This is a genomic window from bacterium, from assembly GCA_016699045.1.
In the GTDB taxonomy this organism is placed as follows: Bacteria; Babelota; Babeliae; order Babelales; family RVW-14; genus AaIE-18.
Genome location: CP064957.1, coordinates 57,672 through 115,342, shown reverse-complemented (window position 1 = coordinate 115,342; position 57,671 = coordinate 57,672). Strand labels below are relative to the sequence as shown.

General features: G+C 39.6%; 48 protein-coding genes (1 of these 48 only partly in view). 25 read left to right on the top strand and 23 right to left on the bottom strand.

Annotated elements, in window-relative coordinates; all coding sequences use genetic code 11:
* The first annotated feature begins 1,109 nt into the window (after positions 1-1,109).
* The 9 genes from IPF37_00505 (at position 1,110) to IPF37_00465 (ending at position 12,631) form a co-directional block, all read left to right on the top strand.
* On the top strand, positions 1,110-2,393 hold the full coding sequence (locus IPF37_00505; protein ID QQR49314.1) for an ankyrin repeat domain-containing protein: 1,284 nt from the start codon (positions 1,110-1,112) through the stop codon (positions 2,391-2,393).
* A 293-nt stretch (positions 2,394-2,686) separates the two neighbouring features.
* Positions 2,687-3,469, top strand: coding sequence for an ankyrin repeat domain-containing protein (locus IPF37_00500; GenBank protein ID QQR49313.1), 783 nt, complete (start codon positions 2,687-2,689; stop codon positions 3,467-3,469).
* A gap of 56 nt (positions 3,470-3,525) precedes the next feature.
* Positions 3,526-4,335 (top strand): ankyrin repeat domain-containing protein, encoded by an 810-nt coding sequence (locus IPF37_00495; protein QQR49312.1) that lies wholly within the window; start codon positions 3,526-3,528, stop codon positions 4,333-4,335.
* A 133-nt stretch (positions 4,336-4,468) separates the two neighbouring features.
* Positions 4,469-5,074 carry an ankyrin repeat domain-containing protein gene (locus tag IPF37_00490; protein ID QQR49311.1) on the top strand — a complete coding sequence of 202 codons (606 nt, stop codon included), beginning with the start codon at positions 4,469-4,471 and terminating at the stop codon, positions 5,072-5,074.
* 231 nt (positions 5,075-5,305) lie between these two features.
* Positions 5,306-8,017, top strand: coding sequence for an ankyrin repeat domain-containing protein (locus IPF37_00485; GenBank protein ID QQR49310.1), 2,712 nt, complete (start codon positions 5,306-5,308; stop codon positions 8,015-8,017).
* A complete protein-coding gene (locus tag IPF37_00480) occupies positions 8,010-9,803 on the top strand; it encodes an ankyrin repeat domain-containing protein (protein QQR49309.1) in 1,794 nt (597 codons plus the stop codon). The genes IPF37_00485 and IPF37_00480 overlap by 8 nt, the downstream gene beginning before the upstream one ends.
* A gap of 88 nt (positions 9,804-9,891) precedes the next feature.
* Positions 9,892-11,610 (top strand): PD-(D/E)XK nuclease domain-containing protein, encoded by a 1,719-nt coding sequence (locus tag IPF37_00475; GenBank protein QQR49308.1) that lies wholly within the window; start codon positions 9,892-9,894, stop codon positions 11,608-11,610.
* Positions 11,611-11,925: 315 nt separating this feature from the next.
* Positions 11,926-12,246, top strand: a complete 321-nt coding sequence (locus IPF37_00470; GenBank protein QQR49307.1) for a nucleotidyltransferase domain-containing protein — start codon at positions 11,926-11,928, stop codon at positions 12,244-12,246.
* Positions 12,233-12,631 (top strand): HEPN domain-containing protein, encoded by a 399-nt coding sequence (locus IPF37_00465; GenBank protein ID QQR49306.1) that lies wholly within the window; start codon positions 12,233-12,235, stop codon positions 12,629-12,631. The genes IPF37_00470 and IPF37_00465 overlap by 14 nt, the downstream gene beginning before the upstream one ends.
* On the opposite strand, the gene ruvC is transcribed toward IPF37_00465, so the two are convergent.
* Genes ruvC through IPF37_00430 form a run of 7 tightly spaced genes read right to left on the bottom strand, consistent with a single transcriptional unit; the run spans position 12,628 to position 17,517 of the window.
* Positions 12,628-13,137 (bottom strand): crossover junction endodeoxyribonuclease RuvC, encoded by a 510-nt coding sequence (ruvC, locus tag IPF37_00460; GenBank protein ID QQR49305.1) that lies wholly within the window; start codon positions 13,135-13,137, stop codon positions 12,628-12,630. The genes IPF37_00465 and ruvC overlap by 4 nt on opposite strands.
* A gap of 17 nt (positions 13,138-13,154) precedes the next feature.
* The gene (gene dnaB / locus IPF37_00455; GenBank protein QQR49304.1) at positions 13,155-14,558 is read right to left on the bottom strand and encodes a replicative DNA helicase; all 1,404 of its coding nucleotides are present in this window, start codon (positions 14,556-14,558) and stop codon (positions 13,155-13,157) included.
* Positions 14,559-14,572: 14 nt separating this feature from the next.
* Positions 14,573-15,022 carry a 50S ribosomal protein L9 gene (rplI, locus tag IPF37_00450; protein ID QQR49303.1) on the bottom strand — a complete coding sequence of 150 codons (450 nt, stop codon included), beginning with the start codon at positions 15,020-15,022 and terminating at the stop codon, positions 14,573-14,575.
* Between the two features lie 12 nt (positions 15,023-15,034).
* Complete coding sequence (locus IPF37_00445) at positions 15,035-16,264, bottom strand: hypothetical protein (protein QQR49302.1); 1,230 nt, start codon at positions 16,262-16,264, stop codon at positions 15,035-15,037.
* 2 nt (positions 16,265-16,266) lie between these two features.
* A complete protein-coding gene (locus IPF37_00440) occupies positions 16,267-16,716 on the bottom strand; it encodes a hypothetical protein (protein QQR49301.1) in 450 nt (149 codons plus the stop codon).
* Complete coding sequence (locus tag IPF37_00435; GenBank protein QQR49300.1) at positions 16,713-17,258, bottom strand: hypothetical protein; 546 nt, start codon at positions 17,256-17,258, stop codon at positions 16,713-16,715. Before IPF37_00435 ends, IPF37_00440 begins: the two co-directional genes overlap by 4 nt.
* A complete protein-coding gene (locus IPF37_00430) occupies positions 17,227-17,517 on the bottom strand; it encodes a hypothetical protein (GenBank protein ID QQR49299.1) in 291 nt (96 codons plus the stop codon). Before IPF37_00430 ends, IPF37_00435 begins: the two co-directional genes overlap by 32 nt.
* Positions 17,518-17,670: 153 nt before the next feature.
* Between IPF37_00430 and IPF37_00425 the strand changes: the two genes are divergently transcribed.
* From IPF37_00425 to IPF37_00410, 4 genes are all read left to right on the top strand, one after another.
* Positions 17,671-18,537: a hypothetical protein gene (locus IPF37_00425; GenBank protein QQR49298.1), complete on the top strand. Its 867-nt coding sequence runs from the start codon at positions 17,671-17,673 to the stop codon at positions 18,535-18,537.
* Between the two features lies 1 nt (position 18,538).
* Positions 18,539-19,687 (top strand): hypothetical protein, encoded by a 1,149-nt coding sequence (locus IPF37_00420; GenBank protein QQR49297.1) that lies wholly within the window; start codon positions 18,539-18,541, stop codon positions 19,685-19,687.
* A 273-nt stretch (positions 19,688-19,960) separates the two neighbouring features.
* Positions 19,961-20,437, top strand: a complete 477-nt coding sequence (locus IPF37_00415) for an ankyrin repeat domain-containing protein (GenBank protein QQR49296.1) — start codon at positions 19,961-19,963, stop codon at positions 20,435-20,437.
* A 150-nt stretch (positions 20,438-20,587) separates the two neighbouring features.
* The gene (locus IPF37_00410) at positions 20,588-21,100 is read left to right on the top strand and encodes an ankyrin repeat domain-containing protein (protein ID QQR49295.1); all 513 of its coding nucleotides are present in this window, start codon (positions 20,588-20,590) and stop codon (positions 21,098-21,100) included.
* A 54-nt stretch (positions 21,101-21,154) separates the two neighbouring features.
* Here IPF37_00410 and ileS read toward each other — a convergent pair whose 3' ends face one another.
* Positions 21,155-24,064, bottom strand: coding sequence for an isoleucine--tRNA ligase (ileS, locus tag IPF37_00405; protein QQR49294.1), 2,910 nt, complete (start codon positions 24,062-24,064; stop codon positions 21,155-21,157).
* 574 nt (positions 24,065-24,638) lie between these two features.
* Here ileS and IPF37_00400 point away from each other — a divergent pair.
* Both IPF37_00400 and IPF37_00395 read left to right on the top strand, forming a co-directional pair.
* On the top strand, positions 24,639-26,864 hold the full coding sequence (locus tag IPF37_00400; GenBank protein QQR49293.1) for a hypothetical protein: 2,226 nt from the start codon (positions 24,639-24,641) through the stop codon (positions 26,862-26,864).
* Positions 26,865-27,011: 147 nt separating this feature from the next.
* Complete coding sequence (locus tag IPF37_00395) at positions 27,012-28,598, top strand: ankyrin repeat domain-containing protein (protein ID QQR49292.1); 1,587 nt, start codon at positions 27,012-27,014, stop codon at positions 28,596-28,598.
* Between the two features lie 2 nt (positions 28,599-28,600).
* On the opposite strand, the gene IPF37_00390 is transcribed toward IPF37_00395, so the two are convergent.
* On the bottom strand, positions 28,601-29,920 hold the full coding sequence (locus tag IPF37_00390) for an ABC transporter permease (protein QQR49291.1): 1,320 nt from the start codon (positions 29,918-29,920) through the stop codon (positions 28,601-28,603).
* Positions 29,921-30,105: 185 nt separating this feature from the next.
* Between IPF37_00390 and IPF37_00385 the strand changes: the two genes are divergently transcribed.
* Entirely contained in the window at positions 30,106-30,792 is a 687-nt protein-coding gene (locus tag IPF37_00385) for a hypothetical protein (protein QQR49290.1), read from the top strand.
* A complete protein-coding gene (gene rpiB, locus IPF37_00380; GenBank protein ID QQR49289.1) occupies positions 30,767-31,195 on the top strand; it encodes a ribose 5-phosphate isomerase B in 429 nt (142 codons plus the stop codon). The genes IPF37_00385 and rpiB overlap by 26 nt, the downstream gene beginning before the upstream one ends.
* Before the next feature lie 66 nt (positions 31,196-31,261).
* On the opposite strand, the gene IPF37_00375 is transcribed toward rpiB, so the two are convergent.
* Positions 31,262-31,957, bottom strand: a complete 696-nt coding sequence (locus tag IPF37_00375) for a hypothetical protein (GenBank protein ID QQR49288.1) — start codon at positions 31,955-31,957, stop codon at positions 31,262-31,264.
* A 376-nt stretch (positions 31,958-32,333) separates the two neighbouring features.
* Between IPF37_00375 and IPF37_00370 the strand changes: the two genes are divergently transcribed.
* Positions 32,334-33,548, top strand: coding sequence for a phosphoglycerate kinase (locus tag IPF37_00370; protein ID QQR49287.1), 1,215 nt, complete (start codon positions 32,334-32,336; stop codon positions 33,546-33,548).
* Here IPF37_00370 and IPF37_00365 read toward each other — a convergent pair.
* On the bottom strand, positions 33,545-34,951 hold the full coding sequence (locus tag IPF37_00365; GenBank protein QQR49286.1) for a metallophosphoesterase: 1,407 nt from the start codon (positions 34,949-34,951) through the stop codon (positions 33,545-33,547). The two genes, IPF37_00370 and IPF37_00365, sit on opposite strands and share 4 nt — an antisense overlap.
* Positions 34,952-34,969: 18 nt before the next feature.
* Positions 34,970-36,688, bottom strand: a complete 1,719-nt coding sequence (thrS, locus tag IPF37_00360; protein QQR49285.1) for a threonine--tRNA ligase — start codon at positions 36,686-36,688, stop codon at positions 34,970-34,972.
* 169 nt (positions 36,689-36,857) lie between these two features.
* Between thrS and IPF37_00355 the strand changes: the two genes are divergently transcribed.
* Positions 36,858-38,351: a PhoH family protein gene (locus tag IPF37_00355; GenBank protein QQR49284.1), complete on the top strand. Its 1,494-nt coding sequence runs from the start codon at positions 36,858-36,860 to the stop codon at positions 38,349-38,351.
* On the opposite strand, the gene cmk is transcribed toward IPF37_00355, so the two are convergent.
* Both cmk and IPF37_00345 read right to left on the bottom strand, forming a co-directional pair.
* A complete protein-coding gene (gene cmk / locus IPF37_00350) occupies positions 38,331-39,011 on the bottom strand; it encodes a (d)CMP kinase (GenBank protein ID QQR49283.1) in 681 nt (226 codons plus the stop codon). The two genes, IPF37_00355 and cmk, sit on opposite strands and share 21 nt — an antisense overlap.
* Before the next feature lie 18 nt (positions 39,012-39,029).
* A complete protein-coding gene (locus tag IPF37_00345; protein QQR49282.1) occupies positions 39,030-39,563 on the bottom strand; it encodes a hypothetical protein in 534 nt (177 codons plus the stop codon).
* Positions 39,564-39,720: 157 nt separating this feature from the next.
* Between IPF37_00345 and mutS the strand changes: the two genes are divergently transcribed.
* Both mutS and IPF37_00335 read left to right on the top strand, forming a co-directional pair.
* Positions 39,721-42,312 (top strand): DNA mismatch repair protein MutS, encoded by a 2,592-nt coding sequence (gene mutS, locus IPF37_00340; protein QQR49281.1) that lies wholly within the window; start codon positions 39,721-39,723, stop codon positions 42,310-42,312.
* Between the two features lie 214 nt (positions 42,313-42,526).
* Complete coding sequence (locus IPF37_00335) at positions 42,527-42,985, top strand: hypothetical protein (protein QQR49280.1); 459 nt, start codon at positions 42,527-42,529, stop codon at positions 42,983-42,985.
* A 96-nt stretch (positions 42,986-43,081) separates the two neighbouring features.
* Here IPF37_00335 and IPF37_00330 read toward each other — a convergent pair whose 3' ends face one another.
* Entirely contained in the window at positions 43,082-43,684 is a 603-nt protein-coding gene (locus IPF37_00330) for an endonuclease III (protein ID QQR49833.1), read from the bottom strand.
* 239 nt (positions 43,685-43,923) lie between these two features.
* On the opposite strand from IPF37_00330, the gene IPF37_00325 reads away from it, so the two are divergent.
* Genes IPF37_00325 through IPF37_00315 form a run of 3 tightly spaced genes read left to right on the top strand, consistent with a single transcriptional unit; the run spans position 43,924 to position 46,743 of the window.
* The gene (locus IPF37_00325; protein ID QQR49279.1) at positions 43,924-44,832 is read left to right on the top strand and encodes a tyrosine-type recombinase/integrase; all 909 of its coding nucleotides are present in this window, start codon (positions 43,924-43,926) and stop codon (positions 44,830-44,832) included.
* 20 nt (positions 44,833-44,852) lie between these two features.
* Positions 44,853-45,791, top strand: coding sequence for a protein serine/threonine phosphatase 2C family protein (locus tag IPF37_00320; GenBank protein ID QQR49278.1), 939 nt, complete (start codon positions 44,853-44,855; stop codon positions 45,789-45,791).
* Between the two features lie 19 nt (positions 45,792-45,810).
* Complete coding sequence (locus IPF37_00315; protein QQR49277.1) at positions 45,811-46,743, top strand: protein serine/threonine phosphatase 2C family protein; 933 nt, start codon at positions 45,811-45,813, stop codon at positions 46,741-46,743.
* Here IPF37_00315 and trpS read toward each other — a convergent pair.
* Positions 46,736-47,746, bottom strand: a complete 1,011-nt coding sequence (gene trpS, locus IPF37_00310; protein QQR49276.1) for a tryptophan--tRNA ligase — start codon at positions 47,744-47,746, stop codon at positions 46,736-46,738. The two genes, IPF37_00315 and trpS, sit on opposite strands and share 8 nt — an antisense overlap.
* Before the next feature lie 163 nt (positions 47,747-47,909).
* Between trpS and IPF37_00305 the strand changes: the two genes are divergently transcribed.
* Positions 47,910-49,787 carry an alginate lyase family protein gene (locus tag IPF37_00305; GenBank protein ID QQR49275.1) on the top strand — a complete coding sequence of 626 codons (1,878 nt, stop codon included), beginning with the start codon at positions 47,910-47,912 and terminating at the stop codon, positions 49,785-49,787.
* Positions 49,788-49,789: 2 nt separating this feature from the next.
* Here IPF37_00305 and IPF37_00300 read toward each other — a convergent pair whose 3' ends face one another.
* The 7 genes from IPF37_00300 to IPF37_00270 form a co-directional block, all read right to left on the bottom strand.
* Positions 49,790-50,323, bottom strand: coding sequence for a hypothetical protein (locus IPF37_00300; protein QQR49274.1), 534 nt, complete (start codon positions 50,321-50,323; stop codon positions 49,790-49,792).
* 241 nt (positions 50,324-50,564) lie between these two features.
* Positions 50,565-51,527: a hypothetical protein gene (locus tag IPF37_00295; GenBank protein QQR49273.1), complete on the bottom strand. Its 963-nt coding sequence runs from the start codon at positions 51,525-51,527 to the stop codon at positions 50,565-50,567.
* A gap of 172 nt (positions 51,528-51,699) precedes the next feature.
* Positions 51,700-53,112, bottom strand: a complete 1,413-nt coding sequence (locus IPF37_00290; GenBank protein QQR49272.1) for a UDP-N-acetylmuramoyl-tripeptide--D-alanyl-D-alanine ligase — start codon at positions 53,110-53,112, stop codon at positions 51,700-51,702.
* Positions 53,113-53,489: 377 nt separating this feature from the next.
* Entirely contained in the window at positions 53,490-56,051 is a 2,562-nt protein-coding gene (locus tag IPF37_00285; protein ID QQR49271.1) for a DNA translocase FtsK, read from the bottom strand.
* Between the two features lie 101 nt (positions 56,052-56,152).
* Positions 56,153-56,596 (bottom strand): hypothetical protein, encoded by a 444-nt coding sequence (locus IPF37_00280; GenBank protein ID QQR49270.1) that lies wholly within the window; start codon positions 56,594-56,596, stop codon positions 56,153-56,155.
* Positions 56,584-56,877 (bottom strand): hypothetical protein, encoded by a 294-nt coding sequence (locus IPF37_00275; protein QQR49269.1) that lies wholly within the window; start codon positions 56,875-56,877, stop codon positions 56,584-56,586. The genes IPF37_00280 and IPF37_00275 overlap by 13 nt, the downstream gene beginning before the upstream one ends.
* A 16-nt stretch (positions 56,878-56,893) precedes the next feature.
* On the bottom strand, positions 56,894-57,671 hold the 3' end of the coding sequence (locus IPF37_00270) for an undecaprenyl-diphosphate phosphatase (protein ID QQR49268.1). It continues 923 nt past the right edge of the window; 778 of the gene's 1,701 nt are visible here — the last part of the coding sequence; the start codon falls outside the window, past its right edge; its stop codon occupies positions 56,894-56,896.

Genomic DNA, 57,671 nt, shown 5'->3' with positions numbered 1-57,671 from the left:
ATGCCCGACTTGCAGACTTTTTTAAGAATTTATTCTATTTATGCAATAAAAAATTGACTTTACTGGTTCTTTCTATAGTCTATCAAAAGTCTATCAAATTCGAACACATGAAATATAAAATTAAAAAGACTTCATTACTACTCTCCTTTTTCCATCATGCGGGGTTTTCCCTGCGTGGTGGTTTTTCAAATAAACAGTGCCTGTTGAAAATTTTGTATCAGTTTGAAATTTATAAAATAAAACGCTTTATTTGGGCCACAAGAAACAAACGACTTGATTTTCTAATATAATATGGTATCCTTCATAAGGTAATTAAATACGAACATCAAAATTAAGTTGAAAATTGAGTCTTAGATATAGACACTAAAAGATCTTCATTACTACTCTCCTTTCTCCTTTTTCATCCCGTAAGAGCTTGCTCCTGCGGGATGTTTTTTTATGCTCACTTTTTATTATGTTCGGACAGATTTTAATATTTGGCAGATACCGATACCAATCAGAACCCAGATTTCTCGGTAGGGGTGAGGGGCCAAGAGGGGGGGGGAAGAGAAGTGTCTAAGTCGCCTTGACAAGGTCGACTACCCCAAAATCAACAATTGACAATCAGCCAAAAAGTTTTTCAAATGTCTAAAAAGCAATAGTTTCAGGGTGAAATATTATCGACAGTATTTTTTAATGATAATTATTGCCGCAACTAAAATCCTTCGTCAAAAATGATGTATCGTGCGATCCAGAGAGACTTTTCCTAGATAGTATATTTTTTAACATAATAATCATTATCGGACGGATAATTAATTCTTCTTGTTTTAGGCCCGGAAAAGGTTGCAACGTGAAAACGTCAAAGATTATTTTTTTTAAGGTACCATGACTTGGCATGGATAAGCAAGCCCTAATTTTTTTGAGGGATTTCTCTGGACAAAGAATTTTTAGTTTTTTCAAGGCGCGTCATATACTATTATTTTTATCTAGCTTCATAATTCTGGTTCATTTTGAACGCAATTCGATATTTATTGACAGATAGAAAATATTGATGTATAATTAGCATTGTAAGGCCTAGTGGGCTTTCTTGGTCTATTAACACAAAGATAATTTTAATAAAGGAAGATGTTATGAAGAAGTTTATAGGACTTTTTTTAGTTACTTTTGCTCTTATGGCTCATATGAACCCGGCTGCTCAGAAGGAAGGAGAAGGCGGCATAACCATGAATGTTATGCGCGAAGATCAACAGCCTGGCGGCGGATATACTCCATTGACTCAGACGGCTAATTACATAATGGGCTCTAAAACGCCAGTAGATACAAACAGTACGGAGGACATGACAGAATACGTTGGCCTCGAAGAGGCTTTGGCTAAGGTTTATGTAAGTCCGCCTGTTGATCGAAGAGAAGACATAAGCTTAAGAGAAGTGAAGGCTATTAAAGACGTACAGAGTCGTGTAGATTTCAGTACCGACTATGTTTCAAAAAGTTTTGTCGGCAAATCAATAATTTCTGCCGTCGAAGATGATGATATAATTAACTTAAGATGGTGTATTAAAGCTCGTAGAGAGGATATTAATATGCGTGATGCAGCAGGAAACACACCTCTTCATTTCGCAACAAGTGTTGATTGCGCAAAAGAACTTGTAGAAAATGGCGCTGATGCTAATGTTGCAAATAAAGACGGCAACACCCCGCTTCATTATGCCGCTCTTCGAAACTCTCTTCTTTGTGTAAAGTATCTTGTTGAAGAGGGAAAAGCTTTTGTCTTGGCAATGAATGACAAAGGACAAACGCCTTATGATCTGGCATTAGAGTACAATTACAATAAAGTTGCCAAGTATTTGAAAAGAAACCAAAGAGGTCCCAGAAGAAAGAAATTATCACTTGACTCAGAATTTTCTGCATCGAATATGCCTGTATTCAACATTATTTTGGCCACAGAAGAAGACAATGTAGAAGAATTAAGAGCGTGTATTAAAGCTCGTAGAGAGGATATTAATATGCGTGATGCAGCAGGAAACACGCCACTTCATTTCGCAACAAGTATTGATTGCGCAAAAGAACTTGTAGAACATGGCGCCGATGCTAATGTTACCAATAAAACCGGCAATACTCCACTTCATTATGCCGTTATTCGAAACTCTCTTCCTTGTGTTCAGTATCTGATTGAACGGGGAAATGCTTCTGTTTGGTCTAAAAATAATAAGGGACAAGCGCCTTATGATGTGGCATTAGAACGTAATCAGGATGAAATTGCCGAATATTTGAAAAGTACCATGAAATCGCAAGAGCTTGTTAATCCCCAACCTAAAAGAGTCCTAACAATAAGAAGAGGAGCTGCTGCGGGCTCAGAACTAAAAGAAGAATTAGCTAAGATATTCCCGAAAAAAGCAGGCGTAGATCAGAAATGATTACGATCGATCTGCTAAAAAGTTTATAATAAAACCTGGAAAGGGCTTTTTTAAACTCTTTCCAGGTTTTATTCACTTTGCTATAAAAACACTTTTTTCTCAAAATTCTATCTTTTTTATCAAACTTCTCCCTTAACCATTGTTAAAACTTAACTTTTGAGTTGTTTTGTTGTTTTTTGCGGCCAATTAGCAAATGATTGACAGGTGGAAAATATTAATATATTCTGGGTATTAATTAAATATGTGGGCTTTTTGGTTTATTAATACAAAAATAGTTTTAAATTGAGGTTATTATGAAAAAATTTATGGGATTTTTTTTAGTTACTTTTATGATTACAACGAGTGCAAATTCAGCCGCTAATCAGGGAAATGTAGGAATTACTGTTGTTCGCGGAGAAAGCTCTTCGAAGGTTAAGGCATTGCTTCCAGCTGTTTATCGTATAATACCGGGGGACATTAGCTTTAAAGCGGCCGATCAAACAAGTGCAGCAGACGAAAGTGTAGATTTTGAAGGCGTTGTTTTTCATTCCTTGAAAGAGTATGTGGACTTTAGTACCAATTATGTTTCAAAAATTCTTCCTGCTAAAGAAATATTTTTTGCCATTGACAATGACGATTTGACGTTCTTAGAGCGAGTTATTAGCAATGACGAAGATGTTAATACACGAGATGGCGCAGGAAACACCCCGCTTCATTTTGCTCAATCTATTGATTGTGTAGAAGTACTGGTAAAAAATGGTGCCGATGCGAATGTTACTAATTTGATCGGCAATACCCCACTTCATTATGCGGTTTACCGAAATTCCCTTCCAATAGTAAAATATCTTGTAGAACAAGGTAATGCCTTTGTTTGGATAATGAATGAAAATGGCCAAACACCTTACGACACGGCGCTTATTAATAGCCGTCATGACATTGCCGAGTATTTAGCACCGTTTTATGAAGTCGGATCATCAAAATCAACAGCTAAAAAAAGCAAATCCAAATCTAAAAAACATTTTCGTCGAGCAGACAAAAAAAGAGAAAAAACAAATATCGATGACCTTGTCGAAAGTACCGCAAAGCTTTCTTTATAAGCCAAAGTATCGGCTATTGTTACATGTTGTTTAAATAGGAATTATTGGGAATTATCATGAATAAGAAATTTATAAGTTCATTATTTTTAGTTTGTCACGCAGCAACCAGCAGTGTTTTTGCAATGGCTCAAAACAACGAACTTTTTGAAGCTGCTCGTACAGGAAATGCCCAACAATTGCGTATCTTTTTAGTCAACGATGTAAATGTTAATGAAAAAGACGCTCGTGGTCAAACACCTCTGCATTATGCATGCCTTGGTGGACATGTTGAGTGCGTAAAAATACTTATAGAAAACAGTGCCAATATTAATGAGAAAAATCAGGTTGGCTATGCCCCACTTCATATCGCAAGTAGCTATGGACATGTTGGGTGTATGAGAGAACTTTTAGTAAGTGGTGCTAATCCCAACGAAAAGGTTGGTGCGCGTGGTAATACGCCTCTTCATCTTGCAATTTTAAGAAGACATCTGAGTTTGAACTGCCTCACAACCCTTTTGGAAAACGGCGCCAATATTAATGAAAAAATGACATGGGATGGCGGAACAGCTCTTCATGAGGCAAGCGAAACAGGATGTGCCGATTACGTAGTCATGCTCATAGAAAATGGAGCCAATGTTAATGAGCTGAATAAGTGTGGGCAAACACCTGCTCATAAAGCAAAATCAAGAGGGTATCAAAATATTGTAGAAATACTTGAATCTTATGCTGATTTTCCTGATATCAAAAGCGCAGACGTTTTTGAAGAAGCTGACAGTAAAAAAAGAAAGCGCGACGACGACGATAATCAAGATAGTGAAAGCAAAAGAATCAAATTAGATGACACTCCCAACTCATCGTCAAGTTCAGGCTCAACCAGCCGAGCATAAATAAAAGCAAGTAAAAAATAACCATTTGTAGACCTTGTTATTTCTTAAAGATATGGAATACTAATAAGCCAATTTTGTTGATTGGTCAACGCTTTGAAACAATTGTGTTAAATAATTATTAAAGGATTTTCAAATGAATAAAAAAATAATGACCGTTGCTTTGTTACTACTAACCTTTACTTATGTTAACCTGCAAGCAACCATAACTCCGCTTCACCAAGCTGCACGAAATGGCGATTGTAATGAAATCGCTCATTTGGTAGAATCGGGTGCTTACGATGTAAATGTACAACATAACGGTTGTGATGATGCTGATAACGCAACCCCACTTCATCATGCAGCTGCTACGGGAAACTATGAATGCGTTGAAATGCTCCTTGCACTTGACGCAGATGTTCATGCCGTAACCAAGCAAGGCGCAACGCCTCTTCATTGCGCAGCTGCCAATGGGCACGTTAAATGCATGAGAATGCTTTTAATGAATGGTGCAGACATTAATGCAAAAGCGGACGACAGCTGGACACCTATTTTTTCTGCTGTTGGCCATGGCCAAGCTGAAAGCCTTAAAGAGCTCTTATTTCATGGGGCAATTGCTCACGAATACGATACAGACGGCTATTCATTGCTTAGAGTAGCGCACGAACGGTATGAAGCTGGTAAGATCAGCAAAGAGTGTCTGACAATACTTTTAAAACATGAATGCGAATTTCTTCGTAGTAAAACACAAGCTTCGCTCTAATTTATTCTCATGCTTAAACTGAATCTATCCCGAAAATTTTTGAGTCTTAGTTTACCAAAATTAGCATAGAATATTTTTTGCCGGTAAATGAAAGCTCAAAAGTGTTATTTTTAGGTATTTTTGACTGTTTTTTGCCAGTTTTTTGACTATTTGAATATAAATGTGTATTGTTAGTATAAATACGCATTTATTATTTTGCAACACGGGGTATGATTTTTATGGAGGTTACTTATGAAAAAATTTATAAAACTATTGCTTATTGCGCTTAGTTTTAGTACTTATGCTGCACCCGCTGCAAATCTGCCAGAATCAACGCATACAAATATTTCTAGGAGCAAAGAAGCCCAACTTTTTGAGGCGATTGGAGATGGTGATAGTGTACGATTAAGAGCACTCATTGCTGATGAGGCTAATATTAATGCTACCGATCACTTTGGGAAAACATCGCTTCATTGGGCAAGTTTTTGTAGTAACCCTGAATGCATAAGAATACTTCTTAACGCAGGAGCAAATGCTAACTCTTTTGATGGAATGAATCTTACGCCGCTTCATTGGGCAAGCTATAGTGGCCATACCGAATGCGTAGAAGCACTTCTTGAAGGCGGGGCAACAATTGATTCTCTTAATCAGACCAACCAAACACCATTGCATTTGGCTAGCTCATATGGACATGTTGAATGTGTAAAAAAACTTATTGAAAAAGGTGCAAATGTTAATGCACTAGATAATGATCATATAACACCTCTTCATATGGCAGTAAATTCCAATAATATTGAATGCGTAAAGGCACTTGCTAGTGTCCCAAATATTAACCTCAATCAGCTATCAGCCACTTGGCACACACCATTTTCCATAGCAGTTGAACAAGGGAAAACAGAATGTATGCGCGAGCTTATTGGCGCAGGAGTTGATGTAAATACAACTGAAGACTTTGATGGAGCTACAGCATTGCACAACGCTGCTTCATTTGATTATCTATCAACAAGAACATCAGTTCTTTTGGAACTTGGTGCCAATATTCATGCAGTAGATAATGATAACAACACGCCACTTCATATAGCAGCTTGCAACGGTCAAGTTGATGTTCTTAAAGAGCTTCTCTCTCATGGTGCTGATGCGAATGCGCGCAACAATCAAGGAAAAACTGCATTGCATTTAGCAGCACGCAATGATAAATTTTTATGTTTGCAAGCCTTGCTTGAACATGATACCAATCTTGGTATTAATGCAAAAGATGCCAAGGAAGAAACTCCTCTTCACACTACAGCAAAGCATGGTAGTTTGCAATGCTTAAAGAAACTTATAAATCTTAATGGCATAGTAATTGATGTTTTGAATGATAATAACAATACACCGCTCTATTTTGCGGCCTACAAAGGCTATGCTGAGTGTGTAAAAATTCTTGTAGAACATGGTGCCAATGCTACGATAAGAAACAATGACAACGAATCGGCCATTACTATTGCAGCAACCTGCAACCAGACGGCTAGCCTTGAAGAATTAATAATTTTTAACCCCGAACAATGCCGACAAGAACTTGCAACAATTGACTTAAATCTTCCTGGTTATCAAGGCAACACCCTTATGCACATTGTCGTGCAGAATGAGCATACTCGTTGTCTTAATATGTTACTTGATCTTAACGCCAATTTCATGTTTAAAAATGCTGCCGGTTTAAATTCTATAGAATGTGCTGTACAAAACTTTAGCACTTGTTCGTTAGAAACATTTATAAACTGGTGTGGTTATGATCGATGCAAACAACTTATTAGTTCTATGGATATAAATTATAAAAATCCAGAAAATGGAATAGTCCTTCTTCATCAGGCAGCTTATCATGGAAACATTCAGACGCTGAGCCTTTTGATCGAACTTGGCGCTGATATTAATACAAGAGATATCAATGGCAATACATCAGCTCACTATGCATGTTCACAAGGCCAATTTAATTGTTTAAAAAAAATTATAGAACATCCACATTTTTGTGCGAGTGCTAACAATTATCAAGAAACACCACTTCACTGGATTGCGCGCTTTTGCCATGCCTTTAATGGCCAAAGCGCATCATATATCACGTTGTTAGTTAGCAAAATAAAAAATAGACTTAATGCTCGTGATTTTAATGGCTATACACCGCTTCACACAGCTGCATACTTTGGGAATAGTACTCACATTGTATCTTTGATAGAAAACAATACCAACTTGAATGCTCAAAATAATGCCGGCGACACGCCTCTTCATGTGGCAATACAAAATGGCCAGATAGATTTTTTAATTGCATTATGTGGTTTTTATCCCAATCTTACCATCGTCAATAATAATGGCAACACAGCTCTTCAGGAAGCTATCACAAGAAACGAGATTGCTTCATTAATGATATTGATTGACCGTGGTGCTCTTGACAACGTTCAACTTATGATTTTTGAAGCTGAAAATGGCGACTCGGCACTATTTATTGATGGCAAACAATGCGCAACCAAACGTGATCAACCAGCTGTTTTCAGATTTTTACAAGAATTTGAAAAGCGAGGTCGTGAAGCATTAACGACGGTTGAAAAGACTGAAGACGATACTTGTTATATTTGTTTACTTGATTTTTCAGAAAACACAGATTGTGTAACCCTTCCATGCGGTCACGATTTGCATGAAGAATGTTTAGAAGGCTTAATTGCGGCTAAAAATGCCGAATGCCCACTCTGCCGAACTGTTATAGATCGTAGAGGATTCTCACGAACTGCTTTTCAAAAGGTAGAAAATAAGGTGGAAAATGCAGTATCGAAGTCAGAAGGCAAAGAAGAAGAAACGAGAAAAAGAGATCGTGAAGATGATAGTGATAGTGACAATCGTAAAACAAAAAGAGCAAAAATAAAAAATGAATCTACCCCTACGAGCAGCTCAAGCTCGTCATCATTAAATCAAGAATTTGGAGTTTATCATGAATAAGAAATTTATAGGATCATTATTAATCACGTTGGCTTTTACCACTAATGCACTGTCAGCAGCACAATCAGTGGTTGGCAACACAGCTCTTCATGAAATGGCAAGCAAATCTAACGCTCAAGGCATTCGGGATTTGATAGCAAGTGGGGCTGGTGTTAACGCTACAAATGCTAACGGCGACACACCATTGCACATTGCTGCTGAAAGTGGTCGCATCAATAATGTCAGAGAATTGCTCGAAGCTGGCGCAAGCGTTAATATCATTGGCCGCTTTGAACAAACGCCCCTTCATTGGGCTGCTATCAATGGTCATTTCGAATGTGTACAAGAATTGATTAAAGCGGGTGCTGATAGAACGCTTCAAAATAGACAGAACAACACCCCGGCAATACTGGCGGCATTAAACAGCCATCAAGATATTGTAGCTCTTTTTGCATCACTAGAATCGTCAGCATCATCAGGTTCATCGAGCTCTAGCTCGAGCTCATCAAGCTCATCAAATTCCGGCTCGAGTTCATCTTCTGGTTCGTCGCCAAGCTCAAGTTCGAGCCCATCGGTATCGAATCGAAGGCAAGGAAATTACTTTGGGCCTACTTTTTCTTTTGATGATATTTTCCACCCTGGTCGAAGTGCATCTAGTCCATTTAATACCATCTATGGCCCATTTGGGGTTGCCACTCAACAAAGTGGATCTGGCCGAAGTGCATCTAGTCTATTTGGTATTACCAATGAATTTCTAGAATCACAACGACGCTCAATTCCAAGCCCAAGCTCATCAAGTTCATCGTCGTCATCAAACGAAAAGCAAAATATCGACCCTGAACAATCCAAGGCCATGCTTGCATCGCAAGAAAATACCTGGACCAAGACTTTTGAGTATTGTAGTGAGCTATTACCGGCAAACTTAGCAACTGAGCTTTCGCATAATAAAAAAGATGTAAATCTTTGCTACAAAGGAAAAACTCCTCTCGTCACGTGCTTTTCTTTATTGTTTATTCATGGCAGCAATCCTTTTTACATAGAAAAATTACATCAATGTCTTAACCTTCTTCTTGACGCTGGAGCTCTTGTTGACCTCAAAAATAGGGATGGCCAAACAGCTCTTCATAAAGCTGCTCATTTGAATCTGGTAGAAAGCATAACGATATTGCTGACTGCTGGCGCTTCTGTTGATGCTCAAGATAATAACGGCCGCACACCGCTTTACGTTGCTGCTTGGCGAGGTAATCTTGCTGCAATAGAAATACTACTAAAAAGAGGGGCTTCTATTAATATTTCAGATAATGAAGGTAAAAAGCCTATCGACATCGATCTTGATTTTGCAACCAAAGCTTTTCTCCAACAAATTACTGATACCGGAAATGAAGCGTTCAATGTTATTACAAAAGACGCTGAAAATGATATATGTCCTATTTGTTTTGAAGGATATCAAGAAGGAAGTCATTGTATAACTCTTGACTGTGGACATGATTTCTGTGGATTGTGCTTTTCTGAAAGCCGTAATAATGGGTACAATACCTGTCCAGTCTGTAGAAGTACCATTATTGGTGATCGAATCAAACGCCGCAATGTCACTATTAAATCAGCGGCAATAGTAGCACCATCAAGTTCAAGCTCAAGTACATCGTCAAGTTCAAGTTCATCATCGTTAGATCGCAAAAGAAAACGCGACGATCAAGATGATGAAGAACAAGAAAGAAAAAGACGCAGAGAAGAAAAACGAGAAGTAACAAGCGACAACGAAGAATCTGAGGAGATAGAAGATAGCTCAGGTTGTATGATTTCATAGCATTTTATTGCAACATTTGGTTATCTTCTTTTGCATGCGTACGATTGATTGCGCTTAGTTTAGATATTTAATAAATAAAGAGGTCATAATGAAATTTCAAAATAAACTATTGCAATTCTTACTTATGGGGATTATGTCGCTTGGCTTGAGTATTAATGCTGCGTCATCATCATCCTCTTCTTCCTCGTCATCGTCCTCAGCCCCTCAAGAAGTAGCTACCACTTTATTTTCTGAACAATTTCCTATCCCAGAATTTCTTCAAAAGATTAATTATGGGTTGACCGAAAATAAAATAGAATTAATAACTGATGGCTTGGATGATTTTTTCAGCGCACTTCCATCAGAATTATTGTCAGCAGAAAATGATAAAGAATTTTTCTACCATGCTCTTGCCCACACTGTTTTTAGATTAACTGGTCATCGAGTTTTATCAGAACTTCCTACCGGTGCCGGTGAGCTTGATACATGTATTGAGACTAAAGATCATAAATATCTTTATATTTTTGAGTTCAAGCGCGAGTTCAAATATATAAAAAAGATTAGTCCAAAAATTGGTGATACCAAATCTGAAAAAATAGAGCATTCTCCAAAAGAAACCGCAACGATTGCGCAAGAAGCTCTGAGACAAATTTTTGATCGCGATTACTACAAAGAACATCATCAAGATGGTATTCCTATGACCTTTGCAGGAATAGCATTTCATGGACCACGAGAAAGTAGTAAGTCAATAGATTATACAAATTTCACTTGCGGTGCTCTTTCAATAAAACAGGATCCTACAACATGGAGAGTGTACCCATTTTTACAACCAAAAAAACCGATTGCAGATCATGGTGATGATAAGAAAATTAAGAGAGTATTGGACGAGTGTTGGGAACTTTTTAAAGTAACTCCATCAGAAAAATCATTTGACTCTTTACCAAAACCTACGAACTATCATAAAAACTTAGAAAACATCCATAGTGGCTTTGTTAAAATAGATGTTGATAATCGCGTTCCATTAATTATGAAAAATATTGAATGCATTATACATTCAATTCCATGGCCTTTAAAGTCTGCTCTTAATACAAAATACATCAGTGCAATTATCTACACTGCCTTGCTTTGTGCCGGAATGGATCCTAAACTTGTAGATAATAAAATTAAAGTCGAAACCATAAGAGGGCCATTTACGTTTATACCACAGTTTTCTGAAAATTTTGATGAAGAAAAAATTTGCAATTACCTTTCCCATGATTTATGGGACAATAAAAATCTAGAAGACTACCCTCATCATCTTATCGCTATTAATGTTAATAAAGGTATTGATTTCCAAGAAAAAAACTCAAAAAGAAAAATAACTTTTTTACATAAAGGCTTCAAGATAGATCGTGAATATTATTATGATTTTAATGATACAATAATCTGTGGGAAAAAAGACCTAACCCGATTAAATAAAAAATTAAATACTTCTAAATCGATGATTGATCCATTAATAATCAAAAGTCCCGCAACATTGAAAAAAAATAGGCAAAAAAAAAGAAATCAAGGAATAAAAAATACAGGGATATTTAGAAGGCTTGATTACGATAAAGAGGAATATTCGTCTCAAAATTTTTCTGAAGAAGATGCCTTAGAAGATACCTTAAGAGTCTCTGATGAGTTATATTCAACAGAATTGCATGAATCATCTTCTTCAAGCTCAAGTTCATCATCATCATCATTAGATTTAAAAAGAAAACACGATGATTATGCTAAAAAACAAGAAAAAAAAAGACGTAGAGAAGAAACAGAAGAAGCCAGCAGAAAAAGCAGAAGAGAAGATTAAGATAACTAAAATTAAACAGAGTGGGCGACTTGTAGTACAAGTCGCCCACTCTGTTTTTATCGTTTCAAAAGTTGCTGACGATTATTGTGCCACAAGCCAGAAAGGCAGACCGCTAAAGCATCCGTCACATCCTGTTTTTCTACATTGCCAACTTTAGCAAGATTAGGAAACAATAGAAGTCACGAGCGATAAAATGAGAAAGAAAAAGAGTAACAAAGGTAGATAAAATTAGTTATTCTTTTGTTATTTGCAAATTTTTACCATTTTATCTAAAATTTTATCAATTAAAGAAAGCTAACTTTTAAAGAGGAACTAATGATCAGTGAAGAAGTTTTAGCCGAAGTAAAAAATCGCTTGATAGCTACCTATAATCCAATAGCAATCTATCTTTTTGGATCGTATGCTTGGGGTAATCCAACAGAAGACAGCGATCTAGACTTACTGATTGTTGTTGATCAATCCGAAGAAAAATCATATAAGCGCCCAATTGCTGGATACAAGGCTCTGCGTGGCTTGAATATTTCTAAAGATATAATTATATACACCAAGAAAGAGTTTGATAGCAAGACAAGTGACGTGTCCACACTGGGGTATAAAATTAAAAAGGATGGGAAGGTGCTTTATGCACGAGCATGAAGAGTGGTGCAGAATTGCCAGAGAAGATCTCAGTGCAGCTCAAGTTCTGATTAAAGTCGAACTTTTTTCTGCCGTTACCTATCACTGTCAGCAATCAGCAGAGAAAGCGCTCAAGGGGTACTTATCTTTTAAAAAGTATGAAATCTTGAAATCGCATGACTTATCAAAACTTGTCGAGCTGTGTAAAAAGATTGATCTAGAATTTGATAAACTCTATGACTCAGCTGATTATCTAAACCCATATGCAACAAGATTTAGATATCCAACTGAATTTGACATTCCAGATTTATCTGACTCAAAACAGGCCATAAAAAACGCTGAAAGCATAATGCGTTTCGTGCTAAAAAAAATAGCTGAGCCAGCAACAGGGCAACAGTCTATTTAACGTTTCAAAAGTTGTTGTCGATTATTATGCCACAAACCAGAAAGACAGACCGCTAAAGCATCAGTTACGTCTTGTTTTTCTACATTCCCAACTTTAGCAAGATTAGGAAATAGCCGCATAATCATATGTGCCACTTGATCTTTTTGTGCCCCACCAAACCCGGTAACCGCCTGCTTAACTTCGCGCGGTGAAAACTCATGCAGCACCAATTCGTTTTGATTGGCTAATAAATATAAAGCCCCACGCAAATAACCAAGCTTTAAAAATGTTTGAACATTTTTGCCTAAAAAAGGCGTTTCCAGCGCCAACTGGGTAACCGCATGGCCTTCTATTTTTTCTTTAAAAAAACTATAAAAAGTACCAATGCGCTGCGACAAATGTTCTTTGGGATTCAGCTTAAGATAGCCATAATCTAACAAATACGTTTTGCCATCTTGCTTACGCAGAACCCCATACCCGGTTACCGTAAAACCAGGATCGATGCCCAAAATTGTGAGTGACTTCATTAAACACTCCTATCATTTTATTGATGATGATGATTATTGCTATAACCCTCAATATCAATAAAGCGCGTAATTTCGCCTTTAAATTCAACATGAAATGAACCAACGGGTCCGTTACGTTGCTTACCAATAATGATCTCAGTTAGCTCTGGGTTATCGGTATCAGGATTGTAAATAACATCGCGATAAACAAAGAAAATAACATCCCCGTCTTGCTCAATAGCACCAGATTCCCGCAAGTCTGAAAGCATTGGACGTTTGTCGACCCGGCTTTCTAATGATCGAGAAAGTTGTGAAAGCGCTAAAATTGGCAGATTGAGTTCTTTAGCAAGGCCTTTGAGTGCGCGTGAAATAGCGGATATTTCTTGGTTTCTATTTTCATGTTTGCCATGCGAAGAAATAAGTTGCAAATAATCGATTACAATAAAATCGATATCTTCTTTTGCTTTGAGCTTTCGTGCTTTAGCACGCAGCTCCATAATGTTAATTGAAGCGGTATCATCAATAAATATTTTTGCTTCAGCCAACTCGGCAGCATGGTTAGTCAGCGACATCCATTCTTCTGAAGAAACCATAGCATTCCGAATCTTCTGATGCGGGATACCTGACTCGGCAGAAAGAAGCCGCAGTACTAATTGTTCAGAAGACATTTCTAAAGAAAATACGCCCACCTTGGCGCCGGCACGCCAAGCATTAGTAACAAAGTTAAGCGCAAGTGCCGTTTTACCCATTGAAGGACGGGCGGCTAAAATCAGCAAGTCGCCACGCTGCATACCAGACGTCATTTTATCAAAATGCTTAAAACCTGAAGGAATACCGGTAACCCCTTCGCGATGACTTTTGACATCAGCCAATTGTTTAAAGGTTTGTTTGAGTAAGATATCAAGCTGAACAAACGTTGGCGCGGTAAGCTTATTGGAAATTTGATAAACTTTTTTTTCAGCATTATCCAAAACGGCATCTATTTCGGAAACTTTTTGATCATAACATGTTGAGATGATATCGGTTGCCGAATAAATAAGTTCACGCAAAATAGCCTTATCTTTTACTATTTTTGCATGTTGCGATATTAAACCCATCGCGGGGATATCTTCTTGCAACTCCATCAAATAAACGATGCCGCCAGCTGCTTCCAGAAGCTTTTTTGTTTCAAGATGATCTTGAATTACGACGAGATCAGTTTTTTTTGATGCTTGTCCAAGTTCAAGAAGTGCCTGATAAATAATTTGATGAGGTTTATGGTAGAAGTCCTCAGCTCTTAAGCTATCAGAAACTAACGTTAAGTTTTCATCGTTAAGCAAAATAGCAGCAAGTACCGATTTCTCTGCTTCGATACTTGCTGGCAATGTCTTACCCAAAATGCTTTCTGTCGTATCTTGCTTACGTCGTGTATCAGGTGATAGTGCATGGCGTTGAAAGGCCATTTAGTCACCCTTTTTTATTCGTCTTTTGCAACAACCTTTAAAGTCAACTCAGGCTTAAGCTTTGAAGAAAGCTTAATTACAACTTTATGTTCACCAATAGCCTTAACCGCTTTAACAAATTCAACTTGTTTACGGTTGATACTTACTTCTTTAGCTTTAAGCAATTCTACCACTTCATCAGCACCTACAGCACCATAAAGTTTACCATCATCATGTACACGTTCTTTAATCGTGATATGCATACCCTTGATGCGTTCTGCCAACATAGCAACTTTGCTGCTCAAAACTTCTGCGGTTACTTTTTCTTTAACGGTACGTTTCTTATAAAAATTCATATCAGCTTCGGTAACTTTAATACCAAGCTTTCTTGGAAGAATAAAGTTTTGTGCGTAACCATCTGTTACATCAACAACTTGTCCTGCCATGCCAAGCTTTTCAACATCTTGGAGCAAAAAAATACGCATGGTTATTTCCCTTCATAATTTTATTTTTTGATAACGTTCATGTCCAATGTATACAATCGGCAACCCAAACCAGGCTGCTTTGATGCAGGTTACATTTTCCATGATTTTTGTAAAATAATCAACAAACCAACTGTCATTGACAAAGAAAAAAAGTACAACTTTTTTCTTCATCATTCGATACTTTATAAAGTCTTTGGCGCAACACATAAAAAAAAGCTCAGAGCACATACGTGGAATAATGATAAAGTCATCATTTATTTCAAAAACGATATCGTCCTCTTCGGTACTATTATCTTCTATAGTTTCGCGCAAGTCTTTTAAAAATATATTTTTTAGTATACTCCATTTTTTTAAAAATGGCGGCATCTTTTCTGAAAAGGGTACTGAATGTTTTTTTTTATAAATATTTTTTATGCGACGTAGATTTTGACAATAAACGGCTTGAAACAAGTTTTGATGTTCATTTTCAAATTGAGCACCCAGTAAAAGATGTGCATTGGGCGGCAAGCCACTTTGTAACATGGTAAGCATCCAAGACTCTTGGTTGATGTGAAATGGTATTGTACTTTCGGGAGCTATAAATAAAAGTTGCCTGCCAAGCTGCTCTGACTTATGTCGACCAATAATTTGGTAGACGGCATAAAGCCGTTGCTGAATATCTTTTGTTTTTTTAGGCGCAATATAAACCAGCTCAATAGTTTCAGGCCATTCAGAAGCATGCTGATACGTTGGACCATACAAGCAATTACTCAAACTAGCAACAAGGGATAAAAACCATGGAAAGCGAGAAAGCGGTATTAATGGATTGGCAAAAGGATACCCCCCGCCATTAAAAAGCAAAAGCCCCCAGTACTCGAGAAAAACAAAATAGCCCACTACTCCCGCTAACGAGCTTAGTAGCCTTAAAAAAAATTTTTTGTTTACGCGTAATAAAAAACTCAGCCCCCACCACAGACTTGCAAACAAACTAAAATAAAATACCATGCAGCCATAAAACGCATAGCTTATCGGTCTACTGGCATATGATGACTTGTTAAGCAATAAACTCAACAGCCAATCCAAATGCGAGCCATAAAAACACAACCCCCACCACAAACCATACAAGCAAGCTTGTTGTAAAGTTTTATAAGAAAAAGCTGTGTACCACAAAAGTAACCCCGCCAATAAGCCTCCTAGCGCGCACGCTGGCCACCGCAAGGCAGTATGTAGTAACGCAGCAGAAAGCATCATCACCAATATCAATTTTATGCTCCATACGAAAAATGACTGATGACAAGTTTTTCTCCATAGACCGTTGGTTGTTTTATTATCAGACTTTGAACTGCCAAAGTTGCATGGCTATCTTCAATAAGCTGGACTTTCAGCCGTAATGATTGGGTAACATCGTCTCTATAAATCGTTAGCAATCCTTTGAAAAGCTTATTTTCAACTAACGACGCCTGCTGCTCAAGATCAAAATTTAATGGTTTTTTAGGAAGAACATTAGCAAAAATTTGTTCATAATGTTTTTTGACAAAATTGGCGGCAGCATTAAAAAAATTGAGCAATGCTTGATGCCGAACATGATATACATCTCGTTCATGAACCAAATCAAATAAAAGTGAAGTCTGCTGCCAATATGACAGCATCATAACAGAAATTAGCGATGTTATAACAAGAACTACCAATAACGCAGATCCGCTGTTTTTTTTCATATGATTATCTTGTTATAAGGCCGCACGGTTGCCTGATATGTTTTGGCATGCTGCTCATAAATCACGGTTACTGATTCAACACAACCGGTATCATGATTGATAGTAGGCTTAAAACTAATGGCGGTAACACCACAGCCAAAAAAATCTGTCTGGTAGCCTAACCACTCTTTTTTTACTGGTTCATAAAGACCGTACGAACGAATAAGCCCGTCAGTACCGACTGACCAGTGCACCCATTGGCTCATGCGTTGACCACGCTGATCAAGAAACTCTTGTTTAAACGTTGTTTGTGGTGAAACCCAATCTGTAGCTAGCATGCTGGCTTGTGCTAGATCGCGCTTTAACAAATCTATAAAAATGACCGTTCGAACAACCTCTTCATATTTGGTTGATCGCTGAGTAAAGGAAAGGCTTGTTTGGTTTAAAAGGCTTAACGCAAGGCAAGTCAGAACGCTTGATAACGCGAGATAAATAGTAACTTCAACCAGTGTAAACGATTTTGATAGTGCGCTAAGCTGCCTGCGCCATAACAGTCTCTTCATCAACCACTACCCCTCGAGAGCACCAAGCCGGTATCTGGTGAGCACTAATAATTTTTATATATGACTTTATCGGCACTGCTTCCACCTGCCGCTGGTTGGCTTGCAATGTCGGCTTATTTTTTTTCAACAACATTATAATTTTATGCTGACTGCGCGTTAATGTCTGTTCCAAGCAACAGATCGCTTTAAAACTCATCATGAGAATAACAAGCGCCATGATAAGTTCAATCATCACAAATCCATCTTTTGAAATTGGCAAACACGGCCTTTTTATTGTCTGAAAGAAATAAATTATCAAAAAAACTCCTTGTTTGACTTTCTCATACCCAACCATCTACCTTAATAATAGGATTACATAGCAAGGGGGGATCTTGTTATTTCCATTTTTTAACTGTAGGCACAAAGGATGAAAATGATCAAAAAAATTATATTTTCATTAATTTTTACGTTTATTTTAGGCATTGTCTATCTTGGCGCCTTTAACTTTGATGAACTCTTTAAAGGTGTTGATTTTGACAAACTTGCTCAAGATATGGAGCGCGCTTTGAGTGAAAAAAAGACCGGTCCAGGGCAACGACCTGTGAGACGGCCATGGGGAAATCCATTTGGCAGCACCCAAAAAGCATCCAAGCCAACATCGACTATCAATCAGACAGATCAAGAAGAAGAGAAAGACAATAAAACGCTGTTTATTGAATCATTAATTATTAGTAACGATACCAAAGATCAGAAAAAAGAATCGAGTACCAATGATGGCAAAATTGGTACGTATTTTTTTTCAAGAGCAAAACGCCAAGCCTATCATTTTTACATGAATCATTTTATTGATTTACTCAAAGAAATAGAACGCAAAATAGATGCTTCTGAACTTTTTTCTCCAGAATTCAAAGTTGTCTTTGCTGATTTTAAAACAAACACCGATGAAATAGTTGTTGCTCATGGCATTATCAATAACCATAAAATGTATCAACGCGTTTTCTTTTTGCCACAATTTGCAGCGTTACGAAAAAAAATTGTTGATGCCTGTGAACGTCTTGAGCTCTTAAATAAGCGAATTGTTATTGATTTGGCACAAGAAGAAGCTACTCAAAAAACTGAAGCCGCATTACGAGGTCTTGCCAATGTGACACTTGAACCTCTTCCTCAAATTAATCTTGAACGAGAAGAAACAAGCGCCGGTAAACGACGCGGCATCATTGAGCATATTATGAAAAAACCATTAGCTGATGATGAAAAAGTAACAGATCCACGCAACACTGCTTTTATTTCTGGAGAGTAGTATGAAGATAAAAATTTTTGTATGCAGCATAATAATTTTGACGACACATTGTGTTGTCTCGCTTTCTGCATTATCACCTTCTTTTTTTGCACCAACTTCATCTGCATCTCAAAACATAAAATCGCCGCAGCAAATTCTTGAAGATGATGTAACAAATGTTTTTACTACAACAATTGTTCCTATCGCCGAAGAACTAAAAAAAATGCGCGGCAGCAAAGAAACAGAGGAAGAACTAAACAAGAAAAAAAAGAAACGAGAACAAAAAGTAAAAGATGTCCAGCAACGCCGTGCCATGTACGAACGTAGTCGACCCCGTTCGTACAATGTCCCTCGCTATGGATTTCCACAATCCTTTTCTCCACGATCTTATGGCGGCAGCCACGGATGGAAAAATCCATACTCGTACCCTTCCTGGGGTTCAAGCGCGAGCAATTGGAATAGACCTTCGAGCTCATCGTCGTCATACTTTCCTTCATCGCAACCGCAATCATCATTCTTTGGCGGGGGTTCAAGTGGCAGCGACAAAGGCTCTAAATCATCTGGTTCTTATCGTTCTGATGACTATGAATCTGATTCTGGAGATAAAAAAAAGGATACGACTAAAAGTAGCGGAGGCTGGAAAGAACCAAAAAATAATACTTCTGCTATTAAAAACAAACACCGTGATCTGATTGAAAAACTTACCGAACTGAACAAAGAACTTAATAATAGCAAGAACGCGCTTACCGGCAAACAATTGATGAACGAGCTCCCAAACATTGCGCACATGATTAAAGATATCGATAAAGAATTACAAAAATTGGGATCTAAAGAAAAAGAAGAACTAGCAAGTTCGTTGCGACATGAGAAAAAAACTCTTTATACCGAATTTTTAAAGCATTTATTGAAAAATACCGAGCTGGTAAAGAAAAAGAATCGCGAAAGATTTAACATACTTGCTCATGATATTAAAGAAACACTGGGCAAATCAACTTATCAACAACTCATTGATAATGAAATTACTCAAATATATCGCAAGCGCTTTGGACATATTAACTTCAAGTCGCCCGCCAATCAACCAGCGCAACAAGAGGCTGAAAATTTTCTTAAAAAAACCGCTGACTTAATTTTAGAAGCTACCGCAGTATGCGATAAACTTATGCCGCGCTAAATTTAAAAAGATAAGGAACGTAGTATGAAATTTATTAAGAAAGCATTTATTAGTATTTTGCTTCTCAAAATAGCTTTGTTGGGTGGATTTGTCACTATGATTATGTACCTGGCAAAAACTTTTAGAGTTTAATGAAATGGTATCAAAATCTACTACAAACTATACTTTTGAAACAAATGATTGACAATCTTTGTCATATTTATAAAAATGAAACAACACCCATTATTGATAAATACAGCAACATTAATACAAATATAAACAAAGGGATTGTTCGTGAAAAAGACATTTATCTTTTTAGTTATTATGAATGCAACATTAATTTCGAATGCTTTTTCAAATCCCAATGATCAACTAAAAATGGCATTAACAAACTATAATTATGCGAACATTTGGCGAGCTCTTGAAAATGGTGCCGATATAACAACAAAAGATGATCACGGCAATAGTGCGTTGCATGTGGCAACACATGGCGACGACGATGAGCTTGTTAAGTATATTTTGGATTATTATAAAGATCATTTGAGTACTTTTATTGACGAACAAGATTTTAACAGTGGCTGGACAGCTTTGCACATTGCATGCATTTTAGGCCATAATGAAATTAGAGATTTGCTCATTGCCGCGGGTGCTCATCAAGAGATACGCGACAGCAATGGTAAAACCCCTTTTGAAGAACAAGATCTTGTTGAAGGTTATTCTTCAGATAACGAATCAGACAGCGAAGCAGATTTTTTTGTTGGCTGGGAATAAAACAAGATATTTTTGAGTTACTCACAAATTCAATGAAGAGAGGCGCTATTTAAGATAGCGCCTCTCTTCATTTTTAAAACAAAATTGACTATTAATAGACATTGTTATAAAAATTACATGATCTTTATCAAATCGCACAGGAGTATTTTTATGAAAAAAATGTTTATTTTCTCAGTTGCTATCAGTCTAACATTAGTTTCAAGTGCTTTTTCCGCCATAAATGATGACTTAAAAAAAGCATTGAAACTACATGATTGTGAAAAGATTGAGCATCTTCTTGCAGAAGGCGCCACTATTACTACCGTGGATGCATTTGGCCATACTGCATTACATGTGGCAACATGTGAGAATAACCAAGACCTTGTCCAAGTAATTTTATCTCATTATTACGATGAGTTAATGAGTTTTATTGATCTGCAGGATTATTCTTGTGATTGGACAGCATTACATTTTGCATTCATTTTTGAATATGAAAATATTATAGATTTACTGATTCAAGCCGGTGCTAACCAAACAATACAGGACTGCAATGGCTTAACACCAGAGGATCATTGGGAAACAGAAAATGGAGAGGAAACCGATAATGAACCAGATCCTGGTCAAGAAGGTGTAATAAGTCGCAACGTAATAGAAGACGAAAAAGGTTTCCAAATTGATTGGTGAATAAAAATTGGTAAAAAAAAGAGAGGCGTCGCTTTTTACGACGCCTCTCTTTTTTTATTTCTTTAAAATATCTTTGCATCGTTGGCACAGAAGATCATGCGGTTGTGCCTGATTGTCTGACATAGTAGCACTATGGCTATCGTCCCACTGCCAGCAACGAGGGCACTTGACGCCATGCGCATGCTCAACGGTGACATGAATCCACGGTAACGTAGACTGTTCAAGTCCGGCAGAGGTCTTAACAACCACAACTTGCGAAACAATAAACCAGTCTTTCAAGAAGCGTGTTGCATTTTCAGTGCGCCCAAGTTCTTCAATAAATTGTTTAAGTTCATGCACCTGATCAAAATCAGCGTCAAAATACAACGTCAAGCGAGCCTCAAGCGAATGTTTGATGGTTGCTGCCTGCCTCTTTTCTTCCAGGGCCTTAAGCACAACATCACGCACATCTTCTAAAAGCTTCCATACATTTCCATCGGTATGGATTTTTTCGATATCTTTAAGCGAAGCAAAGGTACCAAGATGAATCGATTCTTTTTTGTCTTTTTGGTAGTGATCAGAAACCTCTTCAGCCAAGAAAGACATAATCGGTGCCATGAGGCGAGTTATAGTATCAAGAATATAATGTATTGTTGTTTGGCATGAGCGACGTAGAGCGCCATCTGCCTTTTCAACATATAACCGATCCTTCACAATATCTAAGTACATCGCACTCAGATCGCTGGTACAGAAATTGGTTAGCGCACGGACCACGCCGGTCAAGTCATAACTTTCATAGCAGGCGCGAATATTTTTTTCTAATTCATATAAACGCACAAGCATGTATTGATCTATTTTATGTAACTTATTTAACGCAATCGCATCGCTAGTAACATCAAAATCATACAGGTTTGAAATCATAAACCGGCAGGTGTTGCGAAGCTTGCGGTACACTTCAGCAACGTTTTTGAGTAAGGTATCAGACATCACGATATCACCCGAAAAGTCGGTCGCGCCAACCCAAAGACGTAAGATGTCGCGGCTGTATTGTTTTATAACATCGTTGGGAGCAACCACATTACCCACTGACTTGGACATTTTATGACGGTTCTGGTCAACAACGTAACCATGCGTCAAGAAAGTCTTGGTACAAGTTTTGCCGCCCATTACCATCGACGAGAGCAGCGAGCTTTGAAACCACCCGCGATGCTGGTCTGAGCCTTCAAGGTATAAATCTGCCGGAAAACCAAGCTTCTTATTTTTTTCTAAAACGGCATAGTGACTGACCCCGGAGTCGAACCAAACGTCCAAAATATCTCGTTCTTGTTTGAACTGGGCCAGGTCGGTTGCCCCACAGCCTGTGCAGGCAAAATTGGCGGGCAGCATTCCTTCCTTTTGAAGGTCATGAATAGTAACGTTATCCCAATACTCAATGCCATGCTCGGCGACTTTTTGGGCAATTTTTCTGATGAAGACGCCATCAATAAATGCCGTATCGCAATCAGTACACAAGAGCGCGGTGATCGGAACGCCCCATTGTCGTTGGCGGGAGATACACCATTCGGTTCTATTTTGTACGAAGTTGAACAAACGCTCCTTGCCCCACGCTGGAACAAAGGCAATGCGCTCATTGATTTCTTCGACCGTTTTTTTGACAAGGTCGTTTTGTTGCAAGTTGCAGAACCATTGGTCCGTGGCACGGAACATCAATGGGTTGCGGCAGCGCCAACAATGCGGAAACGAGTGGTTAATGGATCCTTTGTGAAGCAAGGTGCCGCGTTCTTTGAGCATTTTTAACACTGCCCATTGACCGTCGGTTATGCTCACGCCTTCCAAGGACGTTGGTAAAATACCATCGGTATACGTTCCCTTGGCCGAAAGTGGCGAGAAGATTTCAAGTCCGTTCTTAATACCAACCACATAGTCTTCAGGTCCGCAACCGGGAGCTGAGTGGACGCAGGCGGTACCGTCGCCCAGCAATACTGAATCGTCAAGCACGATCTTGGATTCTTGCTGGTCAATGAGCGGGCTGTTAGCCATTTTTCCTTTAAAAATAACCGGATCAAATTCCGCAAGTTCTTTTTTCTCAAGGTTCAATTCTTTGCATACTTTATCAGCAAGTTCTTTGGCAACCATGAAGCCGATCCCATCAGGACCTTCCAAGAGAACGTAAGGAGCTGTTGGATGAAGTACAAGGGCACGGTTCAATGGAATTGTCCATGGCGTGGTTGTCCAGGCAAGAAACCCAACGGTTTTCAAGGTAGGGTTTTGTTCGTATGCGAAAGGAAAGGTCTTGCGTGCTAGATTATCATTGAGCGGGAACAGAACGTAGCATGAGGGATCTTTACGATCTTTGTATTCAATTTCCGCGGTGGCCAATACGGTCTGGCAAGAAGCGCACCAAGGTACTGTTTTTCCTTTGCGCTCAATAAATCCTTTTTCAACAAACGTTGCCAGTGATTCAAGAATTGATGCTTCGTAAGGCGTTTGCATGGTGGTATAAGGATTATCCCAATCAAACATAACACCAAGATTTTTAAATTCCTCCCGCTGAATATTAATCCATTTACTTGCGTAATCGCGACATAGTTTTTTAAAAGTCTTGCGATCAATAGTTTCTTTTTTGTCTTCCAAGCCAAGTTCAGTTGTAACTTTGAGCTCAATAGGCAGGCCATGGCAATCCCAACCGGGCGTTATGGGAACATGAAAGCCGGCCATGCGTTTAGATTTGCATACGATGTCTTTGAGAATTTTGTTAAAAGCAGTACCTAAATGAATGTTGCCGTTTGAATAGGGAGGCCCATCATGAAAAATGAATTTCTTATTATTGTCATGCAATTTCATGGTCTTGCTATAAATATCGTCATTTTTCCAGCGGTTAATAATTTCTGGTTCTTTTTCATGAGCGCTTGCACGAATTGAAAATTCGGTACAAGGGAGGTTGAGCGTTTCTTGAAACGGGTTTTTTTTGTTTTCTTCACTCATAATGATTTCCTCATAATTCCAGAATAATACTAACAATATGGTACTACTTGCATGACATTTCAGTATAAAGTATAGCAGGCTTTATCACAGAAAGCGATTCGAAAGTACGGGTTTAAAGGGCCCACGGCCCAAACCCATCACGAGTGAAGATAGGGCTTCCGACGACATGCCAATACCTCAAATTCGTCGGGGGCCCTATCTTCACTCTATCCTGTAATCTTCGCGAACGCAAAGAAACCACAAGCGCCCCTCCCTTCTTTTTATAACACATTAAAAAATTCGCCGCGCCAATCACTCCTTCAATCTTGCCACCAAGTCGCATCGCCGCAACCAAAACAATCAATGATTGAAAGAATATAAAGAAATTATCAGACACAATTGTTTGCGATACCAAAAATAACCCCGCATCTTACAAAGGGTAGCATCTAATAGAAATTGGCATTTTAAGTGTTTGTTATAATAGTATTGATTTTTTGTTTTTGTTTTGACTATTATGAAATTAATAACACACAGGATTTAATCAAATATTTTATTTTTAGATAATATTGGCAAAGTTCAACCCGGGAGATTAAGAATGAATTATGTAAAAACGTATGCCTTAATGGCAATAATAATGGCAAGCCTCATAATAGGCACTATCAAGGCGGAAGAACCCTTCTCTCTCGCCCTTGAAAAAGACTCGGCAACTACTGATACCAGGGCAGTGTATTTTTCCGCAAACAACATCAACAATATTGGAAAAAAGAAAATTATACACAATAGCGTTTCAAGTAACCTGCTTAACAAAAAACAAACAATACCAGACTCAACTCCACGCAGCGACAAAGAACGCCTAGAACAAGAATTAGATCTGGCCTTAAGCAACCTTATCTCAACAACCTTAGCCATGCAAGAACCTATTACCGAAGAGATAAATGTATCGTTCTCCAGCCAACCACAAGAAAAAGCCATTGAATTAATTGAGCAAGCAACACCAAATACTCAAATACCAATCGTTATTGAACCAATAACCATCCAACCACCGATTACTGACAACGCTACTACCGACACAAGCCCAACGGCAGTAAGTCTTGGCAATGTAACTGAAAAAATTGCCAAATATGACGAAGGCATTACCGCCATGAAGAAAATTAGAAAGTCACTCGTAAGGCTTCTTATTCTTCAACTCAATCAGAATTCAACCTTAAATTTTTCACAAGAACAACAAGATATTCAGCGCGATCTGGTAGAAGGAACTCGCTCCTTTTACGATTTTTTTAGCGACTTTCAAAAAAACCCAACTCCTTGGCTGCCGCGTTATCTTCAAGAAAAAAGCTTTTTACCGTTAGAATTTATCCTCGATAAAGAAAAATTTACTAACTTAGAGATGCCTACCCTTCTTGATACCCAATCAACTTCATCACAAGATATTATTGATACCGCCATTAAAATTGTTCAAACAGAAAAAGCACAGAAAAAAGAAAATCAACGAACAAGCACAAGTAGCACACAAGAGCAAATTGACCAATTGATACAGCATGCTCTTAACAACGCTATTCAAGAAGTGACAATCCCTCAACCAACAACTGATCAACCAATAGAACAAATAGCATCACCAGAACCCGCTCCTGCAAGTGTGCCTGCTACTCAAATTAAACCGGCCACGGGGCAGCTTGGAGCAGATATCTCATTTTTGATTCTCGACGCCAAATACACCAAAAACAAAATCAAAATTTTAGAGTTTGGTGAAGGTCCACGATCTCGCTTTGCTGGCTACAGCAAGATTTTTGGCGAAGGAAAAATTTGGGAAATGTTCTGGCATTATCTTGCACAATTTAACCAACAAATTTGGTACGTTGGCCCAGCTCTTGAAGAACAAAGCGCTCGAGATGAAATAGCAATAAGAAAATTTAACGCCGTTGGCGGCATTAACGTTACCAGCATTAAAGAATTAGTACAGCATCCAAAATTTCCAGCCATCGCGCCAGTTATTGATGAACGCGCCATTAGCTCGTACAAAGGCATTGTTGTCTTTAGGCACAAAAACCCAGCCGACGAGTTGGTCAGCGCTTTTAGAAAACAATATCCACACCTTCTGGTCCTTGATAGCGGCACCGGGCGGCACGTGAATAATAAATATTTAACAAGCACTCTCTTTGATACCAAGCAACTAACAGCATACCGCCCACAATGCAAAGCCTATCCTAAAAAATATCATCCTGATTTAGCAAAAAACATCATTAATGATTTCAATTGTTCAACGTTGGTGATTAAACCGCTCAACGCATTTAAGGGCTCTGGTATTATTATTACACACGCTAGCAACCTTGACGATCATCTCAGAAATATATTGCCTATGGAAAAAAGAAGTAAAAAAATAAGATCAACAACCAGCGTTAGCGACGCTGAAAAATATTGGTTAAAAGATAAAAATCAAAACTTTATTGTAGAAGAATACGAAGCTTCTCAGCCAATTGAAGTAGAAAGCAACTTATATGATCCAACCATGCGCATGGTCTTTACCCTGCATTATGATGAAGGTAAGATTCATTTAACATTCTTGGACGGCTACTGGAAACTACCAACACAACCTCTCATTGGCGCAGGAACACTGAACGATAAACACATCTCTAAAATAGGGGACAGCGGCATTAGCAGCGCAGCAATAGCTCCGGCAGACCTTGTTATTGCCAAGACAGCTCTACAAAAAGCATTACCACGAATTTATTTTAAAATGATGAAATCAAAAAATATACCTGCGGTTAAATCACTGCCACTTACCCCAATCACTTTCCTCAAAAAATCACCTCCACTACACTAACATCGTTATCACTAAGTCAAGATCCAGAGGCTCTCACCAACGAGAGCCTCTTTTCATTTTTGATCCCCCCATTGACTTTATTGCAAGTTGTTTTGTACCATCATGACAACTACGTAATTAGTAACATAAAGAAAAAAGGGAGTATTTATGATCACGTTGCTTACTCGTTCACTCCTCACGTGTTCGCTATTGATAACCACTCTTTCAGCAAACATTACCGTAAAACAAAAACGACATATTTTGGAAGAAACAACACTTCGCAACAACAATGATTTTTCAAATCAAGATAAACACAATAATAAACGCTATCGCATTAACGACGATCCCGTACAACTCAACACACTGTGTAGCGCTGCAAGCTCGGGAGACATTCAAACACTCACCACACTTGTAGTAAACGGTGAAAATATCAATATGCAAGATTCAATGGGAAAAACACCATTACACCATGCCATCAAACAAGGAAACGCTCAAACTGTTGAATACCTCCTTCTTCTGGGAGCAAACCCCAACATTCAAGACCATACAAACAAAACACCACGAGAACATGCACTCAAAACAAATGATCTTGAAATTCAATCACTTCTTTTCAATGATACCGAAACAAAGTCAATGCAGTCCAACTTACCTGTTGATATTTCATTTATCATTTCAGATTTAAAATTCGACGCTCATGGCAACGTAAAAATATTAGAACTTGGCGAAGGCCCCCGCTCATATTTCAAAGGGCACGAAACACTCTACGGTAAAGGCAAAATTTGGGAATCAATGTGGCTATTCCTTGAAAAACTCAACCTACCTGTTTGGTATGTTGGCCGTAAACCAGAGTCTATCTGGGCTGAATCGACTATTGCTGCAAAAAAATTTATTGATATTGGCGGGCAATTTGCTAGTTCCATAACCGAGCTTAAAAAAGACCCGCTTTTTCAAAAACTTACCGCTCTACCAATTAACAAAAATCCTCAAACGCTTGATGATTGCAAAGGTGTTATAGTCTTACGCCATCACTACACATCAAAAGCACTGTTAAACGACTTCAAAAAAAATTATCCTGATTTTATTGTTTTAGACAATGTTACCGCACCTTACGTCAATAATAAGTATACCACCAATCTTCTCTTTAATGACGATCGTCTCAAAGACTATAAACCACGTTGGCAAACGTACAAAAAAATCTACACCAAAAATTTGGCTCAAACTATTATTGATGATTTAAAAACAGATATTATTGTCTTAAAACCTTTAAGTGCCGCCAATGGCTGGGGCGTTTTAATTGTTCATAAAAATGACCTGGATTCAACACTCAAAATAATTTTGAAAAATCCATCAGCCATCGCCGCCAACCCAGACAAATCATATAACTATTGGGCTCAAGATAGAAATCGCGACTTTTTAGCTGAAGAATATGTACCATCCAAAACAATCACCATTCAAGGCAAAGAGTACGACGCAACAATGCGTATGGTATTTTTACTGTCGTATCACGATGACAAAATTTATACGACGTTTTTAGGCCACTACTGGAAACTACCCGCCTACTCAATTAATGAAGATGTAGAACTCACAAAAAAACATAAATCAAAAATAGGCAGCAATAGCCTTGCACCATCCTCTGCCAAAGTATCAATGACTGATTGTGAAAAAGTGAAAGGCATTCTCAAAGAGGTATTACCAAAGGTTTATTTAAAAATGTTGCTTTCGAAACAATATCCTCGCGCAATACAAGAAGAATAGTCTCATTCCTGACGCAAGACTTGGGCAACATTAAGATTACGTGAACGCCGGGCTGGCAACCACGTTGCAAGAAAACCTAACAACATGGTGGCAACAAAAACCACAAGAAAAATCTCAAGATCCATACGTGCTGGCAAATGCGAAACATAATAAACATCAGGCAGCTCTATGAATGGGTAACGCTCTAAAAACCAACCTGCACATGCCGCCAAACCTAGACCACACACGGTTGCCCAGAACGTTATAAAAACACCCAGTTTAACAAAAATACTTTGTATCATTTTACGAGGCATCCCCATCGCTCTCAAAATAGCAATATCACGACGTTTTTGTTGAATCTGCATAAATAACAAAGAAATCATATTCATACACGCCACCAGCGTAATCAGCGCTAGAATAAAGAACATGACATATTTTTCAAGTTTGAGCGATGCAAGAAGGGCTGGATACAGTTCTTTCCATGAATTAATCACTAAATGCGGAAATCGCTCTTTAAGTTTCTGTTGAACTAAAACTTCAGGATCTTGTGCACAAAAAAAATGGTGCATGCGTTGCCCAAGATAAGAAATCAAAGATCGTAAATCAGTTGGACGTGGAATAAAATCCTTTTTAATTTTCAAATTAATATGATCGACTCCCTTATCTTTATAAAGCATTTTAAAATAATCAAGCGAGGTAAAAGCAACGTTATTATCATACTCTTCCAAGCCGACCGAAAAAATGCCACTTACCACCACCTGCTTCTTATCCAAAAATATCTTCGTACGTCCGCCTGGTTCAGGAATTAAAAGCGTCAAAGTATCGCCCACCTGCAAACCATAATGCTCAGCGGTTTTTTGCCCAATAATAATATTGTTATCTTGGAGCAACAAACTGAGTACATCTTTCCTATCAAGCGTTAAAACTTCTTCCCGAGGCGCCGTAATTTTTTCTGGCAACACCGAAACTTCATGCTCATGAACCTGATCAATTCCTTTGAGAAATATCACACTTTGTGTTTTATCGCGATCAATAATTGCTTGGCGCGCACTGCTGCCACTAATGCCACACACCTGCTCGCCAAACTCAGTCTCTATCGCTCTGCCCAAAGCATGATAATCAAGCTGGCCCTTGGGCGCATAAAGTATCATATGAGCGTTAATGCCTTGCATTTTTTCATGAATAACTTTTTCAAAACCATTCGTTATAATTAAAGTGAGCATCAACGAAAAAGTACCGATAAAAATACCCATAAAACAAACTTTGATCATGAATGAAATATTTTTATCTTTGTTATTAAAACTTAAATATTTGTAAGCAAGCGTAGACGCCAAATTTTTCATACGTATATCCCCAAAAGTTATAAACCAATCGATTAAACAAAGTGTAACGTGAATAGGCAGGGCTTGCAAATAGTGCAAATTTTATTGATATTCTTTTTCTTAACAAAAATCTGGTATATGCTGAATTATTAATTTCCACTAAAAAAAGATAGCGAGTAAGGACCTTAGCAAAGAAAGATACCGATATGATCATGAAAAACCTTGGTTGCATGCTCAGCATTGTGAGCAGCCTGTGCCTTTTTTCCTCGTGCATAAAATATCACAAAGTGGTAAAAAGTGAATTCCCGCAAGGCAGCGAAGAGCAAGATTGCCGAGAAATAACACACAACAATGTGCGCTCACAAAAAATGTATACCGAATTTAAAACAGAAGCAGTCTTTGATGTCTTGTTGTTGTCAGACCAAACCCGCACCGCCTTTACCCAAAAATTTGCTCAACGACGCGGCAAGAACCGTGAAGCAATACAATCGTTACTTGAAAAAGAATACGAAGAAAACGCAGAATCAATCTCATTTTATGTCTTGGCAGAAATAAAAGATAACACCAACCCTGCATTAAATGACCCAAATTCATACTGGACACTATCTCTTGAAGCATCAAACGGCCAACGACTTGAAGCTGAAAGTATCCAAGAGATTGATATCGAACCTGAATATCAAACGTTCTTTGGGTATCGCTTTACGCCACACAAAACGGTTTATTTGGTAAAATTCCCACGCGAAAGCGCCGACAAAACAACGACAATTAGCTCTCACGAAAAAGTTACGATGGTTATTGCATCACCAACTAAAGAATTTCTTTTAACATGGGACCCTAAAGATTATAAAAAACATGCGGAGTTATTAAGTGATAAAGATTTCTATTGGTGCTGATCATCGCGGATTCGCACTTAAAAAACATCTGATCAAGCACTTTCAAGAATATGTCTGGTCAGACCAAGGAACAATGTCTGGCCAACAAACCGACTATCCAATTTACGCGCAACATGTGTGCAAAGAAGTTCTCTCGCATGCTGCCGATTTTGGCATCTTGTTGTGTGGCTCAGGGATTGGTATGTCCATCGCCGCCAATCGTTTTAAAGGTATTTATGCCGCACTATGTTGGAACGAAGAGATTGCACGTGCCGCTCGCTGCCACGATAAAGCAAATATCCTGATTTTAGCAACAGACTTAACCACGCCCGAACAAGCAGTTGCGATTGTCACGGCCTGGCTAGGCTCAGCATTTAAAGGCGAGCACTATCAAAAACGACTCGACATGCTCGATAAATTTTAAAAAGCACTTCACAAAAAAAGACCCCATGCTTTACAACATGAGGCCTTTTTTAATAATCAAATTATTTTAGAACCAAGAAGAACTACTTGATTTTGCAAGCTCTTTTTCAACTTCTTCAGCTAAAAAATTTCTGTGTTCAACTTCTTTAAGCTGCTCAAGTAATTGCTCAAGATCAAGATCTTGTATGTTTACAGGATTTTTAGGCTTCTCACTAAACCAATTGGTAACAAGATTGTCACCAAAGCGCCAACTAAGCAACCCATCAAAACCATCAAGCGCAACTTCCCATACCGCTTGATTAACAGCCTTACAAGCCTTTTCTATGATATTCAATTTAGCAAGTAAGATCAATGTCCCAGAAAGCGTAAATACAGCAATCAGCCCCCCACCAGTATAAACTAAAACCTGACGGCTTAAATCAATACCTTTGAGAACCGTATCTTCACCAAGCTTATAAATATTTCCTGAAATAGTCTTTTTTTTGTCTTTATCTTTATCTTTGTCTTTGTCTTTATCGTTATCTTTAGAAAGTTTTTTCAAAAGATCTTCTTGGTCTTTTAAAGCCTTCAACTGACGAAGCATTACTATTTGCTGAAAACGCATTTCATTAGCCTTTTGCTCGCTCACTAATGCATTACGCATATCATCAGTGGCAATAACTACGGGGCCATTGATATCTTCTGCCTGATCACCAGCCACAAGATTCAGCGAGTATGCACCGCTCAAAAGTACCATTACTAAAAACTTCATATTCTTTTTCATAGCAGGTTCCCCCCTTGCTTAAAAAGTTATTTAAACTCGTGATAAATTCAGTATTTATCATATATTAATCTTACCAAAGCTGCCAGATTCTTCAAACGCCAAAAAGTGTGTAAATAAGCCACAAAACAGCCCACCATCAAACAATTAATTCCTATTTGAAACCAATTAAAAACAACCACAAAAACAAAGCCTTTCCTGGCAGACCCCTAACAAAAATTATAAAAAACCAATATGACCAGCACCTAACACTAGCCACTTCTCAAAACTATTGATCTTTATCACCCCAATCAGGTACTGATTGAATTTAAAGAATAGCTTTGATCAACCACTAAATTACAAGCAGAAAACAAGGTATTATATTTAACAAGGGGAATGAATGAACGGTAAATCATTAAAACAACTTAATGTAGCTCAAAAGCGTGTTTTTGTACGCGCAGACCTCAATGTTCCTTTGTCAGACAAAGTCATTGTCAACGACTTCAGGCTTACCGCCCTTCTGCCAACGCTCGACTATTTACTCGAAAATGACGCAAAAGTTGTTTTGGCAACCCACCTGGGAAACCCAGAGGCGCTAAGTCGCAGTAATTATTTTGATGAAAATCTTTCAAGCTCGCTCCTGGTAGAATGGTTTGAAAAACGTGGCTACCACATAATCTACGAAATTGATCTTTTAAAAGCAGAAGCAAAAAGCCATACCGATCGACATGCTATTCTTTTAATAGAAAATCTACGCTTCTTTCATGGCGAAAAAGAATCAAAATCTGCCAACACCTTTGCCGACCTGCTCAAAAACCTTGCCGACTGTTACGTCAACGATGCGTTTGCGCTCATGCACCGCAACGATACCTCAACCACCCTGCTCCCGCAAAGATTTAATACTGAAGATCGTTCAATTGGTTTTCTAGTTGAAAAAGAGCTGACAATGCTGACCAGCATTAAAGAAAAGCCGCAACAACCGTACGTCATGATTTTAGGCGGCAACAAAGTAAAAGATAAAATTGATCTATTAAAAAATATTCTCAAACGACCACGCTACGCCATGCCTCAATCATTTTTAATTGGTGGTGCCATGGCGCACGCCTTTTTACAGGCGCAAGGCTACCACATTGGCCAAAGCATTGTTGATATGAGTGCGGTTGAATTTGCACGTAATTTTTTACACAAGGCCGATGAGCTACAAATCAGCATCAACCTACCTCACGATGCTCTGGTAACATTTGGCGATAGTTACCCAACAGATTATTACAATATTGATGCCATCCCAAGTAACGGTACTATCGTTGATATTGGTCCCGGCACTATAGAAATGTTTTCGCAAGATATTGCCAAAGCAACAACAATCTTTGCCAACGGCACAATGGGCATTTATGAAGATCCCGCGTATGCGCAAGGCACTAGCAAAATACTCCACGCAATCGCCAACAGCCAAGCACTGAGCGTAATTGGTGGGGGCGACACAGTCGCCGCAATTTTTGCCAACAACCTACAAACTGAAATCGATTTTCTTTCAACTGGCGGCGGGGCAACACTGGCGTTTATTGCCACCGATTTTGCAGAACAATCACTACCTGGCCTCAAAGCGCTGCTTTAACCAAGCATCGCTTGCGTTGTTTGCTTAAAAACTGCCTCGCTATTTTTTTTAGAAAAATGCGTTACGCTCCATTCTGGCAATGCCTGCTCAAGTTGGACAATAACGTAACTGTTATAACCAGAGGTAAAACCAACATCGCCCACCGTATGCACCATGCCATCCCATTGCCGCACATAGCCCTTGTTTTCGATAAGTTTATCAAGCATTGAACTTTTAAAATTAATGGCAGCATCTTTATCATTAAAATGCTGATGACTACGCATAATTGCCGCAATGTTAATACCAGGACCGTCTGAAAGATTTTGTAAAAAATATTCAGTAATTTCTTTACCAAAATAAAGACTTTGGTATTTCAGCGAAGCAGCAAAGCCACTATCTTCGCTTTCCGTCAAAAAGTTATTCCAATGCATACCAAGCTTTTTGGCACTGAGATTTTCAGCGCTATTTAAATAAATAACACCTTTGTCCGTATACGTTGCTGCCAAACTTTTAAGCGGAGTCTTTTTGAGATATGAAAACACTTCTTTAATTCTTTTATGCAAATGGCTTAACGATTTTTCGGTCAAAATTTTTTGCAATGCATTGTGCCGATTAATTTCTTCAATCAACTCAAAACGCACATCGCGCGTTACCAAAAGCTGCTGCGGGTTGAAACCTATCTCAATACCGCTGTGAGAAAATTTAATAAAATTAGTAACACTATCTTTCTCGTTAGTACAACCAATATAGTACGATAGCGGCAAATAATCGTACCAATATAACAAATCGGGATAATAATAAATCCCAAATTTTTCAGCAAATTCTTCGATTAATGAATAACGCTCGCCCAAATCTTGTTGCCCAATCGTTGCATATTGCTCATACAATGCTTTGTTGCATAGCGCATATTCATGGTTGCCACGCATCAGAAAAACTTTACCAAAGTTGACGCGATGGAGATAAAAAAGAAGCCGCACAACTTCAACACTATGCGGCATATAATTACTATAATCACCAAGAAACATGATCACAAAATCTTCAGCAATCACATGATATTCTTCGTCTAACAAACCTTGGCGTTGCAAATCATTTAAAATAACAACTAATGATTCAAGATCACCGTGCACATCACCAATCACCGCAATGCGCGTTCCCGGTTCAAAAATCTTTTTAACAACAAAAGGCGTAAAAAATCTATGCGCCTTTGCTTCTTCCAAGATCTTAAAATCACCAACCTCACCATCCAAAAAGTCTTCTGTGGGCAATGTATCGTAAAGCCAATTGCCAGCCCTCAACCGTAAGGCAGACTGCCGAACAAATTCTTTTGCCGCCTCGTCAAAATCTTCATACGTAACCGCACGTAAATTTTTTAGCACTTCACTTTTACTTTTTCTAACGATATTGGGCAATGACCAGTCACTCATTAGGTATCCTAAAAAAGATTATTCGGCTTGCTCTGCATTTAACGCATCAGCTTTCGCATACAAATCTTGCACGGTCAAATCACCCTGCTGCTGGCCATCGGCAAGACGCAACGTAACGGTATTTTGTTCCTGTTCTTTTTTACCAAGCACCAACATCCACGGCATCTTATCAATCTGCGCTCGACGAATTTGTGCAGATATTTTATCGCCCGATGTATCAAGTTCAACACGTAGCCCATGGGCCAGTAACTGTTCACACACATCCTTGGCATAAGCATTTTGGTGCTCAGAAATCATTAAAATGCGCGCTTGGACGGGCGCAATCCAAAATGGCAACCGCCCTTTACAATGCTCAAGAACCATACCCAAAAAGCGCTCGACAGAACCCAAGATAGCGCGATGCACAATAACCGGACGTTTTTTAGATTGATCAGAAGCGATGTACGAAAGATCAAAATTAATAGGCAAATTAAAATCTACCTGCACCGTACCACACTGCCACTCACGGCCCATGCTGTCTTCAATCACAATCTCTATTTTAGGACCATAAAAAGCGCCTTCGCCTTCTTGAATTTTATAAGCTACACCATTGCGGTCGAGCGCACTTTTCAATGCTTGCGTTGCCATTTCCCAATCTTTATCATCGCCCATATATTTTTCTGGACGTGTTGAGATAGCCATTTTAATATTGGCAAAATTAAATGCTTGATAAACTTTTGCGGCAAAATTAAGAAGCTTTACCACTTCATCTTCAACTTGATCAAGCATGCAATAAATATGGCCATCATCAATCGTGAACGCACGCACGCGAAACAAGCCATGCAAAACGCCAGACAATTCAAAGCGATGCACATAACCAAACTCGGTCAAGCGCAACGGCAACTCACGATATGAACGTGGACGCTCTTTGTAAATCAAGATTGAGCCGGGGCAGTTCATGGGACGCACACAATCGGTCTGTTCATCAATCGTACAAAAATACATTTTATCTTTGTAAAAATCATAATGCCCAGAAGTCTTCCACAAACCTTCTGCCATCAGCAGCGGCGTACGAATTTCCTGATTCTCTTTCTTTAAAAGCGAACGAATAAACTCAATAAGCTTGTTGTAAACCAACAAACCTTTGTGGTGGAAAAATGGCATCCCTGGCGCTTCATCGTGAAATGAGAAAAGATCCAGTTCTTTGCCCAAGCGACGATGATCGTACATTTTAACTTCTTCAAGCCGCTGCAAATAAGCGTCCAAATCTTCTTTGGTTTCAAACGCAATGCCCGTAATTCGTTGAAGCGCAATACCTTCACGGTTTGCACGCCAATACGAACCCGAAATGCTCGTCAATTTAAAATGCTTAATTTTGCCAGTTGAGTTCACATGCCCACCGCGGCACAAATCATAAAAATCACCCTGACCATATACGCCAACCGTTTCGTCGGTAACATCGTCAATGATTTCTAATTTAAATTGATTATCTTTAAAACGCTCGCGGGCATCTTTTTTGGGCACCTGACTGCCAATAATTTTATAATCTTTTTTTGCCAGCTCACGCATTCTCTCTTCAATACGCGGCAAGTCTTCTTCTTTAAAGTTTTGCACAGGCAAGAAATCATAAAAAAAACCGGTCTCCGTTACCGGGCCGATAGTCATTTTAGTGCCCGGAAATAATTCACTAACGGCATGCGCCAGTAAATGCGCTGCGGAATGACGCAGATTGTGTAGTTGTTCGTTCATTTCGCTCATAAGACCCTTTCTTTTTTATGCAAATCAGCCAATGTATTGCGGACTCACTTTCAAGATACTTATACTATTTTTCATGGCGGCACATGAGTGCGCTCTAGTGTAGCACGAGCTTATCATAATGAAAAGACGCTAGCCGCGGCGAACTGTACAAGCAAGAAAAGGAGACCTTGTGGAAGAAACGAAAAAAATCACCTCAAAACCATCAAACTCAAAAGGTGAATGCCCAATTCGATTAAATCGCATCTTTGTGCTAGACACGAACGTCCTATTGCACGACCCCAAAGCAATTTACGCCTTCAAAGGAGTGGTCGTTGGCATCCCATTTGTAGTTCTTGAAGAGCTTGATGGCTTCAAAAAAGAAGTCGGGGAAAAAGGTTATAACACTCGTGAAATCATCAGAACATTAGATTATTTGCGTTCTCAGGGCAGTCTCCTTGAAGGAGTTGAACTCAAAAACGGCACCGAAGGCGCTATTTTACGAGTTTTTCCAACACCAGACAAAGTTGATTTTTCTCAAAGCCTGACCAGCTTGAGCGAACAAACGTTCAAAGATAATCTCATCATTCAAACGGTCCAGGACCTCAGCAACCAAAACTGCGAAGTAACACTGGTTACCAAAGATATCAATTCACGCGTTAAAGCGGACGTTTTAGGCCTGAATGCCGAAGATTATACCAAAGGCCAAATTACGTACGACAGTTACTACAAAGGCTGGGTAGAGCGCATCATGCCGGCCAAAGATTTAAAAGATATGAATGCCAACAGAGTCTTGAGCATTGTTTCAGCGCAAGACTTAAGCCCCAATGAATACATTATTTTAGAAAGCGAAAACAATCCTGAAAATAATCGCCTCTTCCGTTTTCTTGGTGGTAACAACTGCAAAGAAATCAACCCAATTAGTATTTTAAGCAGCTTTAGAGCACGCAACATTCAACAGCTCATGGCGCTTGATTTATTGATGGACGACTCAATTAAAATTGTCAGTCTCTTGGGCCCTGCCGGTACCGGTAAAACATTTCTTACGCTCCTTGCAGGCTTGTTTAAAGTTGCTTATGAAAAACAATATCGCAAACTCATGGTAGCTCGACCAATCGTAGCTTTGGGCGCCGACGTTGGTTATTTGCCTGGCGACATTCAAGAAAAACTCCACATGTGGATGCAACCAGTCCACGACAATCTCGAATTTATTTCAAGCCAACTCATGCGCGGCAATGAAGAAGATTTACAGATGGAGCGCGAAAGAAAACCACGTTGGAAAAAAAATAAGAACCACAATCACGATCGTGATCAAGAACAAAAACACTATCAAAAAAGATTTCAAGACACTAAATTTGTAGAGCAACTGCAACAAAAAGGCATCTTAAGCCTTGAAGCAATTACCTACATGCGTGGCCGCTCTATTCCCAATCAATTTGTATTTATTGACGAAGTACAAAACTTAACACCACACGAAGTTAAAACGCTGGTCAGCCGCGCGGGCGAAGGCACCAAAGTTATTTTGGCTGGCGATCCTTTTCAAATCGACTCACCATACTTAGATTTTACGAGCAACGGCCTGACCGTTACAACTGACAAACTGAAAGGCTCCAGCCTGTTTGGTACGGCATTTTTAGAAAAGAGCGAACGAAGTGAATTGGCTCAATTAGCCGCGGATGTTTTGTAAAAAAGCATCAAGCGTCTCTTTAAACGTTAACGTGGAATTATCAATAACAATGGCTCCCTCAGGAATTCTGAGCGGAGCCACTTCTCTATTCATATCGCGTTGGTCGCGCGCTTCAAGTTCTTGTCGAATTTTTGCTGCATCAATATCGCCATTTTTGCGTTTTGCATCGTTTAAAACCCGTTGGGCTCGAACATCAACAGACGCTGTTAGATAAAATTTATAATCGGCATCAGGAAATACCACCGAACCGCAATCACGACCATCAGCAATGATATCGTACCGCTTGCCAATGTGGCGCTGCAATGGTAACAAAGCCTCTCGAACCGCTTTATTAGCACTCACGATTGATGCAAGCTGATCAATGTCGTGATGATATAATTCATCAACAACCGCAGAGCCATAAATCGTAATCCGTGGCTTACCATCAACATACGCATAATCAATGCCGGCAGTCATCATCAGATCAGCCGGCTGTACCACACACGGCCCGACGCACGTTAAAAACTGACTAATCTCAGCATCATATTTTTTTTTAAGGAGATACGCAAAGGCACGGTACAACAAACCAGTGTACAAATAATAAAAACCCATGCGCGTGGCCAAAGCCTGTGCCACCGAGCTTTTACCGCTGGCAACCGGCCCGTCAATCGTAATAATCATCAACTATCTCCTTTTTAACTAGCAACGCAATGGTGAATATTTTGGCATTAAATTCTTTTTTAAAAAAAATTCTGCACGATCAAGAAACGCAAGTCGATCAGGAAAGTCAGCAAACTCTCTTCTTTTTAGAGTAAGTGCTTGATCAAGTTTCTTTCTTAATTCTTGAGGAGTAAACTTTTTCTCGTATTCTTCTTGCCTGCATGCTGGACAATAACTCCCGTCAATATCGATACTTTCAACACAAGAACGATAAATATAATCCAACAAAAAATTGTATGCTTTTTCAAAATTTGCTTTCGCCCTGCTTAAATCACGTGGACTACTGTGCACAAAACAAATATCACTCATACAACGTTTATATGCATCAAACACAATCGTTTCGGTAATGACAACACCGTCAATTCCCAATTGTTCAAGCATCGCCGACACAGATCCCATTGCTGGAACAGGAACACTAAACTCTTCGATCTCAGCAGCCGATCCTCTACAAAAATCAGGACTTCCAATAATGCCAATTACCATCATCAATAAAACAATCACATATCTCTTCATGTAGGCCTTCCCATGCTACAACCATAAAAAATGTATTACTATATCACTACGAAACGTTTTAACATAGTCATAAATCAGTAAAGCCGCTATACTAACCATCACCAGCTTTACCACACTATTGTAAAAACGCTTGATAAATTTTAACTTCTTAAGAACAATGATGCAAGATAAAATTACCCCATTAATGCAACAATACTTTGCAATCAAAAAAGACTATGAAGATGCCCTGCTGTTTTTTCAAGTTGGTGATTTTTATGAACTTTTTTTTGATGACGCTATCAAAGCCTCATCGTTTCTTGCCATTACACTGACCAAGCGCGGCAAGAACAATGGCAAAGACATTCCCTTGTGCGGCGTTCCTGTCCATGCGCTTAATCATTATCTTAAAAAATTAATTGTCGGCGGCTTCAAGGTTGCTATTTGTGATCAACTCACCAAACCACAACCCGGCACGGTTGTGCAGCGCGGCATCACCAACGTTTTAACACCCGGCACCCTGACTGATGCTGCCATGCTTGATGAAAAATCAGCATCGTATCTGATGTCATTTTTTCCTGGTGAACATGCGTGGGGCCTTGTATTTTCAGAGCTTTTAACCGCCCAGCTTTTTGCTACCAGCGTACCGGCAGGCGCTCATAAAATGATTGAAGCAGAACTTATCAGATTTTTTCCTGACGAAGTTATTTTAGCGCAAGGCAGCCACGCAAAACCTTTTAATGTGTATTTCAAAAAACTTGGCTACTGTGCCAGTTTTGCGCCTTACAAAATTGAAGAAATCAGCAACGATATCTACGCCCCCCTGGCAGGAACTGCCTGGCTTGAACAACAATTTAACCACAGCGTGCAACAACAATTAACAGAACGAAAAGAACTTCTTCATTCGTTGGATGTTTTATATCGCTATTTGAACAAAAACCAATCTGCATCACTCTCGCAATTCAAATCAATCAATTTTTACGAACCAGACGATTATGTTATTTTGGACCGCGCAACACAAAAAAATTTAGAAATTATAGAAAACAACCAAGATGGCGGACGTAAAAATTCACTCTTTGCCGTTATGGATCACGCAAAAACCGCCATGGGCTCACGTACACTTAAAAAATGGTTACAACGACCGCTGGTACAAAAAGAAGCTATTGTGCAACGACAAGAAGTTGTTGTCAGTTTGATGAGCAGCGTTGGCACCATGCAAAAAGCTGAATACCTTTTAAGTCAGCTCGCCGACCTTGAGCGAATTATCGGACGCATTGCGTTACGCAAAGCGTCGTTATACGATTATCTTGCGCTGCAAAATTCACTCAGCATTGCGCCAGACATTAAAACATTATTGAAGGAACTGAATAACAGCAGCCTTGCACACGCAATCGCTGACAAGATTTATAATTTTGACGACCTGGTGCAATTACTTGCCAAAAGCCTGCACAACGACCCAACGAGCAAGTACACGATCAAAAAAGGCTTTGATCACCAACTTGACCACTTTCGTTATTTGATTGAAAACGGGCAGCAAGAAATTCTTAAACTTGAGCAACAAGAAATTGCACGCACCGGCATTAACAGCTTAAAAATTCGCTACAACAACATAACCGGCTACTACCTTGAAATTACCAATCCGAATTTGGCGCAAGTTCCTGCCGAATATATTTATCAGCAAAAGTTGGTAAATCGGGTACGCTTCAGCACGCCCGAACTTAAAAATTTAGAACAGGCAATTAACAGCGCCCAAAGCGAAATCGATGTCGTTGAAGCTGAAGTTTACCAACGCATCAAATATGAAGTTGAAAAATATTTAACACAACTCCGCCAAACAGCACAAGCCCTTGCGTACTTGGACTGTCTTTTTGGCTTGGCATCATGCGCTTACCAAAATCATTACATTGTTCCAACATTTAATGATCAGCATGATATTATTATTAATGGCGGCAGGCACCCAGTTGTTGAAACTAAACGTGAAGAAGCATTTGTAAAAAATAATACTATGCTCAACGCTGAGCAATCGCTTTTAATCATTACCGGCCCCAACATGGGTGGTAAATCAACGTACTTGCGCCAAGTGGCACTCATTTGCATTATGGCACAATGCGGCAGCTTAGTGCCTGCAGACAGCGCCAGTCTCCCGCTACTCGATCGTATTTTTACACGCATCGGTTCTGGCGACAATGTGGCAGAAGGCAAAAGTACATTTCTGGTTGAAATGGAAGAAACGGCAACAATCTGCACGCAAGCAACAAAAAACAGTTTGGTCATTTTGGACGAAGTTGGACGCGGCACCAGCACGTTTGACGGGATTGCACTCGCGCAAGCAATCATTGAACATTTAGTAAAAAATATTGGCACCAAATGTTTGTTTGCAACACATTATCACGAACTCACTGCACTAAGCGAACATTTTCCAATGATAAAAAACTACAGCATGCTGTGCAAAAAAATTGGTTCGCAATTACATTTCCTCCACAAAATGGAACCCGGCATTGCACACAGCAGCTTTGGTTTAGATGTTGCACGGCTTGCACAACTACCACCATCAATTATTGAACGCGCGAGCACTATTCAGCGTGAACTAAGTAACCATTCCCACCCCACATTCAATGCGACACAAGAACAAAAAAATTGCAGCTGTCCGCATACAACGCGACAACCAGATAAAGCTGATCACGTCGTTAAAAAACTGCAAACAATTAATATGAACGAATGCACACCAAAACAAGCATTTGATTTATTGTGGGAATTAACGCGCACTCTTTAGCATTATTGTTTTGTTATTTTCTGTGAGAAATAAAGAGATAATTATATTTTGGCCCACCAGAAAGCGCTTACTAAATATATTTGATTTTTCAAATTATTATGCTACGATCTATCACGCTTAGGAAAAGACAAACACATAGCAACGCGCAGTTATGTACTAAGCAAACGTATTATCATGTACTGTTATAATGTATTTTTTTATTAGGGGGTCCCTCATGAAAAAGATAGTTCTTACTCTTGTTCTTTCCCTTGGTTTGGCAAATGCTACTTATGCAGCAGCACCAGAACAAGCAACCAAACAAGCTGATTCCAATGCAGTTATTGCTTGGATGAAAGCAAATCCTAAAAAAGCAACCGCTCTTATCGCTAGCGTACTTGTTGTAGCAGCATCAGGTACTGTTTACTACAATCGCAATAAAGCATGCATAAAACCTAGACTTGATTCAGCAAAAGATGGTCTTATGTCTGCTAAAACCAAAGTGGTTGATAAAGCAAACGCTACCTATGAATCAGCAAAAGCTCATCCATACATCACCGCAGCAATCGTTACATCAACCTTGGCAGTTGCCGGCTTGGTTACTTACGACCTTACTCGTGATGAATCAAAACTTAAAAAACTTGCAAAAAGCATCAGAAAAGCTTTGTGCGGTGAAGACGTAGAAATTGTTGCTTAGTTTTAAATAAACAAAGCATAAATTAAAAAAGGGATCAATCATGCGCGGTTGATCCCTTTTTTGTTGCTCATTTTTCTATAATTATTTTTTGATTTTTTAGCGACTTCGCGTTACACCGCGGCGTTTACATTCTGCCTTGATGGCACACTGACTGCACTTGGGGCTGAGCGGCACACAAATATTCTGTCCCCACATCACTAATAATTTATTCCATACCGTCCAATATCGCTGCGGCAATATTTTTTGCAATGCAACTTCCGTTTCTTCAACGGTAGTTGTTGAAATAAACCCAAGCCGATTTGAAATGCAATGCACATGCGTATCAACACAAATTGCTGGTTGATCAAATGCAAGACCCAAGACCAAGTTTGCCGTTTTGGGGCCAACTCCTTTAATTGAGCGCAACGCTTCTTGTGTTTGGGGAACCTTGCCCTCAAAATTTTCGAGTAATGTTTTACTCACTTCTTGCAACACTGCTGCCTTGTTTTTATAAAAGCCAGTCTTAAAAACAATTTTTTCAAGTTGTGCACGATCAAGCGCACACAGCTCTTGCGGCGTTTTGGCGACAGCAAAAAGTGCCCGACACACATGCACCGTTGTTATATCTTTGGCACGCAAGCTGAGCAAGCAGCCAATCAAAATCAGAAATGGATCTTTGCCATATTCTTCAATAATCGTATCAATTAACGGCACGGCCATGGGGCCGGTCGCCGATTTTAAAATCTGAATGATTTTTACAATTTTTTCATGATCAAACATGATTAAAGCCCTAATTACGGGAAACATGAGAAAACAGTTAACGAAAAAACTTTTTTTTTATATACTTGCCTGCTAAGCGCTGGTCTAGTTTATCATGAGGCATGCTTGTCTGTATATCATGGCCATTCAAAAAAAACCATAGGAGTATGTAGGTGGAACTTTCAACGTTCAAAGAAAAAATGAGTGACTTTGTCACGTTTCTTGATGTAGAAAAAAATGTATCAGAAAACACGCTCCGCGCCTATGAATCTGACTTGCAACAGCTTGCCACCTTTTGGGAAACAATTAATAAAAAAGAAACGAACGTCATTCATAATTTTGACAAAATTATGCAACGCTACGCACTGGCACTTTTTTATAAAAAAATTAGCAAAACATCGCTTGCCCGTAAACTTTCAAGCATGCGTTCATTTATTTCGTATCTCAAAACACAAGGCGTGCCCGTTACTTTTACCTTCAAATCGCCCCGGCTGGACAAAAAACTACCCACCACCCTTTCAGTTGATGAGATTTTTTATTTACTCGATTCTGTTGATATTAAAGAACTGCCTACTAAATATCCCTACCGCGATAAAGCAATTTTTGAATTGATTTATGCTACCGGCGTGCGCTGTTCAGAATTAATTAACATTAAGCTGCTCGATATCAACCACAGCGAACAAACGATTAGAATTATGGGTAAGGGGCGGCGCGAGCGCATGGTTTTGTTTGGTAACAAGGCCCAGCAAGCAGTTAAGCAGTATACCGACGAAGAGAGGCCCGGCATGCTGCACAACCACAAACACGATTATTTGTTTGTTAACTGCAAAGGAACCCCCATCACCTCACGCTCGGTTCAGCGTATTTTTGAAATGTTTAGAAAATTTCTCAAGATCGATCGCAAACTTACTCCGCACAAAATACGCCATTCATTTGCTACCCATTTACTTAATGAAGGAGTCAATTTACGCGTCATTCAAGAATTGCTTGGTCACAAAACCATTGCAACCACAGAAATTTATACCCATGTGAGTAATCAAAAATTAGCGCAACTTTGTGATGAAAAACACCCCCTTAATGATCTTGATCACTTAGTACTCGAAGACTAAAAAGAAGAATTGGACCTTTTATGAAAAAAATATTATTTACCACGATGCTTTTTTTTAATTACACAAATCTTGTTCTAGGAGCCGCACTCGAATACAAACTTGATGTTGCAACAGCAACTGATCAAGGAGCACGCAAAACCATGCAAGATTATTTTTACAATAATTTAGAAAATAAATTTTTTGGCGTTTACGATGGCCACGGAGGTCCTGAAATTGCTCAATGGGCCCAAGAGGGCCTCCACACCACGGTGCATGATGCTGAACAAGAATTTTCCGATACAAAAACAGCCATACAAGCAAGCTTTATTACTTTTAATGATTGTATAAAAGGAAAAGCTTATAACCAAGGAACAACCGCCACTATCGCACTTGTCCGCAATGACACGTTATATGTTGCCAACGTGGGCGATTCCCGCGCCGTCCTGAGCATTAATGGGCAAGCTCTGCAAGTTTCAACAGACCACAATCCACACTTTTCAATAGAAAAAAAGCGGATTGAAGCAAGTGGTTTGTGGAGAATTAAAAACTTATCTTCAGCACCCTCAAAAATCCCTTTTATTGAGAAAGCTAACGACAAAGACAAAAGAAAAACTTATACAACAAGCCGCATTCAGCGAACAAATATTCCACATCATAACGATTATGGGCTTTCGGTAAGCCGTGCTCTGGGCGACCATAATTTTAAAGGTGCTGTTATTGCAAATCCAGACATTCACGTACGAAAACTTAACGGCACTGAAGATTTTTTAATTATTGCCAGTGACGGCCTCTGGACGATTATGAGCAATCAAGCAGCTGTTGATTTAATAAAACAATGGCTCCGTGATGGACAAACACTAGAACAATGCGCCATATGTTTAGTCGAAAAAGCCATCAGAATTTGGAACCATGATAACGTTACGGTCACCATTATTTGTTTTAAGGACAACACTAACATCGAATCAAGTAACCTCACCTAATTTTCCAGAAGGATTTTTCATGAAAAAAATACTCGCCATAAGCTTACTTTTCATTACCAACTCAAGTACTTTATTGTTTTCTGCAGCCTCTCAAAAAATTAACATTACCTTTGCCACATGCGCAGAAAAAGGAAATCGTCGCCCAACTATGGAAGACCGCCACCACAACGACACCAATAATCAATTTTTTGGCATATATGACGGCCATGGCGGATCAGAAGTTGCCGAAAAAACAAAACAAGAACTTCACGAGCATATCCTTAGACTCGAAGCAACACTCAGCACCGAGCAAGCACTTGAACAAGGATTTTTGGCTATGCACGAAAGCATTGAAAACCAACACGAAGGCACAACTGCTACGGTGGCCATGTTACGCAATAAAACATTATATGTTGCCAACGCAGGAGACTCTCGCGCGGTATTATGTGCAGGAGGCCAAGCACTCCAAATGTCAGTCGACCACAACCCAGGCCTACCATCAGAAAAAGAACGCATTGAAAAATTAAGTTCTATCAAAATCTCGACACATCCCTCACGTATAAAAACTCCATTCCTGATCACTGCAAATCAACAAAAAGAAATCTATCTTGAAAGTTCCCGTATCTTAGGCCTTGCTGTAAGTCGTGCCTTGGGAGATCGTTTTCACGAAGGATTCGTTATACCAAACCCAGCAATTCACACACGAAAAATAGACGGCACCGAAGAATTTTTGATTATTGCTTGCGACGGATTATGGGACGTCGTGAGCAATCAAGCAGCAGTCGATTTAACAAAGCAACAGCTCAGTCAAGGCTACTCGGTTGAACAATGCGCCAACTTCTTAGTAAAAAAAGCACTCGATCTTCTTGACCATGATAACGTTACCGTGACAATCATTTGTTTTAATCACGATGACAAAACTGAGCCAAGCGCTCTCGACTTGTTACAGGAATATAGCAGCCAGATCATTTAAAATAATTAATTTTCATTGCTTGACGAACTTTTTGCATCATCACAGCGGCACGTTCACGCGTTGCCGCTGTTCCTTTTTTTAACACTTCCATCACAAAATCTGGGTCTTGCGCAAACTCTTTGCGGCGCGTACGAATCGGTGTTAAAAAATCTTGCAGCACGTCATTCAGATAACGCTTAACTTTGACGTCACCAAGGCCGCCGCGCTGATAATGTTCTTTGAGTTCAGCAATTTTTTCTTTATCTTTGCCAAAAATATCGAGATACATAAAAACGGTGTTACCTTCAATTTTGCCCGGATCTTCAACGCGAATATGATCAGGGTCGGTGTACATGGCCATTACTTTTTTAAGTAACGCATCAGGTTCATCGGACAAATGAATCGCATTGCCCAGCGACTTGCTCATTTTTGCTTTACCATCAATACCCGGCAAGCGGCCCACTTCTTCACTCGACGGCACCATTGCTTGCGGCTCAACAAAAACTTCGCCATAAATACGGTTAAAGCGACGCACAATTTCTACTGTTTGTTCAATAACCGGCAGCTGATCGTGCCCGACTGGTACCAACTCTGCATTCAAAAAAGTAATGTCGGCAGCCTGGCTGATCGGGTAGGCCAAAAAACCAACCGACACGTTTTTGCCCATGCCCTTTTGATGAATTTCATCTTTCACGGTGGGGTTACGTTCCAACCGCGCAACAGTCACTAAATTAAGATAATAGACCGTCAACTCAGCAATTTCAGGAATCATTGATTGAACAAAAATAGTCGTTTTTGCAGGATCAAGACCAACCGCCAAATAATCAAGCGCCACCTCAAGAATATTGTTGGCAATCTTTTCGGGATGTTCAACATTGTCAGTCAAACCTTGAACGTCTGCCAACATTACAAACTGATTGCACGTTTCTTGCAATAGCAAACGATTGCGCAATGAACCGACATAGTGACCCAAATGAAGCGAACCAGTTGGACGGTCACCTGTCAAAACTATTTTTTTATTCATAACAATAAACTCTTTCTTTGGTTTTTTAATTTTTTAATGCATAAAATAGCGTAGGTTTAAGTGTATCCAAAAATACCAAGCATTCAAGAACAAGTGCGGTTCTTACACTTTTTTGCTGCCTGTGCTAGGCTTTTCAAAACGTATCAAAAAAAGGAGTCCCGCCATGCCACGCTTTATGCACTATCTCAAACGCTTGCACGAGCTTGGTCTGCGCGGCACACACGCGTGGTACCAAAAACGCTTAACAGGTAAACGATTTATTCAAAGCTGGAAAGAAAAAGCGTTGGCGGGAAAGGCCAACCACACCTGGCAAGACTTGCAAAAACGACACGCACTCAACGACATAGCAACATTTACCAACGATTTAAATAAAAATTCTCTCGTACACAATATTATCAATAACAAAGATTTTCAACAGTACCTACCACCAACGTATCGAGATCAAGCGTTTATTATTCAAAAAGCAAATCAAGCACTTGAGCAAACCTTTGATCTTTTGGGCTCTGGCAATCAAACATTTACCATCATTCCGTGGCAGCATGACATAAAACTCAACAATCTTAATACACAAGAATTCAGTACGTATTCAAATACCTACCATCACAGCGCCCCCCTCTTTTATACCGATATCACTATTCCAAGCAACGCAACGACTAAACAACACTATCAAGCTGATATCAAAATACCGTGGGATTTATCGCGCTTTCATCACGCCTTTTTTTTGGGCAGCGCGTATCAACTCACCGCCAACCAACGCTACGCAACAGCTTTTTTTGATCAAGCAGATTCATGGATCACCGCCAATCCCTTTCTGCTCGGCATCAATTGGGTCTGCGCCATGGATGTTGCTATCCGCGCCATCAATTTAATATGGGGATATTTATTATGCCAACCAACGCCCCAACAAGCAGAGCGATTAATCTGCTCTTTGTACGATCATGCCATTTATTTGGCAGCCAATGATACCGCATCAGACAAAGCAAATAATCATTATTTAGCAGAACTTTTGGGCTCACTTTATCTGTCAGTTTTTTTTAAATCAATACCATATTTTGAAGATCAGATAGATTTTTATACAAAAAAAATCACGCAAGAATTTGATAAACAAATACAACAAGACGGCACAAGTTATGAAGGATCTACCGCCTATCATCAACTCGACACAGAAATGTACCTACATTTTGCAAGCATCACCAACATAGTAAAATCAGCAAACAAAACATCGGTCCTCACAACTTTTCTTGCTCATAACACAACTGCCGATGGAACTTTAATAAAAATTGGTGATGATGACAGCGGCAAACTGGTAACCGGCATGAGCGTGCCACCAACAACAAACCATATCTCGCATTACCCAAATTTTGGCTTAAGCATTATTAATCATAATCAATGGCATATAACATTTCGTCATCCAACTTTTACAAAAAAACAACCATCGGGGCACTTTCATAACGATCAACTTGCCTTAACACTCAGCCTTAATGGCATTCAAATTCTTACCGATCCAGGCAGCTATTTGTATACCGCCAATCCAACCTGGCGTAATGAGTTTCGCTCGGCATCTGCCCACTCAACCTTGTTTGTACCATGCTTGACGTGTGCTGCAAATCAGGACAATCTTTTTCAACTTGCACGCAATCCAACATCACAAGCACCCGAATTGCAAAAAATTAATGCCACCGTCATCATGCACGATTCATACCAAACCTGCATTCATACCAAAATAATCATAAATCGCTCACTCAAACTTGATACAACACGAAACGAACTGATCATTGAAGATTGGATTCAGACAAACAACCCATCTCGCGTATCGTGGAATTTTATACTACATCCCGACATAACGCTCAAAAGAAAAGATGCTCAAACGTGGATTTTTGAGAAAAATAGAAAGCCATTGGCAGAAATCACCAGCACACTGATATTAACAAAAGCAGATGCTTTTTTTGCACCAGAATACGGTGTACGACGTGAATGCCACAAGCTCACGACAGAAAAAACAATACTATATCGAGAAAAAACGATTATTCGTTATTTATAATCTTAAACCGAGCACAAGCCTAACAAGGCACTTGCATGATCAAGTACTTCTGGATGATTTTTACAAACACCCGCTTCCTCAGGATCATACAATAAAATACCCGTATTATCATGCCGCATTGGCCACGTAAAAACGTGAGGATTGGTAAGGCCAACTTTTTTTCCCAACTCAGCAAGCGCTTCAGGACAGCAGGTACCATCTTTGCGAACAACATTATCGTGATAAAATTTTTGAATTTGATCATGAAAAGCAGCCTGCTCCATATCAACACCAAACGCATGCGGATTTTGCCACAAATCTTGTTGATGATACTTACACTCATTTTGACAAAAGCCAGCAACTCCTTTTAGGCAGGAAAAATCTGGGTTGTCGATGAGATACATTGCGCGCTTAAAACCTAAATGGGGCCCAAGCTCATGTAAAATAATTTGAGCAAGACCAGACACTTCTCGATTGTGTAATATTTTATGCGGCAACTTTAACATAACATTACGAAGATTTTCATTTGACCATAGATCTGGCAAATTATTTTGCATTACTCTCTCCCTTTATGCGTAACGACTACTGATATTTTTCTTTCTATTCTAGCTCAATAAAAAATGTTCAAACAAGAAAGGAAAAATAAATGGGGAAAACAATCGAATCTTACACATACCACTTACTATAAAAAAAGCGCCACCATGTTCTGATGACGCTTTTCTAAGAATCTAAAAAAATTTTATTAATACACCGTACTTATTTAGTTCAAATTACTTAACTCATAAGTTTTTTGTACAATTATAAAATTCCACAAAAGTTGAACGAACTTGCCGGCGCTACTTTCTCTAATTCAAACAACGTCGAAAGAACATCCCGAGCAAAGCCATAAGGCTCTACAAGCTCAATAAAACGCTCATGAGACATTGGCCGCTTTGATTGAATGGCATTAAAATAAGTACGCAAATCCGCTCTTACATTTTCAGAATGATTAGCAATATATGCTAAACGACTGCCAACCAGCAGCATATCTGCTAACTGTTCGCTGGTAAATTTTTCAAGAAAGAGACACAACCAACGCCCTGCACGCTCTTGATTTAAATCAAGATTTTTTAACGAATCAAATCGAAAAATATTGAACATACCATCAACGGCTCGTACGCCAAAAGCAACCCAATGCCCGCCGGTGTTAACTACAAACGCAACTTTTTCGCCAGACTCAAATCGCTTACGCTGATCAATTATTTCACGCGTTAAATACTGACCACGGCCTCGCAACCATCCTTCAAGTACATCAAGAGAATCAATAACAATAATGCCCTCATTAAGCTTAAACTTATTAAGCAAACCACTTTCCGTATCGTCACATGTTCCGTCAAAATCATCGGTTCTTAAATTACTTTTATATTTTAAATGTTTTTCCCACGGTTTAATAGTAGCACGCAAGCGTCCAAGATCATTAACAACCTCAGGCAATAACTCCGCAGTTTCTTCAATAAAAGCACGCGCAAAAAATAGTGCATAATAACCACAATAAAGCGCGTGAGGAACACGTTTATTTTTATTAAAACTTTTAGCATTAGGTTTATTTTGTTGTAAACACTGATATTCAATAATGTCACCCTCTTTGGTCAAATCAATCGCTTGAGATGAGCAAAAAGAGCTTGCTTCTGGATCAATGCGTCGGCGCTTTGCTGGTGGCTCACCAACCATTGCATCAGTTGCTTGAGCACTCAGCAACGCAAAAACCATATAAAACAGCATTTTTTTAACTACCATACAACCTCTAAAGTAATAAAATTACTCCTGCAATAATAATATTACATTATAGCAAGAAGCTTAAAAAATGACAAAGAGAACATAAAATTCGATCTAAATCGAAAAAATAAGGCTTTTTAAATCGCCCTTACCCGGCAATTAAAGAAACTAAGAAAGCTTATTCAACAATTTGTTCAACCATTTTAGTCAAATTAATTCCGCGGGAACCTTTGACCAAAACAAGCGACTGATCATGCCCACCGAGCATTGTTTTAAGAATGGCAGAAGCCTCTTGCCAATCAGCCACCTTGGTTGCCTGAATCCCAGGCGCCAACGACAGGGCCGCCTGCCAGGCAAGCTCACCCACCAAAATAACCGTTTGTATTGAAGGAAGTCGATTGACTAATCGACCAATCTGACGATGCCAATAAATTTGTTTTTCTCCCAACTCAAGCATGGTACCAATCACGGCAATTTTTGCCCCAACCGTAGGCATTTGATCAAAAGCAATCAATGCCGCTCGCATGCTTTCAGGATTAGCGTTGTAGCAATCGCTAATCACGCGGCCACGCTTGCCACGAATATCCTTAATTTCAAAACGATGCGCAAAACCTTCATACTGCTCAATGCCTTGCACCACCGCCTCAAACGGAATGTTTAAAAAATAGGCAATGGTACTTGCCGCTAACGCATTATTAACCATGCCCAAATGGTTACCGGGCATAGTTACGGTAACTTTTTTCCCATACCATTTTAAAACAAATTGCGTTGCAAGAGAACCATCAACATTGGTAATCACCCGCACCTTGCGAGCCTGAACTTGATTTTTTGTTTTAAAACCAAATTTTGCAACAGGGTGTCCATAGCTGCTATCCGTTAACAAATCTTGATCGCCACAAATAATACCGATATTGGTTGGTGAAAAGTAGCGAAACATTTTCTTTTTTTCATAAGCAATTTCGTGCAATGAACCAAGACCAAGCGCGTGTGCATGAGCAATAAATGTTATTACGCCAATTGTTGGCCGCAATAAATCAATTTGTGATTCAATCTCGCCTCGATCATTAATACCCACTTCAAAAACCGCAACTTTGTGCTCACGCTGAACATGTGAAATATTGAGCGCAATGCCCAGCAAGGTATTTTGATTGCCATACGAAACGGCAGCTGGCACACCGGCATAGCGCAACATAGAACGTAGCATTTCTTTGGTCGAAGTTTTACCAACCGAACCAGTAATACCAACAACAGGTATAGTTAACTGCGCACGCCATGCCTTGGCAAGGGCAATCATTGCTTGTTGCGTGTCAGGAACCAACAACACAACCAACCGTTCTTTGACTCGTTCACTCAGGGAATCAAAGACAGCTCGCTTACTGATCAACAACCCCCAGGCCCCATTCGTAATTGCTTGATCTATAAAATCATGCCCATCAACACGGTTACCTGGCAAGGCAACAAACAATTGCTGTTCTTGCGTTGAACGACTGTCGATAGAAAAAGAAACATCACCATCAACACACGCCTGTCTGCCAATGTGTAATGATGCATCCCCAAGCGCTTCGCGTAAAAAATCTTTACTAACCCACATGCCCTAAATCTTTCGTGAACGGCCCTATACTGCGCAACAAAATAACCACGTACCTACAGGCAAAATTTACTTTTTTTCTCATGTTTGTCAAGATTTGCTTAAAAAATTGACAACTTCTTGACCTTTGAAAATTTTTTCAAAAAAGAAAATTGATCGCCTCTCCTGCTCATTTTCTGAAACAAGCCTTGGATTATACGCTATAAAATCAACCCACGCAAAGAAATAACAGCTTTTTGTAAAAATATTGACATTCCCAGCCCTCTTCCGTAATTTTTAACCATACAGCTTTAAAAGCAACCGTCTTTTTCGACCATGGATTTAAAAAAAAGCGGCTTCATTTTCTGAAGCCGCCCTTTTTGATTTAATCAACTTATTTTTTAACGAATAACTTTACGCGGCTTACTACCCTGTGCCGGCGCAATCAAACCACTCATTTCAAGCTGCTCAATAATCCGTGCAGAGCGGTTAAAGCCAATTCGAAAGCGACGTTGCAACATGGATATTGAAATTTCGCTCGTAGTCTTTAAAAAATCAATTATTTCTGGGAACAATTGATCTTCCGCATCACCACGTCCATCTTCATTGGCAACTTCCAAAACCTCATGCAAATTAAGATACTGCGCCTTGCGCTGTTCACGCAAAAACGATGCCAAGTGTTGAATCTCTTGATCAGAAATGTACGACGCATGCACGCGCTTTAAATTAGTTGAAGCAGAACTCATAAACAACAAGTCTCCGCGGCCCAATAATTTTTCAGCGCCTTGTTGGTCCAAAATGGTGCGCGAGTCAACTTTTGATGAAACACGAAACGCAACACGGCTAGGAAAGTTCACTTTAATTAAACCCGTTACCACATCAACCGATGGCCGTTGCGTTGCCACAATCATATGAATCCCAGAAGCTCGTGCCATTTGCGCAATCCGCACAATATTCGTTTCAACATCTTTGCCAGCAACAATCATCAAATCTGCCAGCTCATCAATCATCACCACAATAAACGGCATTGGCTTTAACACATGCCCTTCTTGATCACGCATGCCATGCGCTACTGCTCGTTGATACTCAAGTACATTCCTTACCCCAAGCCCGGCCATACGTTCATAGCGCTCTTCCATTTCTTGTACCACCCACTTTAAAACACCCGTAGCACGCGCAGGGTTAGTAACGATTGGGAAAAGCAAATGAGGAATGTCGGCGTACGGCGTAAACTCAAGACGTTTTGGATCTACTAAAATTAAGCGCAGTTGTTCTGGCGTACATTTGCACAACAAGCTTGCCAACATGCCGTTCAAGCCAACCGATTTACCAGAACCAGTCGTCCCGCCAATCAGCAAGTGAGGCATTTTTGCCAAATCAACAATGACCGGCGTTTTCACCACGTCAACACCTAAAATTAGCGGCAACTCGCCTTGAAAATTTTCAAAATCTTCAGAACGCACAATGTCTGCAAAATAAACACTCTCACGCGTTGGATTAGCAATTTCAAATCCAACCGCATTCTTACCAGGAATCGGTGCAATAGTTCTGATACTCAATGCTGAAAGCGCCATCGCCAAATCATCTTCAAGCGCCGTAATTTTACTAATTTTACTATCAATTTCTGGCTGATACTCAAACAACGTAATCACAGGTCCTGGCTTAATGTTGGTCACGCGGCCTTTTACGCCAAAATGCTGAAGCTTTTCTTCAAGTTTTTTTCCACGAGCTAACGCCTCATCTTGAATTCGTTGGTCAATCTGCCCATCGCTATGTGTATCAAATAAACTTACCTCAGGAAGCGTAAATTTTTTAGCCTGCAGTACTCGAGCATGTTCATATAAACTAATTGCTTCAAGCACACGCGCATACGCGGCCAACGGACCAGTAAAGATATTTTTTTTCAAAACGGTATTGGGCAAAAACAAGCGCTCACGCAAAGGCGCCGCGGCTTCATGTCGCACAAACATTCTCATATTTTTATGAGCAAATTTGGCAATCAAAGCTTCACGCTGCTCAAGGTCTGTTGCCACCACGTGAGCCCCAACACCAGCTACTGGTGGCGCATAAGCATCCCATTCATAAACATTCACGTTCTTTGGCGCCGCATGCGCAACGCCTTCGCCCTGCTCTGTTTTTTCTGCAAAGACAGCGTTAAAAGAATCTTCGTTAACTAACGGCACCACAAAACCATCGCTATACGTTTGCGCAAAAACATCTTCCGGTTCAAACGCTTCATTCTCTTCGCGATATTGCTTGCCACGAGCAAACACAGTACAAAAAACCCAGTAGCTTTTAACCGCAACCAAATGCACCGTGCGACTCACTGCCAACACGGTATACTTAGTTGCCCAGTAGCCATACTGCACCGCATTATTCAGCATGCTCAACAGCGAAATTTGACCAATCGTAGAAACACTCATCCACAACAACGACCACAAAATGATCGCGGTCCCGCCATAACCAAAAGGAAATTCAAGCAAACTACATACCGCATAACCCAACAAGCCACCGGCATAACTACTCGTAACATCAAAGCCATATCGATTGCACAAACCCGCGCTTGCTAACAATAACAGCGGTAAAAAAACACAGCGGATGCGCGTAGCACAAACAGAGCCTTGCGCTAAAAAAAGATAAGCAGGAACCATAACACATGCCAACAAAACATACACAGCCGAACCGAAAAAATAAACAAGCACGGCCGCTACATGAGCACCAATAACTCCTGCCCAGTTGGAAACAGCACCAATGCGCAATCCAGTACTCAACAACGTTTGATCTTGCGGATTGTAGGAAAAAAGCGCTAGTGCTAAAAAAATAAATAAACCCGTTAAACCAACACCCAAAACTTCTTGGTGATACCACGCAGACTTGGTTCCAGCACTCGCTTTAAAAAGCTGTTTTTGCCGATCCAAAAAAGCGCGCATAGTAACCCGTTTAAATTTTTTCTTGCGCCACATAGTATCCCCTCTCCACAAAAAAACGATTCCCTACTTCCCCTGTTGTTAAGCATAGCGCTTTTGTTAAAAATTTTTCAACACTTTAAAATTTCTAACAAAAATTATTTTTGCAGATCGTGTTTTTCAACAATAGTTTTCATCAAATTGCAATAGTTGCTAACATCTTGAACAAACGGTTCTCGGTCAGCACGTTCAAGCTGGCTAATACTATTCTTTATCGAAAGCATCACGAGCGCTTGCTCCCCAAGTTGAGGTGTTAAAACGCCTGCATGTACGGCCAACCGAACCACATCGCGCATATTTTTTGCGCGACTCATTGCCCCTGGTTTTTGGACGCGCGCTGCTAAATAGTTACTTAACTCATCAACACAATATTCAAAGCGCTTGGTTAAAGAATCGTGCATCATGTGTGCAAGCTTGGTAGCTCTTACCTGGTCCTGTTCATCGCACCATTCGCTTACATGATTGATATCATACAAAACCTCTTCCAACGCTTTAAGTTTTTCATGCAACCGTTGCTGGTGCCGACATGCTATTGTTTCCATACCACAAAACCCTTTTTTACTTCTTTCACAATGTCATCATACTCATCATTCATATCGGCAAGCTCAACACAATACGGAATAGTTGATTCATGAAGGTCGTCTAAAATAGTGCCAAGTACCGCGATATCAATTTCTTGTGCACGATCATCAAGCGCCACACCAATCGGCATCGGCAAGCAACCCTGACTTTGAGCCCACGGACCATACATATAAATTGAACACCCCGGCAGGTGTTTTGAAATGATGGCAACAAGCCGATCTTTGTACTGCTCTTCAATCATAAAACGCTCCTTTCGCTTATTGAAAAATTAAGTATAGCACAGTCAAGATGGGCAGCAGTAGATATACTGAAAACAGCCACAATAAGCGCCGCTCTGCCAACCACCAGGCTGCCCAAAGAGCTCCATAACCAACAACCGTTGCACCAACTATGGTGAGCATGACGCTCGGTTCACCAACCACTGCCCAGCCATGCTGCCTGCACGCCCCGCCAACACCCAGCACTAAAAACGCTGCAAGCACAATTGGTAGCTCGAGCAAAAAGCACACCTGAAAAGCGCGTCGTGTTGAAAAGCCAAGCCAACGAGCAGCAACGTACGTGCTGGCAAAACGCGAGATGCCGGGCAGCAGTGCGAGGCCTTGAACCAGACCGAGAATGGCGTAGATTTTAAAACTTGTGAGTTTTTTTTCTTCCGTCTTCGCTCTTTGATCTTCGCCCCTCAACCCTTCCGACTTCGCTAAAGCTTCGCCGGACAAGTCGACAGACTGTGTCGAATAGACAAGATCCCGACTTCGTTGACACTTCGACGGGCACGCAGAGCAGGCAGACCCTTCGACAAGCTCAGGGCATACGGATTTGTTATTGAAAGCCAAAGAACAAAAAGACTCCCCATTACGCTTTTCTTGCTTATTCAAAGACCCACACACCCTGAGCCCCGTACACCCTGAGCTTGTCGAAGGGTCTTCATTTTTCTCAGCAACCCCAGACTCTTCAACAGGCAAGCACGGACATACCTTTTTTTTGCAATGAGACACATAATCACAAGAATCACATACGCAATCAGTCCGTTCACCT

Excerpts from the sequence above, each read along its gene's own strand:
- IPF37_00505 (QQR49314.1), top strand. The coding sequence starts at position 1,110 with ATGAAGAAGTTTATAGGACTTTTTTTAGTTACTTTTGCTCTTATGGCT.
- IPF37_00500 (QQR49313.1), top strand. The coding sequence starts at position 2,687 with ATGAAAAAATTTATGGGATTTTTTTTAGTTACTTTTATGATTACAACG.
- IPF37_00495 (QQR49312.1), top strand. The coding sequence starts at position 3,526 with ATGAATAAGAAATTTATAAGTTCATTATTTTTAGTTTGTCACGCAGCA.
- IPF37_00490 (QQR49311.1), top strand. The coding sequence starts at position 4,469 with ATGAATAAAAAAATAATGACCGTTGCTTTGTTACTACTAACCTTTACT.
- IPF37_00485 (QQR49310.1), top strand. The coding sequence starts at position 5,306 with ATGAAAAAATTTATAAAACTATTGCTTATTGCGCTTAGTTTTAGTACT.
- IPF37_00480 (QQR49309.1), top strand. The coding sequence starts at position 8,010 with ATGAATAAGAAATTTATAGGATCATTATTAATCACGTTGGCTTTTACC.
- IPF37_00475 (QQR49308.1), top strand. The coding sequence starts at position 9,892 with ATGAAATTTCAAAATAAACTATTGCAATTCTTACTTATGGGGATTATG.
- IPF37_00470 (QQR49307.1), top strand. The coding sequence starts at position 11,926 with ATGATCAGTGAAGAAGTTTTAGCCGAAGTAAAAAATCGCTTGATAGCT.
- IPF37_00465 (QQR49306.1), top strand. The coding sequence starts at position 12,233 with ATGCACGAGCATGAAGAGTGGTGCAGAATTGCCAGAGAAGATCTCAGT.
- ruvC (QQR49305.1), bottom strand. The coding sequence starts at position 13,137 with ATGAAGTCACTCACAATTTTGGGCATCGATCCTGGTTTTACGGTAACC.
- dnaB (QQR49304.1), bottom strand. The coding sequence starts at position 14,558 with ATGGCCTTTCAACGCCATGCACTATCACCTGATACACGACGTAAGCAA.
- rplI (QQR49303.1), bottom strand. The coding sequence starts at position 15,022 with ATGCGTATTTTTTTGCTCCAAGATGTTGAAAAGCTTGGCATGGCAGGA.
- IPF37_00440 (QQR49301.1), bottom strand. The coding sequence starts at position 16,716 with ATGAAAAAAAACAGCGGATCTGCGTTATTGGTAGTTCTTGTTATAACA.
- IPF37_00435 (QQR49300.1), bottom strand. The coding sequence starts at position 17,258 with ATGAAGAGACTGTTATGGCGCAGGCAGCTTAGCGCACTATCAAAATCG.
- IPF37_00425 (QQR49298.1), top strand. The coding sequence starts at position 17,671 with ATGATCAAAAAAATTATATTTTCATTAATTTTTACGTTTATTTTAGGC.
- IPF37_00420 (QQR49297.1), top strand. The coding sequence starts at position 18,539 with ATGAAGATAAAAATTTTTGTATGCAGCATAATAATTTTGACGACACAT.
- IPF37_00410 (QQR49295.1), top strand. The coding sequence starts at position 20,588 with ATGAAAAAAATGTTTATTTTCTCAGTTGCTATCAGTCTAACATTAGTT.
- ileS (QQR49294.1), bottom strand. The coding sequence starts at position 24,064 with ATGAGTGAAGAAAACAAAAAAAACCCGTTTCAAGAAACGCTCAACCTC.
- IPF37_00400 (QQR49293.1), top strand. The coding sequence starts at position 24,639 with ATGAATTATGTAAAAACGTATGCCTTAATGGCAATAATAATGGCAAGC.
- IPF37_00395 (QQR49292.1), top strand. The coding sequence starts at position 27,012 with ATGATCACGTTGCTTACTCGTTCACTCCTCACGTGTTCGCTATTGATA.
- IPF37_00390 (QQR49291.1), bottom strand. The coding sequence starts at position 29,920 with ATGAAAAATTTGGCGTCTACGCTTGCTTACAAATATTTAAGTTTTAAT.
- IPF37_00385 (QQR49290.1), top strand. The coding sequence starts at position 30,106 with ATGATCATGAAAAACCTTGGTTGCATGCTCAGCATTGTGAGCAGCCTG.
- IPF37_00375 (QQR49288.1), bottom strand. The coding sequence starts at position 31,957 with ATGAAAAAGAATATGAAGTTTTTAGTAATGGTACTTTTGAGCGGTGCA.
- IPF37_00370 (QQR49287.1), top strand. The coding sequence starts at position 32,334 with ATGAACGGTAAATCATTAAAACAACTTAATGTAGCTCAAAAGCGTGTT.
- IPF37_00365 (QQR49286.1), bottom strand. The coding sequence starts at position 34,951 with ATGAGTGACTGGTCATTGCCCAATATCGTTAGAAAAAGTAAAAGTGAA.
- thrS (QQR49285.1), bottom strand. The coding sequence starts at position 36,688 with ATGAGCGAAATGAACGAACAACTACACAATCTGCGTCATTCCGCAGCG.
- cmk (QQR49283.1), bottom strand. The coding sequence starts at position 39,011 with ATGATTATTACGATTGACGGGCCGGTTGCCAGCGGTAAAAGCTCGGTG.
- IPF37_00345 (QQR49282.1), bottom strand. The coding sequence starts at position 39,563 with ATGAAGAGATATGTGATTGTTTTATTGATGATGGTAATTGGCATTATT.
- mutS (QQR49281.1), top strand. The coding sequence starts at position 39,721 with ATGATGCAAGATAAAATTACCCCATTAATGCAACAATACTTTGCAATC.
- IPF37_00335 (QQR49280.1), top strand. The coding sequence starts at position 42,527 with ATGAAAAAGATAGTTCTTACTCTTGTTCTTTCCCTTGGTTTGGCAAAT.
- IPF37_00330 (QQR49833.1), bottom strand. The coding sequence starts at position 43,684 with ATGGCCGTGCCGTTAATTGATACGATTATTGAAGAATATGGCAAAGAT.
- IPF37_00325 (QQR49279.1), top strand. The coding sequence starts at position 43,924 with ATGAGTGACTTTGTCACGTTTCTTGATGTAGAAAAAAATGTATCAGAA.
- IPF37_00320 (QQR49278.1), top strand. The coding sequence starts at position 44,853 with ATGAAAAAAATATTATTTACCACGATGCTTTTTTTTAATTACACAAAT.
- IPF37_00315 (QQR49277.1), top strand. The coding sequence starts at position 45,811 with ATGAAAAAAATACTCGCCATAAGCTTACTTTTCATTACCAACTCAAGT.
- trpS (QQR49276.1), bottom strand. The coding sequence starts at position 47,746 with ATGAATAAAAAAATAGTTTTGACAGGTGACCGTCCAACTGGTTCGCTT.
- IPF37_00305 (QQR49275.1), top strand. The coding sequence starts at position 47,910 with ATGCCACGCTTTATGCACTATCTCAAACGCTTGCACGAGCTTGGTCTG.
- IPF37_00300 (QQR49274.1), bottom strand. The coding sequence starts at position 50,323 with ATGCAAAATAATTTGCCAGATCTATGGTCAAATGAAAATCTTCGTAAT.
- IPF37_00295 (QQR49273.1), bottom strand. The coding sequence starts at position 51,527 with ATGCTGTTTTATATGGTTTTTGCGTTGCTGAGTGCTCAAGCAACTGAT.
- IPF37_00290 (QQR49272.1), bottom strand. The coding sequence starts at position 53,112 with ATGTGGGTTAGTAAAGATTTTTTACGCGAAGCGCTTGGGGATGCATCA.
- IPF37_00285 (QQR49271.1), bottom strand. The coding sequence starts at position 56,051 with ATGTGGCGCAAGAAAAAATTTAAACGGGTTACTATGCGCGCTTTTTTG.
- IPF37_00280 (QQR49270.1), bottom strand. The coding sequence starts at position 56,596 with ATGGAAACAATAGCATGTCGGCACCAGCAACGGTTGCATGAAAAACTT.
- IPF37_00275 (QQR49269.1), bottom strand. The coding sequence starts at position 56,877 with ATGATTGAAGAGCAGTACAAAGATCGGCTTGTTGCCATCATTTCAAAA.